Genomic DNA, 57671 nt, shown 5'->3' with positions numbered 1-57671 from the left:
CACAGCTCGGGGAACACGTTCTTCTGCGCCCGCTTCTCCAGCCAGGCCACCCCGGCGGAGCCGCCCGTACCGGTCTTGGCGCCCATGGCCCGCCGGGTGGCGACGAGATGGTCGTTGCGCCAGCGCCACACCAGCTCGGCGACGTCCGTCAACGCCTCACCCAGGCGGGCGAGTTCGGCCTCGGGGTCACCGGAGTAGAGCGCGGTCCAGGCGGCCTCGACCTCGGCCGACGGCTCGTACCGCTGGGACACGTCCCGGGACAGGACGGCGTCCGGAACGGGGTACCCGCGCCGCGCGAGCAGCCCCAACACCTCGTCGTACAGGCTCGGTTCGTGCAACGCCTTCTCCAGCTCGGCGTACACGCGGGGAGCGGCCCGATGGGGCACGAGCATCGAAGCGGACTTCTCGCCGAGCAGGAACTCCATCCGCCGGTACATCGCGGACTGGAACCCGGAACCCTCACCGAGGGCGGCACGGTACGAGTTGAACTGGGCGGGGGTGAGCTGGGCGAGGGGACGCCACGAGGCGTTGAGCGCGTCCAGCTCACGCACGGAACGCTTGAGCGCGGCGACGGCGGTGGGCACGTCGTCCCCGCGCAGCGCCTTCGCTGCGGTCTCCCACTCGTGCACGATGACCGTGAACCACAGCTCCATGACCTGGGTGGTCACCAGGAAGACCATCTCTCCGGGGTCGTCGGAGAGGGTGTGCTGGAGGTGGGTGAGGACGTCGGCCTGGACATAGTCCTCGTACGGGGTGGTACCGGCGAAGTCGAGATGCGGGGTCTCGGGCTCCGAAGCCTCGGGGGGCTGGGCCTGGAGGGACATCGCTGTCTCCTGTTGTACTCAGGGTAGCGGTCCGCCCCTGCCGAATTCCGACACGGGGGCCCCGGTCCCCGGGGCATTCAACACAATCGTGCCCCGAATCCGCAAGGCCCGCCTGTTCACGGACGGGCCCTGTGTACAGCCGAACGGTCGCCCGCCGAGCGTCCGGGCCGCCGCGACCGAGGAGCCCTCCGCCGAGCCCCTCTGTCCCCCTGCCTCCCTGTCGCCCTGTTCACCGGATCTTCCACCCCCTCCTCACGTACTTTTGTACGATCACCGCACCCGGGGGGGGTGCCTAGGCGGAGGGGCGTGGATGGCCGACAACGCAGGTAGACGCAGGGCGACTTGGCGGCTGAGGACCGTGACGTCGGTTGCCGCGACGGCCGTACTGCTCGGCGGCTGCGGTTCCGGGGACGAGAAGGCGACCGGACCCAGCCCTTCGGCGTCCGGCCCGTCCGCGACTCCGACCGCGTCCGGTTCTCCCTCAACTCCCTCGACTCCGTCGTCACCGTCGTCTTCGCCGTCTTCGCCGTCCACGGGTGGTGACGCGTCGTCGCTGACGCCGTTCCGGGCGGACCCCGCCCAGGTGCCCCGGACGAAGCAGCAGGCCGAGAAGCTGGCGACGGCTGTCGCACTGCAACCGGCGGCGTGGGGCGCGGACTTCCGGGCTCAGCAGCCCGCCGCGAGCACCCCCGGCACCGTCGCCGTGCTCAACGAACAGTGCCGATGGGAACGCCGGGCCCTCCCCAAGAGTGTCCTGGCCTCCCGGTCCCTCTACAGCGAGATTCCCGGCAGCGGAGCCAAGGGCGAGGTCAGGGTGACCGCGGCGGTCACCGTGCACGCCACGGTGCTCGACGCCGACGACCAGGTGTCCACCACGCTGGAGGAGCCGTTGCGCTGCCGGGAACAGCAGGTCCGTACCGATGAACGGATATCCGGGCTCATGTCGGTCGGCGCCACCTACGGCCAGGGCGGCAACACCTACGCGGACGACCAGGTCCTGGAGATAGGCAAGTACCTCACCGGGAACAGCGAGCAGACATACCGCTGGGAGGTCGCCCGGCTCGGCACGGTGATCGTGACCGTGTCGGTGAAGGGCGCCAAGGGTTACACGGACGACGAGTTGACCCGGTACGCGTCACAAGCCCTCAACACGATGCTCGACCGCGTGAAGTTCGAGCTCGGAGGGCAGAACTGATGGAGCCACTGCGTTCGTCCGATCCCGCGCGTATCGCGGACCATCGCCTGCTCGGGCGGCTCGGCGCCGGAGGCATGGGCGTGGTGTACCTGGCGCGCACGCCGCGCGGCGCCCTGGTGGCGCTCAAGGTGCTGCTCGCCGAGTACGCCGAGGAGCCGGGCTTCAAGGACCGGTTCCGCCGCGAGGTCGAGGTCGCCCGCCAGGTCGACAGCCCCTGGGCGGTGCCGCTGGTGGACGCCGACGCGGACGCGGAGGCACCGTGGCTGGCGACCTCGTACGTACCCGGCCCGTCCCTGGGCGAGGCGGTGGCCGCGTACGGGCCGCTGGCGGAGCACGGGCTGCGGCTGCTCGGCGCCCGGCTGGCCGAGGCGCTGAGCGAGGTGCACCGGGCCGGGCTGGTCCACCGGGACCTGAAGCCGGGCAACGTGCTGATCGCCCACGACGGGCCACGGCTCATCGACTTCGGCATCGCCCGGGCGCCGGAGGACACGACGCTCACGGCGACCGGGGTGGTGGTCGGCACGCCCGGCTATCTGTCGCCCGAACAGGCCGAGGGGCGCGCTGCGGACGGCGGTATCGGGCCGGCGAGCGACGTGTTCTCCCTCGGGTGCGTCCTGGCATACGCGGCGACCGGCCGGGCGCCGTTCGGCAGCGGAGCGGTCGACGCCCTGCTGTACCGGGCCGTGCACGATCCGGCGGACCTCGAAGGGGTACCGGCGGGACTGCTGGAGGTGCTGGGCCGCTGTCTGGAGAAGGATCCGGCCCGGCGGCCGGATGCCGAGGAACTGGTGCGGGAGCTGGCCGCCGACAGCGACGCGCAGGACGCGGAGGCGTCCGAGTGGCTGCCCGAGCCGGTCACCCGGCTGATCGCGGAGCGATCGGCCGCCGCGCTCACGCTGCCGGACATCGAGCACACGCTGGCGCCGTCCGACGCGCCGCCGGACTCCGGGCCCACGGAGCCCGAGACGCACGAGACGCGTGAGACGTCCGATTCGCCGGAGCCGCAGGACGCCGACCCGGCCGGCCGGCGCCGTTTCCTCCTGCTCGCCGGTGGCGCCGTGGTGCTGGCGGCGGGCGCGGGCGCGACCTGGTGGGCGGTCGCCCGGGACAACGACTCGGCGGACGACAGCCCCGTCGCCACCGCGTCTCCGCGGCGCCCGGTGCACACCGTCGCGCTGCACGGTGACCTCACCGGCCCGCAGCGGGAGACGGGCAAGGCCCAGGAGCGCGGACTGCGGCTGGCCGTCGCGGAGTTCAACGCGCGCGACGACGCCCCGTTCACCGTGAAGGTCAGGGTCGTCGACGACGCGGGCGATCCGACGGCCTCGGCCCGGCTCGCCGCGGAACTCACCGACGATCCGGCGGTCCTCGCCGTGGTCGGCCCGACCACCGACGCCACGGCGCAGGCGGCGCTCGCCAAGTACGACACCGGGCTGCTGCCGGTCGTCGCCGTGTCCCCCGGCGGAATCAGCCTCGTCATCCAGGGGTTCCGCTCGTTCCTGCTCGGCCGGCTGCCCGACTCGGTGCTTCCCATCTACGTCAGCAACTACCTTCGCGGGACGGCCCGTTCACGCAAGGTCGGCATCGTCCTCGACCGCCCGGCCGGCAACTACGGTTCGGACCTGGTCAGTTCCCTCAGCAACACGCTCAACAGCGTGCAGCAGCCGTCGGTTCCGGAAGTGGTCAGCGCGATGCGCCGCGACTTCGGCGTCTCGGTGGACGCGCTGCTCTCCGCCGGCGCCGACTCCGTGTTCTTCGCCGGTCTGCCCGACCGGGGGGCGTTGATCGCCGAGACATTGCGGAAGCGCGCCTTCAAGGGTGCACGCGTCTCCGGTCCCGCGCTGCTCGACGGGCGGTTCCTGACGCAGGCTCAGGAAGCGGCCGAGGGCTGGGCGATGGTGGCTCCGGTGATCGACGCGACCCGCAAGCCCGAGGCCCAGAAGTTCGCCGCGGCCTACCGCGAGCGCTGGCAGGAGGCGCCGCCCCGGTACGCGGCGGAGGCGTACGACGTGACCGGGATGCTGCTGAAGGCCCTGGCCGGGCTGCCGGCGAAGGACCGTACCCGGGAGAAGCTGCTCGCGGCCGTGCGGGCGGGGAAGTACGAGGGCATCACGAAGGCGTTCGCCTTCGAGGCCACCGGCATGATGGTCATCGACGGCACCGGCGGCTTCCTCTGGCGGGTCGAACAGGGCGACTTCGTGTACGGCGGTCCCGCGCCGCTCACCGTCTGATGGAGCCGCTGCGCACCGGCGACCCGTCCCGGCTGGGCCGCTACCGTCTGCTGCGGCGGCTGGGCACCGGCGGCATGGGGGTGGTCTTCCTGGCCCACGCGCCGGGCGGTGCCATCGCCGCGGTGAAGGTGGTGCGGTCCTCGTACGCCGAGGAGGCGGGCTTCCGGACCCGGTTCCGCCGTGAGATCGAGGCCGCCCGGCAGGTGGACAGCCGGTGGGTGGTCCCGTTGCTGGACGCGGACCCCGACGCGGAGACCCCGTGGCTGGCCACCTCGTACGTGCCGGGACCCTCGCTCGCCGAGGCGGTGGACGGCTTCGGACCGCTGTCGCCGGCCTCCGTACGGGTGCTCGGCCTGCGGCTCGCCGAGGCGCTGGAGTCGGTGCACGGGGCCGGTCTCGTGCACCGCGATGTGAAGCCGGGCAACGTCCTGCTGGCCCCGGACGGGCCACGGCTCATCGACTTCGGCATCGCCCGAGCGCCCGAGGCCACCGCGCTCACCTCCAGCGGCGTGATCGTCGGCTCGCCCGGCTTCCTGTCGCCCGAGCAGGCGCAGGCGAGGGGCGGGGAGATCGGCCCGCCCAGTGACGTGTTCTCCCTGGGGTGTGTGCTGGCGTTCGCCGCGACCGGCGTACGGCCGTTCGGCGGCGGCGGGGCCGCCGGCATGCTGCTGCGCACCGTCTACGACGAACCGGACCCGACGGCGATCCCGGACGACCTGTCGCCCCTGGTGAGGGCGTGCCTGCACAAGGATCCGCCCGCCCGGCCCTCACTCGCCGAACTCCGTGAGACGCTCACGGAAGGTACGGAGCCCGACTCCGCCCAGCGGTCGGGCTGGCTGCCCGCGCCGGTCACCCGGCTGATCAACGACCGGTCCGCCGCCGTACTCACCATCGGCGCGATCGAGCCGACCCAGGTGTCCGCGTCGTCCACATCGGCGACGTCGTCCACGTCGGCAGCGTCGGCGGGCACGGCGTCACCGGAGGCCGCGACCCTGACGGCCGTCACCGCCACCCGGCCCGCCCCCCGCGCCGTCGACCGCCGCGGCTTCCTGCGCCTCGGCTCGACGGCGGGCGTCCTGGCGGCGGGCGGTGGCGGCGCCTGGTGGTGGACCACCCGCCCGAAGAAGGCGGCGGCCACACCGTCCGGGACCGGTCCTCCGCGCCCCGAGCTGGTCGTGGCGTTCCACGGCGACCTGACCGGGGCCCGGAAGGTGCGCGGGAACGCCCAGCTCAACGGCGCCCGGCTGGCCGTGGAGCAGATCAACGCCAAGGGCGGCCACCCCTTCCGGCTGAAACTGCCGACGTACGACGACGGCGGCGACACCAAGCGGGCCGGCGAGCTGGCCGGCCGGTTGGTGAAGGACGCCGACGTCAGCGCCGTACTGGGACCCACCACCGACGCCTGCTTCCTCGCGACCGAGGTCACGTACACCAAGGCGGTGATGCCCGTCGTGTCCGTCTCGGTGGGCGCCGACACGCAGAACTCGGCGATCGGCACGAACGTGTTCCACTCGCACGCGGCGCTGCGCGTCACCGACGGGCTCCTCGCCGCCCCCTGCGTCCGCTACCTCAGCAACCACGTCGACGCCCGTCAGGTGTTCCTCGTGGACGACCGGGCGCAGGGCGACTTCGCCTGGACGCTGTGCGACCAGACCGGGCGGGCACTGCGCCAGGCCAACCGGGACTCCACGGTGACCACTGTCGCCGCCGGGAAGATCGACTACGCGTCCCTCGCCGCCCAGGTGATGTCCGCCCGTGCCGACGCGGTCCTGTTCACCGGCGACGCGGCACGGGCCGCCGGACTCGCATCGGCACTGAGCACCGCCCGGTTCAGGGGAACCCGGATGGCGACGGAACGAGCCTTCGACCCGCGGTTCCTCGAATCCGCCGGAGCCGCCGGAGCCGACTGGGTATTCGCCACCTCCTTCACCGACCCGACGGCCCGCCCGTCCGCCCGCGCCTTCACCGCGGCCTACCGCGCCCGCTTCGGCACCGGCCCCGGCTGGTACGCGGCGGAGGCCTACGACGCCGTGATGTTCCTGGCGGAGGCCTGCACCAAGGACGGCTCGGCGGTGACGGAGCGGGGTGCCATCGCCCGCCGGATGTCCGAGATCACGTACTCCGGCATCAGCCGGACCATCAAGTACGAGAAGGGCTACGGCTACAACCACGACGCGATGTTCGAGTTCCAGGCCGCCGACGGCGCGTTCCGGTACCTGGGCCAGTACCAGGAGGCGGCGGTCTCCTGAGCGGGGAACACCTGTCCGGCGCCCGGCAGAGCAACAGAGGCAACTGGCAGACTGCGGGCATGAACCTTCACGAGAACCTGCTCGGCGGACCGCCCCCCACCCACCTGCCGGAGAACACCGAGGCCTACCGGATGCTGGAGGAGAAGTCCGCCTCACCCGCCGAGGTCGCGGCCGCCCACCCCACCTTCTCGCTCGCCTGGGCCATGCTCGCCGAGGACGCCTTCGAGGCCGGCCGGACCGTGGAGTCCTACGCGTACGCCCGCACCGGATACCACCGGGGGCTCGACGCGCTGCGCCGCTCGGGATGGAAGGGGCACGGGCCCATCCCCTACAGCCATCAGGCCAACCGCGGCTTCCTGCGCTGCCTCGCCGCCCTCGCCCGCGCGGCCGACGCCATCAGCGAGACCGAAGAGGCGGCGCGCTGCTGGCAGTTCCTCCAGGACAGCAGTGCCGAGGCGTACACCGAGCTGAAGCGGTAGTCACCGCGCCACGGACGTCCGTGCCCCCGGCGGCAGCTTCAGCCCGTCTGGGGGTTCCCCTCCGGGGGTCCCCCCTCCGGGGAGTTCGAGGACGAGCTCGTTCAGCGCGAAGGGGAGTCCGGGGGCACCGCTCCCAGGGGACGGTCACCTTCCGCCGGCGTGCCCGCCCCCTCCAGCGGCGGAGCCGTCACGCATCCGTGCGTACGGCACTCCGGCGTCGCACACCCCACCTCCGGCCTCCGCACACTCACGAACGCCAGCACGGACCCCACCGCCAGAACCCCCGCACAGACCGGCATCGCCCGCCGGAACGCCTCGTCGAACACCGCCCCCGACCGGTACGCCTCCGCCCCCATCCCCGTCACCAGCGGCAACGCCGCCACCGCCACCAGCCCCGCCGCCCGCGCCGCCGCGTTGTTGACCCCGCTCGCCAGCCCCGCCCGCTCGGTCCCCACCGACGCCAGCACGCTCGCCGTGAGCGGCGCGACCAGCGTCACCATGCCCAGCCCGAGCACCAGCACGGCGGGCAGCACATCGGCGGCGTACGAGGCCCCGGCGCCCACCCGCAGCATCAGCAGCATCCCCGCCGCACACAGCAACGGCCCGACCGTCAGCGGCACGCGCGGCCCGATCCGCTCCGCCAGCTCGCCCGAGCGTGCCGACAGCAGCAGCATCAGGGCGGTGGTCGGCAGCAGGGCCGTACCGGCGCCCAGGGCCGAGTAACCGGCCACCACCTGGAGCTGGAGCGCGGAGAGGAAGAAGAAGCCTCCGAAGGCCGCGTACACGCACAGGGTGACCAGGTTGACGGCCGTGAACTGCCGCGAGGCGAAGATGTCCAGCGGCATCATCGCGTCCTCGGCCCGCCGCCGCTCGACGTACACGAAGGCCACCCCCGCCACGAGGCCCACGACCGCCGCGACCACGACAACCACGGACCCGGACCTGGCCTCGATCAGCGCGTACGTCACCATCGCGAGGGCAAAGGCGCCCAGGGCCGCCCCGAGGACGTCGAAGCGCCCGTGCCGCGTACGGCCGTCCCCGGACTCGGGGACATGGCGTACGGCGATGGGCGCGCAGAACAGCGCCACCGGGACGTTCAGCAGGAACACCCACCGCCAGCCCGGACCGTCCACCAGCCAGCCGCCCAGGAAGGGGCCCACGGCCGCGCCGATGCCCCCGAACCCGGACCACAGTCCGACCGCCCGCCCCCGGTCGTCGGGGTGGAAGGAGGCCTGGATGATCGCCAGGGAACCGGGGGTGAGAAGCGCGCCGCCGATGCCCTGCAGAGCGCGGGCGGCGACGAGCACACCGGCGTTCGGGGCGAGACCGCAGAGCAGCGAGGCGACGGCGAACCACACCACCCCGACCACGAAGACCCTGCGACGGCCGTACCGGTCCCCGAGCGAACCACCCAGCAGGATCAGCCCGGCCAGCGTCAGCATGTACGCGTTGACCGTCCACTGGAGGGCGGCCAGGTCGGCGTCGAGGTCACGGCCGATGCGCGGCAGCGCGACGTTCACGACCGTCGAGTCCAGCAGGGCCATGCTGGAGCCGAGGACGGTGGTCAACAGGATCCACCTGCCCTGGGGCGAGGCGAGGCGCACGTCCGACATGCCCCAGGTATACAGCGAGCCCGGCGCCGTAGACAGACGCCGGGCTCGTGAGATGCCTGCGGACGGGTGGGCTGGTGGGCAAGTGGCCGAACCACCGGGCCAGTGGGCCAGTGAGCCACCGGGCCACTCATCCGGTGAGCCACTCACCCGCTCAGCCAGTGAGCCGATCACCCACTCGACCAGTAAGCCACTCGGTCAGTGGGCCACTGGCCCACCGAACCACCGGACCACTCGCCCGGCGACCGTGCACCCACTCAGCCACCCGGCCACTCAGCCAGCGAGCTACTTGATCTTCGTACCAGCCGACCGCAGGTCCTGCGTGGCCACGACCACACGCGCGGCCATGCTCGCCTCGGCCAGCTTGCCCCACGTACGCGGGTCGTACGTCGACTTGGAGCCGACCTCGCCGTCGACCTTCAGGACGCCGTCGTAGTTGCGGAACATGTGGTCCGCGACGGGACGGGTGAAGGCGTACTGCGTGTCCGTGTCGAGGTTCATCTTCACGACGCCGTTCTCCAGCGCGGTGGCGATCTCCTCCGCCGAGGAGCCGGAGCCGCCGTGGAAGACGAAGTCGAACGGCTGGGAGCCGGCCGGCTTGCCGTACTTCGCGGCGACGCCCTCGTTCAGCTCCTTGAGGAGGTCGGGGCGCAGGACGACGTTGCCCGGCTTGTACACACCGTGGACGTTGCCGAAGGACGCGGCCAGCAGGTAGCGGCCCTTCTCGCCGAGGCCGAGGGCCTCGGCCGTACGCAGGGCGTCGTCGACGGTCGTGTAGAGGGAGTCGTTGATCTCGTGCGAGACGCCGTCCTCCTCGCCGCCCGTCGGCGTGATCTCGACCTCAAGGATGATCTTCGCGGCGGCGGCGCGGGCCAGCAGTTCCTGCGCGATGGAGAGGTTGTCGGACAGGGTCTCGGCGGAACCGTCCCACATGTGGGACTGGAACAGCGGGTTGCGGCCGGCCTTCACCCGCTCCTCGGAAACGGCGATCAGCGGTCGCACATACCCGTCGAGCTTGTCCTTGGGGCAGTGGTCCGTGTGCAGGGCGACCGTGACCGGGTACTTCTCGGCGACGATGTGCGCGAACTCGGCCAGGGCGACGGAACCGGTGACCATGTCCTTGCTGTACTGGCCGCCGAGGAACTCCGCACCACCCGTCGAGATCTGGATGATGCCGTCGCTCTCCGCCTCCGCGAAGCCGCGCAGGGCAGCGTGCAGGGTCTGGGTCGAGGTCACGTTGATGGCCGGGTAGGCGAACTTGCCTGCCTTTGCCCGGTCAAGCATTTCGCTGTAGACCTCAGGGGTTGCGATGGGCATGTGTCCGCTCCTCGTGATGTGCGGGTTGGCGATCCGAAGATCTGGAGATCTGGCGTACTGCGTACCTACGGCCCTGACCTAGACCTGGCTGCGAGACCTGGGAAGCGACGTCATCGTCGACCCCATCTTTCCAGACGTTTCGCCCGGTACTGAGCTCGGTACCGAGCTTGGTACCGGGCCCGGTGCTCAGTCCAGGCCCAGGTCGCTCTTGGAGTACGCGAAGAGGTACGGCACCCCGGCGCCCTGCTCGATCTTCTCGGCGGCGCCCGTCGCCCGGTCGACGATGGTCGCCACGCCCACCACCTCGGCGCCGGCCTCGCGCACAGCCGCCACGGCGGTGAGCGGCGAGTCGCCGGTCGTGGACGTGTCCTCGACGACGAGCACGCGCCGCCCCTCGATGCCCGGACCCTCGACGCGCTTCTGCATCCCGTGCGCCTTGGCCGCCTTGCGCACGACGAACGCGTCGAGGCGCTGCCCGCGAGCCGCGGCGGCGTGCATCATCGCCGTGCCGACCGGGTCCGCCCCCATGGTCAGCCCGCCCACGGAGTCGAACTCCAACCCCGCCTCCGCCGCCAGGTCGAGCAGCACCTGCCCGACCAGCGGCGCGGCCTGGCCGTCGAGGGTGACGAGGCGGAGGTCGATGTAGTAGTCGGCCTCAAGACCCGACGACAGGGTCACCTTGCCGTGCACGACGGCCTTGTCCTTGATCTGCCGCAGCAGCGCGCCACGTACGTCCACGTCGTCGTTGTTGTCGTTGACGTTGTCGTTGTCAATGCCTGCACTCATGGCTGCCAGCCTAGACGGGGTCGTCAGAGGGCTCGCCAGCTCCACGTCATCGTGGCTTCCAGGGGCTCAAGGGGCGTGACGAGACGCGGCAAGGTGTTGAGCCCGTTGGGCGGGCCGGTCTGCGGCTCCACGCACACGGCGGCGTCCTGCTCGTCGTACACGACGACCCATTCCTCGGGGCTGGTCACCTTCAGCTCCAGGCGCTGCGGCCAGGTGAGGGTGACGTCGACGCCGCCGGGCATGCCGAAGCAGTCGTCCCAGGGGCCGGGCTTCGGGTCGATGCGCTTCCCGGTGGGGAGGTGGTCCTCGCCGCGCTCCTCCTGCCAGGCGGGCGTGAAGGCGACCTGCACCTCCGCCGGTGCGTCCGCGCCGCCGAGGTTCCGGTTGAACCAGGGGTGCCAGCCGATCTGCGCCGGGAAGGAATCGGCGTACGTCTCCACGGACATGGTGAGCGTGAGGGAGTCCGGGGTCAGCGCGACGAGTTGGGTGACGCGTCCGGCGTAGGGCCACGGCTCCACGAGGTCGTACGTGATGACGGCCTCGTCGGCGGTGGTGCGGGCGACGCGCCAGGCGCCGTCGCGGACGGTGCCGTGGATGGCGTGCGGCGGGGAGTTGAGGGGGAGTTGGCGTACGGTGCCGCCGTCGAGGAACCGTCCGTCGCGGGTGCGCCCGCACCAGGGGACCATCGGGAAGCACCCGAACCGCTCGCCCTGCCGCAGCAGTTCGACTCCGTCGACGCGGAGCCCTCCGACCCGGCCGCCGTTCCCCGGCTGCACGGTCACCTCCGCGTCACCCGCGGCCAGCGTGATCTCATCGTTACTCACGCGTCGACCTTACCGGCCCCCTCGTCCGCCACTCACAGCGCAGGCCCAGCCGTCTCGGCCCGCCCGGCGTCCGAGGAAGAGCGCGTGGCGGGGGCGAGACAACCCCCGCCGCCTCAGCGGCGCTTCCTCAGCACCCGCCCCACGACGATCGCCGACGCCACCACCAACGCCGCGGCCGGCGCGGCCCACCGCAACGTCGCGTTCCCCGCCACCTGCTCCGGCGGCGGCACAGGGGCGTACCGCCCCCGGGGCGGCGCGTGGTCCACTTCCTCCGCGCTGCGCCCGATCATCGTCCGACGCGCGTGCGCGGCCTCGGCAGGCGGCTCACCGGTGCCCATGAACCGCTCGGAGACCTGCTCATCCTCGTCGAGGTCGCCGTCGAGGTCGTCGTCGAGCGCGCCAGGATCATCGGGAACGTCGACGCCGGAAACCTCGATCTCCACAACAGCCGGAGGCGCCTCGAACGCCTCGGACGCCTCGGACGCCTCAACGTGCTCCGGTCCCTCAGACCCTTCAGGCCCATCCGGTCCCTCAGACCCTTCAGGCCTCTCCGGTCCCTCAGCGCTCCCAGGTCTCTCCGGCTCCCGTGCAGCCTCCTCCCCCAGGCCCTCCCCGAACCGCCGCAGCAAGCGCGCCCCCGCCGCAGAAACGGCGTCCGCGGGCAGGTCGGACACCCGCCCGTCCGCCGTCACCGTGCCCCCGAACACCAACATGGACCCGCCGGCGTCCTCGTCCCCCCGCACCCGCAACGTCAGGGCCACCTTCACCGCCCCGCCACCGCGCGCCTCGACGGCGTCGCCCTCGACGACGTACACGTCCTCCGCGGCGGCCGGGACACTGCTCAGGTCACTGTCAGGGCCGCTGTCCCGGCCGTCAGCGACAGCGACCCGCAAGGTTCCGCGATACGTGATCGTGTGGCTCCCGATACGCACCTTCAGCCGCCCGGCGACCTCGGCGGCGGCAGGCTCGCCGCCCGCGTCCTGCTGGAGTCCGGGGACCGCCCGGGCGATGCGCGCGGGGTCGGCGAGCACGTCCCTCAGCCGCTCCGCCGGAACCGGAACGAACACCTCATGGTCCATGGAACCCGAGGGTACCCAGCACGACCCGCACCGCACCCGCGCATCCGGGGATTCCCAAGGGATCCCCCAGGATCCGCACCCGCGCGGCCCCATCCGGTACGCCCCGGTACGCCCTCGGTGCGGCCCCCGGGCGCCTGCGCCCGGCCGCGCCGCCTCCCCTCCCCCGCACGCCCTCAGTAGCGCGGATGAACCAACGTGGAAGCCCGCAACCCCACCACCCGCATACGCGCCGCTGCCCGCGCGTCCGCCGCCAGCTCCGCCTGGGTCAGCGTTCGCAGCCGGGGCGCGGTGGCCCCGTCCACCCGCAGCCGGGGCGCGGGTCCCGAGGCCGTCGCCAGCACGAATCCCCAGTCCTGCGGAGCCCGCACCGCCCCCGATCCCACCCCCGACCCCATTCCCACTCCCGGCATCGACCCCGGCTCCGACGCCGACGCCGACTCCGACCTCGTACCGTCGGGGCCGACCACGCGATACGCAACCGTGCGCAGGCCGGCGGCCCGGATGGTCGTGTCGACGGTCCAGAACGCGTGCGGCCGGTTGGAGACCGGCCCGCCGTGCACGACCAGCCGGCCGCCGTCGGTCAGCACCTGCCGCGCCAGCCCGTAGAACTCCTGCGAGTACAGCTTCGTACTGGCCGTGATGCCCGGATCCGGCAGATCCGAGACGACCACGTCGTACGCGGCCCGCGCACCGCGCAGCAGCCGGAAGGCGTCCGCCGTCGTGACATGGACGCGCGGGTCGTCGAACGCGTGGGCGTTGAGCGCGGCGAGGGCCGGGTCCCGGCGCGCCAGCCGCACCACGCCCGCGTCGAGCTCGACGACGTCCACCCGCCGTACGCCCTGATGGCGCAGCACCTCGCGCACGGCGAGCCCGTCGCCGCCGCCGAGGACGAGCACGCGCGCGTGGGGGCCGTCCATCGCGGGGTGGACGAGCGCCTCGTGGTAGCGCCGCTCGTCCTGCCCGCCGACCCGCAGCCGGCCGTCCAGGAACAGGTTCAGCGGCCGGCCGTCCGAGCCGCCCGTGAGAACGACCTCCTGTACGCCGGTCCGCAGCGCCACGCGTACGTCGTCGCCGTACATCGCGTGCCGGGCGGCGCGTTCGAAGTCGTCGACGAGTACGGCAGCGGCGGCCAGGACCCCGATCACGGTCAGGTTGGCCACGATCAGCAGCCAGCGTCCGCGCCGGGTGAGGTCCCGCCGGAACAGGCCGAGGACGAGGGCGCCGCCGACCAGCGCGTTGACCGTGCCGGTGAGCAGGGCGCCGGTGAGCTGGCCGAGCCACGGGAGGAGGAGGAAGGGGAAGGCCAGGCCGCCCACCAGCGCGCCCACGTAGTCCGCGGCGAACAGGTCGGCGACCGCGCCGCCCGCGTCCTGGCGGCGGATGCGCTGGATCAGCTCCATGAGCAGCGGTACCTCGGTGCCGATCAGCAGACCGATGACGAGGGAGAAGGTGACGAGCAGGACGCGGGGACCGCTGGCCCACAGACCGCCCCAGTCGCCGGTCCACGCGAACACCGCGTACAGGGCCATCGCGCTGGATCCGCCGACCAGCGCGAGCGCCGCCTCGACCGCGGCGAAGCCGGCGGCGGCGCGGCAGCGCAGGCGTTTCGCGGCGAGCGAGCCGATGCCCATCGCGAACACCATCACGGAGAGCACGACGGACGCCTGCGTGACCGAGTCGCCGATCAGGTACGAGGCGAGCGCGACGAGTTCCAGTTCGTACACCAGTCCGCAGGCCGCACAGACGAAGGCGCCGGCGAGGACCAGGAACCGGCCGGCACCGGGCCGGACGGGCAGCCGCGCGGGGCTGCCCCAGGACGGGGGACTGCCCGGCGGGGCCGGCACGTGCGGTTCGATCACGCTGGGAACGCTACGTCACACCCTCGGCACGCTTCGTCACCCACACGTGTGGTCTCTGTTTACGCGGAGGAAGTCGGTGTGAAGGCCGGATTCGCCGTCGGCCGTCGCTCAGAGGGCCGCCGCCACCCGTACCCCCACCCGTGTCCTGGTCGCCACCAGTTGCCCGTCCTGCGGGTAGGCGTGCCAGGTCCGCCAGTGCACCTGCCCCTCGTGGCGCTGGGCCAGCATCGCGGTGAAGGCGTGCGGGCTGCCGGGGAAGACGCCGGCCAGGCCGTTGGGATGGTCGGCGACCAGGGCCAGCAGCTCCTGGGCGCGCCCCGCGAACGACCCCGGCGACAGGACCTCGACTCTCGCCGCGAACTCGTACTCCCAGTCGTCGACCCGTTTGGCCACGCCGAGCGGGAGGGGGGTACTGGAACCCGGGATGCACGCGACCGTCTCCGAACAGATGCCCTGTCGCTCCTCCAGAAGCACCTGGTGGGAGGCACCGAGGAGTCTCAACTGGACTTTCGCGTTCGCCAGTTCGAGGTCGAGGGTGGCGAGGGCGGGCAACGGCTCCCGGCCCAGGGCCCAGGCGAGGTCGGCCGCACGCGTGTCGGTGTAGGCGGTGTTCAGGGTCGTGAGCATGGATCGGCTCCGCTAGCACGCAAAGGGAGGGGAGAGGTGGCTGAGCAAGGTGTGGACGAGCGAGGTGGGGGTCCGGCGCGCTCCGGTCGACACGGGTCGACACCGGGAGATCGGCCCGGTCAGCCCAGTCAAGAGGAACATCCAGGGGCAAGGGATGTCCGAGGGGCTGTGTTGGTGGTTTAGAGGGAATCATGAACGGTGGCGCCGCCACAGCGTTTTTACCCAACTTCGTGGGGTTTCCATCCCTCAGAGGGCTTCACAGCTCAACTGTTCAACCGCCGCGTACGCCCGAGCGTGCGAAGGACGCCCGCGAGCGGTCGTACGAACGCCCGCCGGGACGACGTGTACGCACGTCGTCCCGGCGGGCGCTCACCCCGCGGTCCGGATACGGTTCCCCCTTCCGGAGCTCAGCTGCCCCGTGTCAGCTGCCTCCACCGCATCCGCCCCCGCCTCCGCCGCAGGAAGATCCGCCGCCACAGGACGAGCCGCCTCCGCAGGAGGAACTCGAACCGCACGACGAGCTGCTCCCGGCGTCACCGGTGCTGCTGGAGCCCGCCGCCCCGCCGGCCCACCAGCTGTCGCTGCCCCGGCTCCGCCGCCCGCGCCGGTAGTGCGCGGCCCGAACCCGCTGCCGGCTCCCCCGGGCAGCCCGGACCGCCGTGCCCACGACGGTCGCCACGATGAACAAGCCCGCCAGGATGACAAGGGCGATGATGGCCACAACCATGACGTCACCCTCCTTTCGTTCCCCCGAGGCGGCCCCCGTGGGCGCCTCGCCGTCTTGCGTGACGGGGGGATGCCCGCTCGTCTCACCTGCCAAAGCAGAGTTGAGGAAGTCCAGAGCTTCGGCGCAGGATGACGACCATGACCAGCAGCGCACGCCCCTTCCTCAATCGCCGGCTCGCCGAGTTCGGGACGACGATCTTCGCCGAGATGTCGGCACTCGCCGTCGCCACCGGCTCGATCAACCTCGGCCAGGGTTTCCCGGACACCGACGGCCCCGAGGAGATCCGCGAGGCGGCCGTACGGGCGCTGCGCGACGGCCGCGGCAACCAGTACCCGCCGGGTCCGGGCGTCCCCGAGCTGCGCACGGCCGTCACGGCGCACCAGGAACGCCGGTACGGCCTGTCGTACGACCCCGACCGCGAGGTCCTGGTGACGGCGGGCGCGACGGAGGCCATCGCGGCGACCCTGCTGGCCCTGGTGGAGCCCGGCGACGAGGTGATCGCCCTGGAGCCCTACTACGACTCCTACGCGGCGTGCATCGCGATGGCGGGCGGCACGCGCGTACCGGTCACACTGCGCCCCCACGAGGGCTCGTTCCGCCTCGACCTGGACGAGCTTCGAGCGGCGGTGACCCCCCGCACCCGCCTGCTCCTGATCAACACCCCGCACAACCCGACGGGCACCGTCCTGACCCGCGAGGAACTGACCGCCGTCGCACAGCTCGCCGTGGAACGCGACCTGCTGGTGGTCACCGACGAGGTGTACGAACACCTGGTCTTCGACGACGCCGGCCATCTGCCGCTGGCCTCCTTCCCCGGGATGCGCGAACGAACGGTCTCTATCGGGAGCGCCGGGAAGACGTTTTCGTTCACCGGATGGAAAGTGGGCTGGGTCACATCCACCCCGGACCTGGTGACGGCGGTCCGCTCGGCGAAGCAGTTCCTGACGTACGTGGCGTCCGGCCCCTTCCAGTACGCGGTCGCGGAGGCCCTGGCGCTGCCCGACACGTACTTCGAGGCGTTCCGCGAGGACATGCGGGTCAAGCGGGACCTGTTGTCTGCGGGCCTGACGGAGGCGGGCTTCAAGGTGTTCCGGCCCTCGGGCACGTACTTCATCACCACCGACATCCGCCCCCTCGGCGAAACGGACGGCTTCGCCTTCTGCCGCGCCCTGCCGGAACGGGCCGGTGTGGTCGCGATCCCGAACGCGGTCTTCTACGACCACCGCGAGGAGGGCGCGCCCTTCGTGCGGTTCGCGTTCTGCAAGCGGACCGAGGTACTGGCGGACGCGACGGAACGGCTACGCAAGGCATTCGCGGGCTGACTCTCCCTTGAGGACTACGAGTCGCTGAAGGAGACGGCATACCTGCTGCGGAGCCCCGCGAACGCCCGGCGCCCGCTCGCGTCCATCGACGAACTGGAGAACGACGGCGGCACCGTGCGCGAGCTGACGACCGACGCATGAGGACCCCGAGTTGAAGATCGCCTTCTCCTCCCGTGCCTGGGAGGACTACCTGTGGTGGCAACTTCAGGACCGGAAGATCCTGAAGCGCATCGACACACTCATCGGGTACATCGCCCGGAACGGCAACGAGGGGATCGGCAAACCGGAACCGCTCAAGCCCGGATTCCAGGGCTATTGGTCGCGTCGCATCAACGACGAGCACCGACTGATCCACAAGGCCACCGAGGACGGCGTCCTGATCACACAGTGCCGCTAGCACTACGAAAACTGACAGGACGGGCGCGGGGCAGAAGGCGCACGCCCTATCGAACCTGCCCCACCGCACACAAGATAGGTGTGCGAACGAGGTGTCGGCCGGGGTCACATCCACCCCGGACCTGGTGACGGCGGTCCGCTCGGCGAAGCAGTTCCTGACGTATATGGCGTCCGGCCCCTCCCAGTACGCGGTCGCGGAGGCCCTGGCGCTGCCCGACACGTACTTCGAGGCGTTCCGCGAGGACATGCGGGTCGAGCGGGACCTGTTGGGCGATGGCCTGCGGTCCTGGCGGGCTGATCGGCGAGGGGCAGCTGCCGTCTGCCGTCTGCCGTCTGCCGTCTGCCGTCTGCCGTCTGCCGTCTGCCGTCTGCCGTCTGCCGTCTGCCGTCTGCCGTCTGCCTACGATCCGATCAACAAGGCTCAAGATGCCGCAATGCCGGTTATCGTCTGCCGTCATGAGTGTCATGTCGGGCATCAGGGGTAATCCGCGACTCGGATACCGCACTCACGACGCCGTCGTCATCGTTCCCGGGATCATGGGCAGCGTGCTGGAGGAAAGCGACGCGCCCGGCACCCGGATCTGGGGGGACACCACTGTCGCCAGGTCCTGGTTCAGTGGGTCCGCCCTGCGCCGGCTCCAGCTCACACCGGAGGAACAAGAGGGCCACTACGGTCGCGTCAAGGCCACCAAACTCCTCGATTTCGCGACCTGGTTACCCCTCTTCCGCGGTGTCGAACGCTACGGCAACCTCGGACACGCGATCCTCGGCGCCGTCGCGGACGAGCGAGCCGTGCGGGAGTTCCCGTACGACTGGCGGCTTCCCGTGGCCCACAACGCGGGTCTGCTCGCCGAGGACGCGCGGGCGCACCTGGAGAGGTGGCGGGCGAGCGAGGCCCACGACAGGGCCATGCGCCTGCACCCTACGGAGCAGGAGCCGGCGAAGCTCGTCCTGGTGGCGCACTCCATGGGCGGGCTGCTGGTACGCCATCTGCTGCTGGACCCCGACATGGCAGCCCTCGTCCGGGCCTGCGTCACCCTGGGAACGCCGTTCTACGGTACCCCGAAAGCCGCGGCCCTCCTCAACTCCGGACGGCTGACGTCCAGCCTGGGCATCCCGTTGCTGCCCGCCAGGCGTCCGGCCTCGGCGGCGTTCGGACGCGACGCCGACGACGGTCTGCGTGCCCTCGCGGTCACCCTCCCCGGGATCTACGACCTGCTGCCCACCTACCGATGCCTGGTCGAGGGAGACACCGCACGCCGTCTCACCGCCGAGGACGTCGTCCGGCTCGGTGGCTGTCCGGCGCAGGCCAAGGCGTGGGAGGAGCGGCAGCTCCCGCTGTCGGACCGGCCCCTCCTCTCCGACGACCATCAACTGCTGGTCGGCTCCGCCCAGCCGACCGTGCAGAGCCTGCGCGTCGAGGACGGTGTCGTCGAACAGCTCTTCACCACGCCGCGGGCGAAGGGCCCGGCCGTGAACGAGTGGGGCGACGGCACGGTCCCGATCTGCTCCGCGAAGGTGCCGAAGGTGCGTCCGGCGGGCCAGCCGATCCAGTCCCATTCCGATCTGGGCAGCGCCGACGAGGTCGTCAGCTGGGTGGCGGAGGTCGTGCGGGAAGGCGATCTCAGCACCAACAAGCCCTATCTCGGCGGCGACGACGAGAAGCCGTTCGGGCTCGACACCCCGGACGGTGCCGTCGTCCCCGACGAGGAATGGACCGCGGTCGTCGTGGGAGAGGACGTCCCGGCCCACTCGGCCTTCTGCGACGTCGAGGCGGTCGGAGCACGTACCGCGTGGAAACAGCGGTTCTGGCTCCAGTCACGTGACGGCGAACTGCGCGCGCCCATCACGCTGGACCGGCCCGGACTGCACCGCGTGACATTCCAGCCCCCCGGTGGAGGGGCACCGATCAGTCAGCTCGTCCTCGCGATCGACCCCCGGCTCGATGACTGAGGCGCCGCAGCCACCTCAGCCGCAGCCGCAGCCCGGCATGCTCTCCTTCGCGATCGGCGAGTACACGCGGGAGAGCTTCACGAACCTCCCGGAGGTGAAGGACGAACTCGCCCGGGTCCAGAAGCTGTTCGGCGGGCTCGGCGTGGAGGGCGACGACTGGGACGTGGCCATGGAGCATCGTGGCATGGCGGCGGTGTCCGAGCGCCTGGAGGACTGGTCCGAGAACCGGGACGGCCGCGACACGGTCCTGTACTGGATCGGCCACGGCGAGCAGGCCAACGGCCCCCGTCTGCTGACCAGGGACAGGGCCGCCTTCATGCGGCCCTTCGACCTGGTCCAAGCCCTGCGCGCCCGCGGGCACGAACCCGCCCGGGATTTCTGGACCTTCGCGGTCATCGACACCTGCCACTCCACGAAGTTCGTCAAGCAGACCGGTGGAGAACTGCCGGACCCGACGGCCCGGACGACCCCGAACACGCACGGCGTGCTGCTGTTCGGCGTGTCGGGCGACGGCCGGACCCGCCTCGGGAGATTCGGTACCGCGCTGGGGCAGGCGCTGGAGTTCGACCTCCGCGGCAAGGAGATCCACATACGGGACCTCGCGGCGTCGCTGAAGGAACTCCTGCCGGGGAGCGACTACACGGAACCGTCGCCGCTGACCAGGAAGGCGCTGCTCGTCCGCCGTGGTCCCTGGCTGCCGGTGCGCGGGCCCCTCGACATGATGGACGAACTCGACGCGGCGCTGCGCGGGCTCGCTCCGGACCGGCTCAAGGCGTTCACCGAGCGGGCGCAGCACGCCCGCGACGCCCAATACGGCGACGTGACATGGCACTTCAGGGGCCACCACCACGAACAGCGTGAGGTCGTGGCCTGGTTGCGGGAGAACAGCCAGGGCATGCTCGTCGTCACCGGACAGCCCGGCGCGGGCAAATCGGCCTTCCTCGGGCACCTGTTGGTGCAGTCCCAGCCCGCACTGCGCGAGGCGCTGGACACCGCCCGTCTGATCGTCGGCGCCCCGGCGGACAAGCGCCCCGAGGACAACGTCTTCACCGCGGCGCTCACGCTGCGCAACCTGAGCACAGCCGCCGCCGTGACGGCGATCGCCGACGCCTGCCGGCTGGGCGGGTCCCCGTCCCCTCGTGACCTGCGCCGGCCCGCGCAGTGGCTCATGAAGCGGGTACGAACCGGTCGGCGTGAGCTCACCCTGCTGCTGGACGGACTGGACGAGGCACAGGACCCGCTGTCCCTGGCCGACGGTGTGCTGCGGGAACTCGCCGCCCTGCCCGGCGTACGCCTGCTCGTCGGGACCCGGCCGTCGACCGCGGAGGAGGACCTGGGCCCGGCAGGGGCGTCCGCCCCCGACATCCTGGAGGCCCTCGGCGTCGAGTCCCCGCCCAAGTCCGCGTCCACGTCCCCGTCCTCCGGCGGCGGGTCTCCGGACGCCGGCCACGGCAAGGTGGTCACACTCACCGCGGAACGCGAATACGTCGAGGGGTATGTCAAGGACCGGCTGGCGGCAGCCCCCGGTGAGGACCCGCCCGGTCTCGGCGGCGAGATCAGCGCGACGATCCTGCGGAGCGACTGGAGTTTCCTCGTCGCTCGCCTCGCGGTCCACGAGATCCTCGCCCACCGGCACGGGCTCACCGCCGGAAACGCCACGCGGGAGACCGAACAGCAGCCGGAACAGCGGACGGAACAACCGGCACGACCGGAACAACTGGCGCGGCTGGAACGGCTGCTGGGCGAGGCGGACCCCCGGCAGCTGTTCGCCGCGGCCGTCGAGCGCCTGCGGGACGCGGTACCCGCCCACCAGGACATGCTGCGCGCACTGGCCTACGCCCAGGGCGCGGGCCTGCCGCCCACGGGCGACGTCTGGGCCACCGTGGTCGCGGCGCTCACCGGTGGACCGGCGCCGAACCGGGCGGAGTTGAAGGTCTTCGCCCGGACGGCCGCCCCGTATGTCAGCCTCGACGACGACCACGGCGTGACCGTGTACCGGCTGGCCCACAACACCTTCCGGGAGCACTTCCTCAGCGAGGACGGCGGTGCGTCGGTCCGTGCGGGGCACGCGCGGATCGTCCGTGCCCTGCTGGCCGGGGTTCCGGCCGGGTCCGGCGAGCCGCTGCACCCCTACCTGTCCCGGTACCTGTCCGGCCATGCCGTCGCGGCAGGCATGGAGGGCTGGCGTCTGCTGGCGGGACGTACCGACGTACTGGACCGGCTGGACGCGCGGGCGCTCGGTACCGACGCGGTGCGCGGTCTCCTGGGCAGTGACGACGCGCCCGAGGAGATCACCGGCGTCATCGGCGCGCGGCACCAACTGGTGCACGCGCACCCCCGTGACCGACGGGGCATCCGGGAGATCTCCATGGCCCGGCAGGCCGGGACCGTCGAGTTCCCGGAGCCCCGCCCCCCGGCCCTCGACCCGCAGGCGTGGACCGTGCACCGGGCCTGGCTGCGGCGGCAGGATCCGCACACCACGATGGAGGGCCGCGCCCGTACGGGGCTCAACGCGCTGGCCGCGTACCCCCACCGCAGCGGCGTCGATCTGCTGGCCGCCGGGGACACGCAGGGCGCCGTACGCGTCTGGGGACCCACCGGGGAACGCGTCCACCTGCTGCCGGGCCCCCGGGTCAAGGAGGTACGGGCCGTCCTGCCGCTCACCGGACCGGGCGGGCAGACCCTGCTGGCCGTCGGCGGACGCGGGGACGAGATCCGTCTGTGGCATGTCCGGGGACTGCACGCCAAGGTACTGCCCCCGCTCGAACACCCGGGCGGTGTCCGCTCGATGACCGCCCTGGCCCATGGCGGACGGACACTGCTGGCCTCCGGCGGCGACGACGGCGTCGTACGCCTCTGGGACCCCTGGGACCCCGAGGCCCGGGAGCCCCTTCGGATGCTCAGCACGGTGTCCGAGCCGCAGCGGGCGGGCCGTTCCCGCTACCAGGGGTCGCAGGAACGGCGCTGGGTACGAGCGATGACGACGTACACCGAGCCGGCCGCACCGGGACCGGTGCCGGGGCCGCCAGGAAAGGGGCCGGGCCGGCGAACCCTGCTGGTCACCGCGCACCCGGATCACATACGGGTCTGGGACCCCTTCGCGGACCCGGCGGGCAAGCTCCTGCGCGAGTGGCCCACGGGCCACCGTCGCATCTCGACGGTCAGGGACTTCACGGGCCCCGGTGGCCGGCCGTTGCTCGCCTCGTGCGGTGAGGACGGGACCGTACGGATCTGGGATCCGGCCACGGGCCGCCGGACCCGGCCGGATCTCACCGGGCACACCGGGCGGGTCAACGACCTCGCGGTGTTCGCCGGGCCGGACGACCGGACCATGCTGGCCTCGGTGGGCGACGACAACACCCTGCGCCTGTGGGACCCCCACACGGCGGGACAGGTCGGGAACCCGTGGACCACGGGACACCGCAACGGGATTCGCGCCCTGCGCGTGTTCACCGGCCCCGAGCATCGGACGATGCTCGCCACGGCCGGCCAGGACGGCCGGGTGAAGACCTGGGATCCCGTCCACCCCGCGGTCCGGTACGACAGCACGCAGCGGCACCGGGGTTCCGTCCACGCGGTGACCTGGTACCGGTCGGAAAGGAACAGGGTCGGCTTCGCGACGGCCTCCGGCGACAAGACCGCCCGGCTGTGGAACCCGGCCGGTTCCGGGCCGTCGGGAATCCTGGAGCACCCTCGCGGGGTCCGATCCGTGACGGCGGTGCCGGGCGGCCAGATCCAGTCGCTCGCCACCGCGTGCGCCGACGGGAACATCTACGTCTGGAACCCGGACCCCGCCGCGCGCGGCGGACCCGCCCGCATCAAGGCCAAGCTCGGCCTGACCGCGCTGGTCTCCCTCCCGGGCTCGGGCAAGAGACAGGCCCTGCTGGCCGGTGCGTACGGACGCAAGGTCAGACTGTGGAACGCCGTGAGCCACAACGTCCTGCGCCCCGAGCTGAGCCCCGACCACGACAGACCCGTCACGGCCATGACGTGGTTCCGGGAAGCGGTCGGCAAGAAGGTCATGCTCGTCACGGCGGACCGGGGCCGGATGCTGCGCGTGTGGGACACGAGCAGCAGGACCCTGCGGGCCGGTCCCTTCCGGCTCCCCGCCGTGGCCGAGTCGCTCAGCGTGTTCGAGGTGAAGGGCCGAAGCCTGATCGCCGTCGGTGGCAGGGACGGGACCGTCCGGGCCGTGGACCCGGCCACCGGTGCCGAGGAACACCTCCTGCGGGGGCATGCCCTGCCCGTCACGGCGGTCACCTGGGCGGGCGACGGCCCCGAGGGTCCCCGGTTGATCAGCGGCAGCCGGGACGGCAATCTCCGCGTCTGGGACCCGCTGGGCCCGGCGCCTTCCCCGGTGGTCCCCGTCGGCGTGGCGGTGCGGGGGCTCTCCGTTGCCGACGGCCGACTGGCGATCGCCTGCACGGAGGGCCTGGTGATCATCAACCTGCCCGCGCTCCGGGGGGTCCGGTCGGACCACTGACAGGGGGGAACAGTCATGCCGGGCCCGGAGGCCAGCGGGCCCATTGCGGAACCGCGAAGAAGATAACGGGGGCGAAGCGACCGCCGGGAGAAGCGACCGCCTGAAGGAAACGACGCCTGAAGGAAACGGCAGCCGAGGGAAAGAAGGACACGAGTGCTGGACGCAGCGGCGAAGAGCGGCAACCAGGCGCTGGCGGCGGCCTGCGCCATCTATCTGGGAGTCGTCTTCGTCACCAGCCGGGGCCTGATCGCCGCCCCGCGGTACCGAGCGCTGCTCGGCCGGATACGCGACTGCCGGGCCCGGATCGAGATCCTGGCCGCGGGCGAGGACCTCGATCCGACGACGAAGGCGACATGCGCGGCGGTGGGGCGCCGCCTGGACGATCTGGAGAAGCACGGCACGGTGGTCTGGCGGCTGCTGCCGCGCGCCGGTGTCGTCGCCATCCCGCTGTCCAAACTCGCCTCCGCCTGGCGGGTCCTGCACAGCGCCGAACGTCGGCTGCTCCGGCTGGAGAACACCGCCGAGACGGACGTACTTCTGCGCTCCCTGCAACTGGAACTCGCCGCCTCCAGCCATCAGGCCGACCAGGACCTCGCCGCCGCGCTGGCCGCGGCTCCCGGCTCCGGACCGGAGGCACGCGCTCTGCTCATCGGCTCCTACGAGCGTCTCCACGCGCGCGAAGACGCCGCGACCGACGCCGAGTTCGAGCAACAGCGCATCGCTCTCTGGCTGGCCACCACCGGGGTCGGCGTGCTCCTCGCCCTGGGGCTGGCACTCGACCACCAGGTCACCATGCTGCTGGGCGCCCTGGGCGGATTCCTGTCGCCGGTCATCGGGGTCATGCGACCGCAGCCCGAACGCCCCAGATCGTGGGGGGTCCTGGTACTGGCCCCCGCCGGCGGCGCGCTCGCCGCGGTGGGAGGGCTCCTGCTGGTCCGCCTGCTCGCCGACCCCGACCTCAACCTTCTCGGACAGGTCTTCCTCGACAACTCCTGGGACGCCCCCGATCGGCCACTGGCCCTCGCCTTCGCGCTCCTCTTCGGCTTCTCCGGCACCCTGTTCTCCCGGCTGGCCGCGACCGCCACGAGGCAGTTCGTCCCACCGGTCGTGTGAAGGGCGGGTGCCCCACGTCCCGTGGGCAGGACGACGGACGGTACGGACGGAACGCGCAAGCAATCCGTAACGTCGCGGAGTCACAGCTTCCAGCCGCGCTGGCACAGTCGCATCCCGAAGCGGGGGCCGGACGGCTCCCCGCGCCGAGAGGAGCCACCGTGCCCACAGTCACGAAGAGCAGATTCGGTCCGGTCCTGCTCGCCGCCGGTGCCGTTGTCGCCGGCACACTCGCCCTCGCGCCGTCGGCAGACGCCGCCGGCGGCTCGTGCTCCGGGCGAGGACCGACGGTGGACGGACACGAGACGGTCTACTGCGACACCTACGTCACCGCCGGCGTCACCCAGGGCAGCACTCCCTACGAGGGCGACTCCCGTGAGGTCGGCATCCTGTACGCGGGCCACAACTGGTTCGTGTGCCAGATCAAGGGGCGGGACAACCCGGTGATCCAGGGCGCCCAGAACAACTGGTGGCTCCAGACCCTGGCCGACGTCGTCACCCGTCCCGGCGCCTCCGGCTGGGGCTCCTTCCCCGCCACCGCAGTAGTCCAGGGCAACGCGTGGGAACCCGTCCCCGGCGTCCCCATCTGCTGACCGGAACGGAACGGAACAGGGCAGGACGGGACGCGACGGGACGGGCGGGCCCGGAAACGGCGAGAGCCCGGCCTCCCCGGCCGGGCTCCTCCTTGCACAGGCGTAAAGACGTACAGCCGTAAAGGCGTGCAGCTGTAAAGCCGTGCAGGCGTAAAGGCAGGACTACGCCTCGTCGTCCTCGGGCTTCTCGTCGGCCTCTTCCGCGTCCGGCTCCAGGCCGAGCTGCTCGACGAGCCACTTGTCGAACTCGATGGCGGCCCGCACCCAGCTCACCGTCGACGACACGAAGTGCTCCAGGCTGACGCCCGTCCCGATCAGCATCTGCGCCTCGCCGATCAGGCGGACGGTGCCGTCGTCGTGCGTGTGGCTGTACACCTTGGGCCACAGGGTCCGTCGGTTCCAGTCGTCGATCGACTCAAGGAGCGCGGGCTTCCCCTCGATCGGGTGGGGACGGTCGTAGAACGTCCGCACCGAGAAGACCTGCTGGTCACCCTCACCACGGAACATGAAGTACGTGCGGAACTGCTCCCACGGCGCCGCGAGGTCACCCTCGTCGTCGATGACGTACTTCAGCTCCATCTGTTCCAGGAGCTGCTTCACAAGGTCCTGATCCGGGACCACGGGGCCTGCCGGGCCTTGCTGCGGCTCGGGCTGGCCCCCGAAGTTGGGGATCGAGGACGGGTCGATGGTCATACGTGAACACTCCTGCAGTCGTCTGGCTCGTCCGGCCATCGCTGAGACCAGACGTACGCTCCCCACCCTCTCTTGCTTCGCCCCCGACCGGCAACAGCCGCCCTTCCGCACCGGCCGGGAGCGACCGAAAACAGCGTGCCGAGACCACCGACTACAGCGTCTTGCCCGTGTCCGGCCCCGCCGTCCGCTCCGCCGCCGGTGCGGTCTCCGGTGCGGCAGCCGATCCGGCGGCCGGACCCACGATCAGGCCCTCGCCGAACGCGTCCACCCGTACCGTGTCGCCGTCCTTGACCTCGCCCGCCAGGATCTCCTTGGCGAGGCGGTCGCCGATCGCCGTCTGGATGAGGCGGCGGAGGGGGCGGGCGCCGTAGGCGGGATCGTTGCCCTCGTGCGCGAGCCAGGCCAGGGCGGCCGGGGTGACGTCCAGTGTCAGACGGCGTTCGGCCAGGCGCTTGGCCAGGCGGTCGATCTGGAGGGCCGCGATGCGCTCCAGTTCCTGCCCGTTCAGAGCGGAGAAGACGACCATGTCGTCCAGGCGGTTCAGGAACTCCGGCTTGAAGGAGGCCCGGACCACCTCCAGCACCTGCTGCTTCTTCTCCTCCGCCGACGTCAGCGGCTCCACCAGGTACTGGCTGCCCAGGTTCGACGTCAGGACCAGGATGGCGTTGCGGAAGTCGACGGTCCGGCCCTGGCCGTCCGTGAGGCGGCCGTCGTCCAGGACCTGGAGGAGGACGTCGAAGACCTCCGGGTGGGCCTTCTCGACCTCGTCCAGGAGCACCACGCTGTACGGGCGGCGGCGCACCGCTTCCGTCAGCTGGCCGCCCTCCTCGTAGCCGACGTAGCCGGGCGGGGCGCCGACGAGGCGGGCGACGCTGTGCTTCTCGCCGTACTCCGACATGTCGATGCGGACCATCGCCCGCTCGTCGTCGAAGAGGAAGTCGGCCAGCGCCTTCGCCAGCTCCGTCTTTCCGACACCCGTCGGACCGAGGAAGAGGAAGGAGCCGGTGGGGCGGTCCGGGTCGGCGATACCGGCCCTGGTCCGCCGTACGGCGTCCGAGACCGCCTGGACGGCCTCCGACTGGCCGATCAGGCGGCGGCCCAACTCCTCCTCCATGCGCAGGAGTTTCTGGGTCTCGCCCTCAAGGAGACGGCCGGCCGGAATGCCGGTCCAGGCGCCGACCACGTCCGCGATGTCGTCGGGGCCGACCTCCTCCTTGACCATGGTGTCCCGGGAGGCCTCCACCTCGGCCTCGGAGGCTTCCTCCAAGTCCCTTTCCAGGGTGGGGATCTCGCCGTAGAGGAGCTTGGAGGCGGAGTCGAAGTCTCCGTCGCGCTGGGCCCGTTCGGCCTGGCCGCGGAGTTCGTCGAGTTTCTCCTTCAGCTCGCCGACCCGGTTGAGGGACTGCTTCTCCTTCTCCCAACGGGCCGTCAGCCCGCGCAACTCCTCCTCCTTGTCGGCGAGATCGCGGCGCAGCCGTTCCAGACGCTCGCGCGAGGCCGGGTCGGTCTCCCTCTCCAGCGCGAGTTCCTCCATCTTCAACCGGTCCACGGCGCGCTGGAGTTCGTCGATTTCGAGGGGGGAGGAGTCGATCTCCATCCGGAGGCGTGACGCCGCCTCGTCGACCAGGTCGATCGCCTTGTCGGGAAGGAAGCGCGAGGTGATGTAGCGGTCGGAGAGGGTAGCCGCGGCCACCAACGCACTGTCGGCGATGACCACCTTGTGGTGGGCCTCGTACCGCCCCTTGAGGCCGCGCAGGATCGCGATCGTGTCCTCCACGGAGGGTTCCGCGACCAGGACCTGCTGGAAGCGGCGCTCCAGGGCGGGGTCCTTCTCGATCCGCTCCCGGTACTCGTCCAGCGTGGTCGCGCCGACCATGCGCAGTTCGCCACGCGCCAGCATCGGCTTCAGCATGTTGCCGGCGTCCATCGAGGAGTCGCCGCCCGCGCCGGCGCCGACGACCGTGTGGAGTTCGTCGATGAAGGTGATGATCTGGCCGTCGGAGCCCTTGATCTCCGCCAGGACCGTCTTCAGACGCTCCTCGAACTCGCCCCGGTACTTCGCCCCGGCGACCATCGCGCCGAGGTCCAGGGAGACGAGGCGCTTGTTCTTCAGGGATTCCGGTACGTCGCCCTTCACGATGCGCTGGGCCAGGCCCTCGACGACGGCCGTCTTGCCGACGCCCGGTTCACCGATGAGGACCGGGTTGTTCTTCGTACGCCGGGACAGGACCTGGACGACCCGGCGGATCTCCTGGTCACGGCCGATGACCGGGTCGAGCTTGCCCTCACGGGCGGCGGCCGTGAAATCCGTACCGAACTTCTCCAGGGCCTTGTACTGGCCCTCGGGGTCGGCTGTGGTCACGCGACGCCCTCCCCTGCTCTTCTGGAACGCGTCCAGCAGCTTCTTCGCGCCGGCGCCCTGCTGGGAGAGTACGTCCCCGGCGGGGCCGCCCTTCGCGGCGATGCCGATGAGGAGATGCTCGGTGGAGAGGTACTCGTCGCCGAGCTCCTTCGCCCGTTCGGCCGCATCGGCGATGACCGAAAGAAGTTCCCGGTTCGGCTGCGGGGGCGCGACGGTCGAACCGGTCACGCTGGGCAGGCCCGCGAGGACACGCTCGGCGCCCGAGCGTACGGCCGCCTGGTCGGCGTCGACCGCCGCCAGCAGGTCGGTGATGTTCTCGTTGTCCTCCCCCGCGAGCAACGCCAGCAGCAGGTGCGCGGGGGTCAGGTCCGGGTGTCCCCCGGACACGGCCCTGCCGGTGGCCGCGTTGATCGCGTCCCGGCTCCTGTTCGTCAGCTCGGCGTCCACAGTCGCTGTCTCCCTTCCCTGTCCCGGTCGTTACTGACACAGTCAGCGTACACAAAGTTGAGTCTATTCCACTCAAGGTGGGAGTGGAGTGGCGGGGCAGACCAAAAACCGCCCATCCTCAATGACGGATGGGCGGTGACGGGAAGCACTACGGGCGGCTACTTTCAGCCAAGCGAGCAGAAGCGAGCAGGAGCGGACTCCGGGACGGACTGGGATGTGAGATGCACCCGAACCCTGATATTTCACCGGAAACAGCAGCGGCGTCACCGTGTTCAGGTCACGGTGACGCCGCTACTGGGGGGAAGCACCTGAGCGATCTACTGCGACGGGGGAATCGCGTCAGGCACTGCGGGGGGTGGCTGAGATGGTCTGCACGTCCTGGATACCGGGGATATCCGGGATGTCGGGGTGGTCCAGCCGGTGGTCGCGCTGGTCCAGGTTCACAAAGATCATTCCGTACCGAATCGCACACCGTACGGGCTGCGGCGCCCCCCGAGGCCGCCGCAGACACCGGTATGCCCTCACATCCTCTTCGTCGTCCCGCGTCACGACGACCGGCTCCCCGAACACGGTCACCATCAGCGAGTCACCGCTGTGGGGGATGGCGGTGACCAGATCGATGAAGTGCCAGCCGGAGCGGTAGGCGGTGGCCATTTCGCGACGGAAGGAACGGTCGTCGGGAGGAGTGGTCATGTCAGCTCCACGCACTGTCATCCGTGGTGTCGACGGCGCTAGTGTCGTCACCCAACGCGACGGTGACGGTTGACCTCGACCAGGCACTGTCCGCTCGGATGTCACCCTTCTCGACAGAGAGGCCACTCAATGCCCCAAAGGCCACAACGGCGGAGAAGGCGGCGACAAGCACCGAGCGAAGCATTCTCTTACTCATAGTCGGCTTCGTCCTCACTTGAAGGTCCCTCTTCCCCCGTCAGATAAGACGATGGCTCATTCGGGCACGTCATGGCCACAGAATCGATGCATCATGTTCCTGCATGTTCAGGACCCTGGGGGGTGGAGATTTCGGAATGAATCGGACTAAAGCGACACATCCCCATGCGGTGACGGAGCTGTGCGCCGATGGCAGTCGTCTCTATGCGAATGCGCTTCGCATGGGACGAGTCTCCCGCGCGGACGTGGAGGCGGCCCCGTGTCTGATGGAGTTCACCCTGCTTCACCCCGACCCGGACGACGCGAACTGGCTCCGTCCAGTGCCCCCGTCGGTCGCTCTGGCCCAGCGTCTCAATCCCCTTGAGCACGAGATCACCGAGCGCAGGCGCCTGTCGATCGAGCTGGCCGACTCCTTCGAACCGTTCATGGCTCTCAGCGCCCAGGTGACGGCGTCCACGCATTCGATCACGGTGCTGGAAGGGCTCGACCGCATCAACACCGCACTCGACCTGGCCACCGCCCAGTGCCAGAACGAAATGGTCACGGTACAGCCGAGCCACCGCCACCCCGAAGGCAGACTCATCGCAGCCCTGGACCGCGACCGGCCGCTGATCGAGCGAGGGGTACGGATCCGGACGCTCTACCAGCACACGGCCCGCTACAGCCCCGAGCGGCTGGCCTGGGTGGACCAGTTCACCGACGGGAAGGCCGAGTACCGCACCATCGACGAACTCGTCGAGCGGCTCATCATCTGCGACGAGACCGTGGCTTTCATCCCCATCAGCGACGACCGTCAGGTGGCCCTGGAGCTTCGCCACCCCGGCCTCGTCCGCTACCTGGTCAAGGTCTTCGAGTTCATGTGGGGCCGCGCCGTGCCGCTGAGTGCGGGCGCCCCTTACGAAACCGCCCCCGACGGCCTCACCGACATCCAGCACTCCATCGCCAAGCTCCTTGTCGAGGGCCACGTCGACGAGGCCATCGCCCGCCGGCTCGGGATGAACGTACGCACCTGCCGCGCCCACATCGCCAAGCTGGCCACCTCCCTGGGCAGCGGCAGCCGCGCCCAGCTCGGGTTCCTGATCGCGCAGTCGGGAATCCTGGACCAGGACCGCTGAGGAGAGCCACGACGTGACCTCGGCCCCCCACTCGGACCACGGCCTGGAAGACCTGTGCGAACCGGCATCGACGCTGTACCGGCGCGCCCTGCGCGAAGGCCACGTACCCGGTGCCGACGCGGGCGACGCTCCCTGCCTCGTCGACCTCGGGCTGCTGCACCCGGTCGTCGACGACCTGAGCCGGCTGGAGCCCGTCACCCCGTCGGTCGTCCTGCACAGGCTGCTGCGCGGAACCGCGGAGCGCATCGCCGACGAGCGGCGCCGCGAGGAACGGCTGGCCGAGGTCTTCGAACCGCTGATGCGCGTCGAGAACCCGACGGCGCGGACGGACACGCCGACGATCAACGTCCTGCACGGCAACAAGAGGGCCAACCAGGCCATCACCGAGGCCATGTCCACGGCCTCCCGGGAACTCCTCTGCATCCAGCCGAACATCAGCTACAGCAACGAGCGCAGCCAGCAGGCACAGGCCGCCGCCATGGAGCGCGACCAGACACTGCTCGACCGGGGCGCCCGTATCCGCACCCTCTACCAGGCCAAGACGCGCCACCAGCCCCTCGTCATCGCCCGCTACGAACGGCTGCGGGGCGACGCCGAGGCCCGCACCCTGGACGAGGTCACGGACCGGCTCATCGTCGTCGACCGGACCGTCGCCTTCCTGCCCGACCGGACGAGCACGGCCCCCGAGATCGCGCTGGAGATCCGCCACCCCGCCCTGCTCGCGTACTTCGTCACCACCTTCGAGCGCCTCTGGCAGCTGGCCACCCCGATGTACCCGCAGTCCGTCCAGCTCCCGTCCGTCAACGGCATCACCCACCGCCAGCGGGCCATCGCCACCCTCCTCGTCGAGGGACACACCGACGCCGTCATCGCGACCCGCCTCGGCATGAACGTCCGTACCGCCCGTGTCCACATCGCCAAGCTCGCCGCCACGCTCGGCAGTGAGAGCCGCGCCCAACTCGGTTACCTCATCGGGCAGTCGGGGATTCTGGAGCCGGTGCAGGAGTCTGTGCGGGAGCCTCGGGGCGGGCAGCCGGGCCCGGTGGGGCCGTCGGCGCCGGAAGGCTGAGCGCCGCGCCGGCGCCCGGTGCGGTGACGGCCGGCGGGCCGTCCAGGCCCGCCTGGGCGATCCGTACCCCCAGCTGCGTGCGGCTCGCCGCCCCCAGGGTCTCCGAGAGCCGGGCGATGTGCGCCCGGCAGGTCCGGACGCTGATGCCCAGGCGTTCGGCGACCACCGCGTCCTGGTGGCCCTCCGCGAGCAGGGCGGCGATGGACCGCTCCCGGTGCGAGATGCCCTCGATGCCCGTGTCGGGGAGCGTGGCCGTCAGCGGGACGGCCAGGCGCCACAGGCGGTCGAAGACCGTGCCGAGGTACTGCACCAGCGCCGGGTGGCGGATCTCCAGCGCGACCGTCCGCTCCGCGTTCGCGGGGATGAAGGCCACCGTGCGGTCGAAGAGGATCAGCCTCTCGACCACCTCGTCGAGGGTGCGCGCCTCAGCGGCCCCGCCCACCAGGTCGAGGTAGTTGAGCAGCCCCTGCCCGTGCCGGGCCACATGGTTGTACAGGCCGCGCATCCGCACACCGCGCCCGCGCAGTTCGAGCGCCCGGTGCAGGCCCTCGGAGAGTTCGTACTCGCGGCGGATGCCGCCGGGCTGGACGGTGAGCACCTCGGTCGTGCACGCCTGGGTCGCCTCGTCCATCGCGGTCTGGATACGGGCGAGACCGTCCAGGACCCGCAGGGCGGTGCCCTCGCCGAAGCCGAACCCGAAGCCGGGGCCACCGCCGGTGCCGGCACCCGAAGCGGAACCGGCGTACTGGCTCTCCTCACCGAGGGCGGTGTACCGCTCGAAGGCCGCGACCGCAGAGCCCACCCGGCCCTGGCTCGCGCTGACCTCGTCGTAGACGCCGCGCAGGAGCCGGGACATGACCTCCTGCGGGGAGGTCGGCACCAGCCACGCCATGTCGTCCGGGTCGGGGTGCAGCAGGGCGAGTTCGAGCAGGCACGGAACCACCTCGGCGTCCCGGCGCGGCACACGGCCCCGCCGTACGGCCCGGGAATACACGCGATCCCCGGCCTCGCACAGTCGGTCAGCACCGTGTGGATGCTCGTCCGTCCCGTGCCCGGCCATCGCCCCATCCCACTACTGGTTCCAGCACTTTGCAGCGCAACTATGCGCGGCCCGGACGTGGTCCGCAACACGGCAGGGTCCGCCGCACGCCCCCAATACCCTTACTATGTCCGACTTTCGCCCCTCCTCCGCCCATGTACCTGCAACAAGCTGACGGTGGTGAGGCGTTGCCCGTGGGGGCAGAGTGGTAGGCGCTTCCCAAGGGCGTAACGGGGGCGCCGCGAGGCGCGAACGGGGGAACGCCCGAAGCGGCCCCGGCAGGATGTCCCCCATCCGGCCGGGGCCATCGGCCTGCCCGGCCCGGCGCGAAGGGAATCCGAAGAGACCGGAGTGAAAGCGCGTACCACACCTTTCGCGCAAGCTGCCGGAAACCACTCGGAGATCGTCCCGTTACGTCCCGCCCCTACCGTCAGGCCATGGCGGACATATTTGACGCATACGCGTTGGCCGACGCGTGGGACGAGATGTTTGTGCGGCCGGGTGAGGTCAGGACCGCCTACGAGCCGGTACTGGCGGCGCTCCAGCCCATCGAGCCGACCGAGCTGCGCTTCCGGGCCGACCAGATGGCCCGGGCGTTCACCGACCGCGGGGTGACCTACGCCTTCGCGGGCGAGGAGCGGCCCTGGCCGCTGGACCTCGTACCGAGAATCCTCGACGCGCTGGAGTGGGATCTCATCCAGCGCGGGGTCGCCCAGCGGGTGCGGGCCCTGGAGGCCTATCTCGCGGACGCCTACGGGCACTGCCGGGCCTTCGAGGACGGTGTCGTGCCGTGGCGGCTGCTGCTGAGCTCGCCGCACTTCCACCGGGCCGCCCAGGGCATCGAGCCGCCGGGCGGGGTACGCATCCACGTCGCCGGCATCGACCTCGTCCGGGACGAGGCCGGGGACTTCCGGGTGCTGGAGGACAACGTCCGGGTGCCGTCCGGGGTGTCCTACGTCATCGAGAACCGGCGGGCGATGACCCGCGTCTTCCCGTCCCTCTTCGCCGAGCAGCACGTCGTCCCCGTCGACGGCTACGCGCAGCGCCTGCTGGCCGCGCTGCGCGCCGCCGCGCCCGACGGGGTCACCGATCCCCGGGTCGTGGTCCTGACCCCCGGTCCGAGCAACGCCGCCTACTTCGAACACGCCCTGCTGGCCCGGCTGATGGGCGTGCAGCTGGTCGAGGGGCACGATCTGGTGTGCCGCAAGAACCGGGTGTGGATGCGGACCACGCGCGGTGAGGTACCCGTCCATGTCGTATACCGACGGCTGGACGACGACTTCCTCGACCCGCTCCATTTCCGGCCCGACTCGGTGATCGGCTGCCCGGGCATCCTGAGCGCCGCCCAGTCGGGCACCGTCACCCTCGCGAACGCCGTCGGCAACGGCATCGCCGACGACAAGCTCCTGTACACCTACGTACCCGATCTGATCCGGTACTACCTCTCAGAGGAACCGATTCTTCCGAACGTGGAGTCGTTCCGTCCGGACGAGCCGGGACAGCTGGAAGCCGTGCTCGACCAGATCGACCAGCTGGTCATCAAGCCGGTCGACGGCGCCGGCGGGCAGGGAATCGTCATCGGGCCGAAGGCCGACCGGGAGACCCTGGAGCAGTGCCGGGCGGCGGTGGCCGCCGATCCCCGGGGCTGGATCGCGCAGCGCCCCGTCGCGCTCTCCACCTCCCCGACCCTGGCCGGCGAGCGGATGGCGCCGCGCCACATCGACCTGCGCCCCTTCGCCGTGAACGACGGCAGCGAGGTCTGGGTCCTGCCGGGCGGACTGACCCGCGTCGCCCTCCAGGAGGGCAACCTCATCGTCAACTCCAGTCAGGGCGGCGGCTCCAAGGACACCTGGGTGCTCGCCGAGGGGCCCGCCGAGACCCCGGACCCCGTGCCACCGGCCGGCGCACCGCCCGAGGTCGCCCCGCGCCAGCACGGACCCGACGGCAACCTCACCCTCGTACAGGAAGGGGCGCAGCAGCAGTGAACGACGTGATCCTCTCCCGGATAGCCGAGGCCCTGACGTGGACGGGCCGTTACGTCGAGCGGGCCGACGCCACGAGCCGCATCCTGGACGCCTATCTGCACCGGCTGCTGGAGGACCCCTGGCGCGACGAGGACGCGGCCTGCCGCTCCCTCTACGCGATCCTGGGCGTCGACGCGGGCGGCGAACCCGTGGACATGCAGCAGGTGCTGGACCAGCTCGCCTTCGACGCCCGCTCGACGTGCGCGATCGAGGGCGCGCTCGGGGCCGCCCGGCTCAACGCCAGAAGCGCCCGGGAAGCCGTCTCCTCGGAGATGTGGGAGTGCCTCAACTCCACCTGGCACGCCCTCGCCGACCAGCGGCTCGCCGCCCGACGCACGGGCCCGTACGCCTACCTGGAGCTGGTACGGCGGCGATCCGCCCTCTTCTTCGGCCTCGCGGACTCCACCATGAGCCGGGACGACAGCTGGCGCTTCGTCGTCCTGGGGCGCAGCCTGGAACGGGTGGACATGACCGTACGGCTGCTGTCGGTACGGGTGTTGGACGCCGCCCACGCCCCGGACTGGCCGACGCTGCTGAGCGCGAGCGGCGCGGACGAGGCGTACGCGCGGGTGTACAGCGGGTTCGGCGACACCCCGAGAGTGGCCGAATTCCTGCTCCTGGACCGGGACTTCCCGCGCTCGGCGCTGCACGCGCTGACCACCGCCGAGGAGTGCCTCGCGGCCCTCGGCCGCCCGCGCCAGGACCCGGCCCGGCGCCCGATCGGCCGGCTGCGCACCCGCCTGGAGTATCTGGACTCCCAGGCCATGGAAGACCAACTCCCGGTGCTCCTAAGGGACTTGCAGACCGCCTGCATGGCCTCGGCGGAGGCGGTCGCGGAGAAGTTCTTCCCGTACCAGGGGCCCGTGGAGTGGGCCCAGGAAGGAGCGCGAGCAGTATGAGCAGCAACGGGACGGGCAGCATGACGAACGGCGGGTCGAGCGGCGGGACGGGTGGCATGTCGACGAACGGGCCGACGAACCCGGCGATGACCCGTCGGCTCCGTATCCGGCACGTCACCCATGTCGCGTACGCGCAGGCCGCGGTCTCCTCGCACAACGAGGTCCGGATGACCCCGCTGACGCTCCCCGGCCAGACGACGCTGGACGCCCGGGTCACCGTGAACCCGACGACGCCGACCTGGTCGTACTGGGACTACTGGGGCACGCAGGTCACGGGTTTCGACCTGATGGACCCGCACGCCGACCTCACGATCACCGCCCAGAGCCTGGTGGAGACGGCCCCGCCGGGCCCCCTGGAGCCCGCGCCGAGCTGGGCCGAGGTGGCCGACCGGACGGCGAACTCCCGGCTGCTGGAGTACGCGACGGCGACGGGACGCACGACGGTGCCGCCCGAACTGGTGGCGCGGGCACGGGAGGTGGCCGTGGGCCTCGACCCGCACGAGACGGCGACGGCGGTGTCGGCGCTGGTCGCGGACCGGGTGTCGTACCTGCCCGGTACGACGGGCGTGAACACCTCGGCGGCGGAGGCGTGGGAGCAGGGCGCGGGCGTCTGCCAGGACATCGCCCATGTGACGATCGCGCTGCTGCGGGGCCTGGGCCTGCCCACCCGCTATGTCTCCGGCTACCTCCACCCCGAGCGGGAGGCGGAACTGCACCGGGCGGTGGAGGGTCAGTCCCATGCCTGGGTCGAGTACTGGGCGGGCGACTGGTGCGGCTACGACCCGACGAACCGGACACGCGCCGACGAGTCCCACGTGGTGGTCGGCCGGGGGCGCGACTACGACGACGTGACACCGCACAAGGGCGTCTACCGGGGAGTCGCCGGGGGCCCGCCGGAGGTGACGGTGGAGTTCACGCGGGTGGCCTGAAATCTCCCGTACGGGAGGACGGCTGCACGGCTGTACGGGAGGACAACTGCACGACGTGCTCGTACCCCGGGGCGGGTCGGTGCCCCGGGGTACGAGCCCGCTCCGGTGGGCGGGGTGCGGCTGCCGACGGCTACTTCAGCCCGAGGGCCTCGCAGTCGTCCTCGAACTTCGCGGTGCAGATGTCGGACAGCTTGTAGATGCCGTCCTCGATGACCGTGCTCTTGATGTTGGCCTTCGTCAGGGCGACGACGCTCACCAGCTGGGAGGGGACGTCCTTGGTGGTGGGGCTGTCGACCTTGTCGCGGGTGAGTGCGTCGAACTGGATGTCGCGGCCCTGGATGCGGGCGACGGCCATCTCGGCCGCCGTCTGGGCCTCCTGCGGGTACGACTTGTAGACGCTCATGTACTGCTCGCCGGAGATGATGCGCTGCACGGCGGCCAGTTCGGCGTCCTGCCCGGTGATGGGCGGCAGCTTGGTGACGCCCGCGGCCTCAAGGGCGTTGATGATGCCGCCCGCCATGCCGTCGTTGGCGGAGTAGACACCGGCGATGTTGTCCTTGCCGATGGCGGCGATCGCCTTCGTCATGTTCGCCTCGGCGTTCTCCGGCTTCCAGTCCTTGGTGTCGAAGGACTGCGCGATCGTCACCTTGCCGTTCAGCTCGGAGAGGGCGCCCTCCTTGAACTGCGCGGCGTTCGGGTCGGTCACCGACCCGTTCATCATGACGATCTTCTCCGAGCCGTCGCCCTGACCGCCGAGGGCCTCCAGGAGGGAACGTCCCTGCACCTCGCCGACGAGCTCGTTGTCGAAGGAGATGTACGCGTCGATGGGGCCCTCGGCCAGCCTGTCGTACGCGATGACCGGAATCCCCGCCTCCTTGGCCTTCTTGACCTCGCTCGCGATGGCGTGCGCGTCCACGGCGTCGAGGAGCAGGACGTCGACCTTGTTGTCGATCATCTGCTGCAACTGCTTGGCCTGCTTGGCGGCGTCCGCACCGGCGTTGGCGTACTCGACCTTGCCCTCGCCGTTGGTGAGCGACTCGACCTTGTTCTTGATGATCGGGTAGTCGAACTTGTCGTACCGAGTGTTCGCCGTCTCCGGAAGCAGCAGCCCCACCGTGATGTCGTTGCCCTTGGCGGGGGTCGCCTCACTGACATCCCCGCCGGCGTCGAGTGCGCCGCAGCCCGCGGCGAGGGAGACCGTGACCACGGAGGCGGCCACGGCGGTGGCGGAACGACGCAAACGAGCCACACGACTCATGTGAATCGGACGAGCCGGACGAGTCAGACGAAACATTCGGGTGCTCACTTCAGGGTGCTTTCCGGACGCGGGTGCAGCAGTGCGACCCATGTGTCTGAAAAGACAACGCGGGCGAGCCCACAGGCGTCAAGCGGAACTACGCAACCGGAGTGCAACATCACACTCCGTCGCCTACGTGAAGAAGTGGCGGAAGCCTGCACAAAGGGCCTTCGCACCCCCTCCATCAAGTGCCCGGCCAGAGTGCGAACAGACCCGCCCAAGATCCGTACAACCAAGCGCATCCCACGCGAGCCCTGATCATCGACGGCTTGATTCCGCCGTTCTCGAACGAACGCGCATGGATGCGACGACGGATGCCATGGATGCGAAGGATGCGAAGGATGCGAAGGGCTGAATGATCGGACCGTCTGGTCTGGATCTACGAGTACAGGTTCACCGGTGACGCGGGCTACACGGGGAGCACGGACCCGACAGTCACATGGACACCGCCCGCTACCGGCACCCACACGTTCACGGTGCGGACGGTGGACGCGTACGGGACCCGGACGGGCCCGGCGGCCACGATCCAGTTCAAGGTGGGCTGAGCCCGACACGTCCCACGCGCCCTGCACACCCCACCTGCACCCCTCTTACCTTTCGAACAAAATCACACCAGCAGTACAACCAATTCACACCTTCGTCGGTCCTGATCGTCAACGGCCCACTTCTCGTCGTTTGACGATCAGGACTCGAAGGACCGCTTTGAACCCAGCCAGACGCACGACGCAGGCAGCCACCACCGCCCTCGTGCTCGCCACCGCCGGCGCCCTGCTCAGCACCGCAGCACCGGCCGCCTCCGCCGCTACGACGTGTGTCTCTCCCATCTACAAACGGCAGTTCTTCGCGAACACCACCTTCTCCGGCACTCCGAAGAAGACCGACTGCGACACCACCATCGCCGAGAACTGGGGCGCGAACGCCCCGGCCGCCGGCCTCCCCAAGGACAACTTCGGGGTGCGATGGACTGTGACGCGGGACTTCGGGTCCGGCGGGCCGTTCGCCTTCACGGCCGCCGCGCAGGACGGCATCCGCGTCTACCTCGACGGCACGATCAAGGTCAACCTCTGGAAGAACGTCACGACGACCCAGAAGAAGACCGTCAACCTCACCATCCCGTCCGGCAAACACACCCTGCGCATCGACTTCGCGGCCTGGACGGGCAACGCGAACGTCAACTTCACCTACACGCCCCGCACTTCAGCGACCGTGGACAAGGTCAAGCCCCTCACCCCGACGGCACCCACCGTCACGTACGACAAGACAACAGGCAAGGCCAATCTCACCTGGGCGAAGAACCAGGAGATGGACCTCGCGGGATACCGCATCTACCGCCGCCTGAACGGAAGTTCGTTCCCCACCAAGCCACTCGTGACGACCACCGCCACCACGTACACCGACACCAGCCTCCCGGTGACCGGCGCCGACACCTACTACTACGAGCTCCGCGCCTACGACAAAGCAGGCAACGAGTCCGCCGGTACGGCCGAGAAGCCCGTCACCACCGTCGACCGCACCGCCCCCGCCGCGCCCACCGGGCTGGAGACCTCTCACTCGTTGTCCGGGATCTGGATCGAATGGACCGCGGTCACGGGTGCGTCGTCGTACCGCGTGTACCGGGCGCCGAGCGGAAGCAGCTCGTACGTCAGCATCGGGAACATGACCACGGCCTCGTATCTGGACACCTCGGCGGTCGAGGAGAGCACCTACACCTATCAGGTGACCGCCCTCGACACGGCCGGCAACGAGTCCGCCCGTTCCGCCGCCGTCAAGGCCACCCGCCCGGACGCCACCGCGCCGCCCGCGGTGACCGGGCTGACGGTCACGCCGACCGAGTACGGCTTCTCGCTGACCTGGGATCCGAACCCGGCGCCCGACCTCGGGCGGTACCTCGTCTACCGGGGTGAAATCCGGGGCGACGAGGAGAAGGTCTGCTCCGTGCACGAGGTGGAGTGGCTGTCCGCCGACACCACGTCGTACGAGTACGCGACCCTGCCCGACGGCGAGGAGGCCTGCCTCTTCGTGGACGCGTACGACGACAACTGGTGGTCCGCCTGGAAGACGACCGGCGACGCCGACATCGTGGTGGCGACCGAGCTCGACGTGACGCCGAGCGTTGCCACCCCGGAGGGCTCCCCGCTCGAACTGGACGCATCCGGAGCGGAGAGCGACGAGGGCAACCACCTCGACTGGAACTGGAGCTCCGTTTCCCAGGTGACGACCGGCTTCCGCGTCTACCGCTGGAACCCCGCCGCCGGGACGTACGAGAAGATCGCCGACCTCGGCTCCGACGTCACCGACTACTACGACACCGGCGCCCGGCGCGGCACCACGTCCTTCTACTGGGTGACCACCCTGGCCGCGGACGGCACCGAGTCCGTGCCGGCGGGCGACTGGGCGGCCACCGCGCCCACGAACTGACCGCACACGCACGAAGGGGGCCGGGAGGCAGCTCACCTCCCGGCCCCCTTCCACGTTCGACGTTCGACGACGCTCCTCAGCCGCGCTTCGGCCCCGTGATCGCCTCACCGACGACGAACCCCTTGGCAGGGCCCTCCGGGACGACGGCCTCGGTGCCGTACGGCACGCGGTGCTCGTCCTCGTAGGGGCCGTGTTCGGGCACGGGAGCGGTCTGGATGCTCACGGTCCCGTGGTTGTCGTAGTCATCGATGATCACGTAGACGGGGATTCCGGCACGGGCGTACTCACGGCGCTTGCGAACTCGGTCACGATCCTGGTTGCGCTTCCCCGGGGAGACGACTTCGATCACCATGTGAACCGCTGACGCGTTGACGCCAAGGCCGTCCTCTGTCTCGATCGGCTCACCATCCCGAGGAGCCACGAACCCGTCCGGAATCCACGCCCTGTACGGATGGATCACATTCGTGTCGTTCCAGGCGCCGTACTCACTGTCCTGCACGACCAGGAGTCCCGGGATTCACTGACCTGCTCTCTGAACCGGATCCTGATCCCAAGGCCAGGATCCGCCGTCACCGGACGGCTTTCCAGGACGTCGAGGACGAGCAGGATCGCGGCCCCGGACATAACCACGAGGGTCAGTGCCCACGCGCAGGATTCGGCGCGCCTTGCGGAGGCGCGGTGGGACATCACTCCGCTCTCTCCCCCTCTCCGGACAACGGCGGGATGGGGACGAGCGGGATCAGATACCAGGTGCCTCCGCGGGCGTCGCGGTGGCCCCCGGGGTGCGCTGACTCCTTTACGCACGCGCCCACTTCGCTGAGGATCGGGGCGCCGTAGAACAGAGAGGCGCGTACGGTCCCGCACCTGTCCGGGGTCGGGGGCATGGCCGCGGTCTCCGTCACGGTGTGCCGCCTTCGGGCAGAACCAGGCGCGCCCACACAACCTTGCCGACCGTGTCGCGCGGTTCGGTGCCCCACGCATCGGCGAGGGCCTCCACCAGCGCCAGACCCCGCCCCGACTCGTCGTCACCCGCCGCATGCCGCAACCTCGGCTGCCCGTCGCTCACGTCGGACACCTCAAGGCGCAGCGCAGCACCGGCCAGTTCGAACCGGACGGCGATCACCCGGCCGGGGGCTGTCGGGGCGTTCACGGCATTGGTGGTCAGCTCGGAGAGCAACAGGACTGCGGAGTCGGCGAGTTCGGCGTCGTCGATGTGCCATATGGCGAGCTGGTGCCGGAGGGCGGCGCGGGCGCGGCCGACGCTGCGGCGGTGTCGGGGGAACCGGTACATACGTGGTGACGGCCGCGGACGCGACGGGGAACGAGTCCACCTGGAAGTCCTTGGTCAGCGCAACGAGGCCGGTCGGACCGAGCAGTGCACCGAAGCCGCCGGCCATCATGAACCCCTCCATCGTGAACAACCGGCTCTCGATGAGCTTCTCGAACAGCGGGTACGTCCCCGTGTCCGGCTACGAGGTGTACCGCTCGCGCACCACTCCCGTGGACACGACCGTGCCGGCGAACCACTTCGGGGGCGGGGGAACGTCGTTCCAGGCCACGGTCTCCGAGAACGAGTACGACTACAACTACGCCGTGGTCGCCGTCTCGACGTACGGCGTCCGTTCCGTGCCCTCGTTCTCGTTCCGGCCGCACGTGGTGCCTCTGACGCAGCTGCCGCTGCCCGTCAACGCGGTCCAGACCGTTCCGGGCGACGGGCAGGTCCAGCTCCTCTGGGACGCCTATCCCCAGAGTCCCACCGAGCAGGTGGTCGTCGGCTACCGCGTCTACCGCTCGACCACCCCTGGATTCACCAAGGAAACCGCCGAGTCGAGTGTCCTGACCCACGTCACCACCTACACCGACAAAGGGCTGACCAACGGCACGACGTACTACTACGCCGTCGCCTCCGTCGCCGAGACCGGCACGGAGTCCGCGCTGTCCCCCGAGGTGATGGCGACACCCACGGCCTGACCCGTCTCGGCTCCGCCGGTGGCCCGTGATCGCCTCACGATGACGAGCCCCTGGCGGGGCCCTCCGGGACGACGGCCACGATGGCGTACGGCGTCGGCGGCAACACGATGCTCACCATGCATGGCCGCCCGGATCCAGGCCACACGGGTTCCCCGGCTTCGACGACACCGTCATGAGGCTCTGTCGCCGAACCTGGTCGGCAGAGACGGGATTATCACTCGCACCACCCGTACAACCAAGCCCCACTCTCACGAGTCCTGATCGTCAACGGCTCCCCCCTGCCGTCGGTGATCAGGACCGAAGGACCGCATTGAACCCACGCAGACGCACGACACCCACAGCCACCACGGCGACCGCGACCGCCGTCGTGCTCGCCACCGCGGGTGCGCTGCTCAGCACCGCAGCCCCGGTCGCCTCGGCCGCGACCACCTGCAACTCCCCTGTCTACAAGCGGCAGTTCTTCGCGAACACCACCTTCTCCGGCACTCCGAAGAAGACCGACTGCGACGCGGCCGTCGCCGAGAACTGGGGCGCCAAAGCCCCCGCGACCGGCCTCCCGAAGGACAACTTCGGCGTCCGCTGGACGGTGACACGGGACTTCGGATCGGGCGGGCCGTTCACCTTCACGGCCGCCGCCCAAGACGGCATCCGCGTCTACCTCGACGGCACGATCAAGGTCAACCTCTGGAAGAACGTCACGACGACCCAGAAGAAGACCGTCAACCTCACCATCCCCACCGGCAAGCACACCCTGCGCATCGACTTCGCGGCCTGGACGGGCAACGCGAACGTCAACTTCGCCTACGCGCCCCGCACTTCGGCAGCGGTCGACAAGGTCAAGCCGCTCGCGCCCACCGGAGCATCCGCGACGTACGACAAGACCACCGACAAGGTGAAGGTCAGTTGGGCGAAGAACAAGGAGATGGATCTCTCCGGCTACCGCGTCTACCAGCAGGTGAAGGGAGGAACCGGTTGGGGCAGGATCAGCGGTGTCGCAGACCTGTCCGGGACCTCGTTCACCCGGTCGGTGGGCGCGACCGGCGCCACCCTCCTCTTCGAGGTGCGGGCCGTGGACAAGGCGGGCCACGAGTCGACGGGCAGCGCTGACCAACTGGTCACCACCGTCGACCGGACCCCGCCGACCGTTACCGGACTGAAGGTCCTGAGCGAGAGCGCCCTGGGCGGAGTGACCCTCTGGTGGATGTCCGACGAGGGATCGCTGGAGAACCACCTGCTGAGGGCCAGTTCGCCCAACGGGCCGTTCACCGTGCTCAAGAGCGCGAGCAACTCGGCGAACGATGAGACCGCCCCGTACGGGGAAACCTCCTACTACAAGGTCTCGGCCACCGACACAGCAGGCAACACCGGGTACTCGTCGGTGGTGTCGTACGCCCGGCCGCTCGCCGTGCCCTACCTCGTCAACGGCGTCAACCGGCCGGAAGACGGCGGCGGCGTAGATCTGACCTGGTGGATGTCGCCGTTGGCACCGGCGGAGTTCCGGGTGTACCGCCATGACGAGACCACCGGGACACAGCTCGTGTCCTGTGACCCCGAGCTGATCGACACCACCTTCGGACTCCGGCACACCTACCTGTGCACCGACACCACCCCGGTGCCCAGTACGAGCTACTCGTACTGGGTGACCACCGTCGATGCCCTCGGACGCGAGTCGAAGCCCTCAGAAGGCATCGGCAGGTTCTACACGGACGCCACCGCCCCGCCCCTCGTCACCGGGTTCACGGCCACCGCCACCGAATACGGCACGGTCCTGGACTGGGACGACAACCCGGCGGCCGACATCGCCGAGTATCACGTCGTCCGGCTGAGCACGGTCGGCGACGGCACCCAGTACACCTATGTGGGCCGAACCGAGGCGGGAACCACCCGGATCGTCGACTCGGCGAACCTCCAGGACGGCGAGACCCACACGTACTACGTGAGCGCCGTGGACACTTCGGGCAACTCGAATGATTCGTCAGCCGAAGACCTGGTGTCCGTCACCGTCACCGAGCACGACCTGCGGCCCACCGTCGAGACCCCGGCGGACTGGCGGGTCCACGTGAACGCCCAGGTCGCCGACGACGCGACCTCGGTCGATCTCACATGGCGACTGGACAGCTCGTACTACGGGGCCGTCACCGGGTACCGGGTCTACCGGTGGAACCCGGCCACCACCACGTACGAGCCCCTGACCGCCGACCCGGTCACCGGCACGTCATACACGGACACCACGGCCGCGGTCGGCACCACCAACTTCTACTGGGTGACCGCCCTCCACGCCGACGGCACCGAATCCGCCCCCGACGACGCATGGGCGGCCCTGGCGCCCTGATCACGCGAGAGGGGCCCGGAGAATTCTCCGGGCCCCTCTCGCGTGTCTGTCCACGTACCTCAGTCCTGTTGCCGCTTCGGCCGCCAGACCACCAACGCACTGGTCTGCTGGACCTCCTGGTACGGAACCAGGTCCCGCCGGTACGACGCGTGCACCGCCGCCTCCCGCTGCTGCATGGCAGCCGCGGCCCCGTCCAGTGCGGACTCCATCTCCGCCACCCGGGACTGCAGAGCAGCGACCTGGTTCTCCAGCTCGATGATCCGCTTGATGCCGGCCAGGTTGATGCCCTCGTCCTGCGACAGTGCCTGCACCGTGCGGAGCAGGTCGATGTCGCGGGCCGAGTAGCGGCGGCCCCGGCCGGGGGTGCGGTCGGGGGAGACCAGGCCCAGGCGGTCGTACTGGCGCAGGGTCTGCGGGTGCAGGCCCGAGAGCTGGGCCGCCACCGAGATGACGTAGACCGGGGTCTCCTGCGTCAGTTCGTACGGATTGCGTCGACGACCGTCCATCTCGGTCAAGCTCCCTTCGCTGCCTCGAACAGCTCCGCCCGCGGATCCTCGTCCGCGGTCGCCTCGCGATACGCCTCCAGTGCGTCACGAGCCTTCCCCGTCAGCTCCGTCGGAACACTCACCTCGACGGTGACCAGCAGATCGCCCCGGGTGCCGTCCTTGCGGACCGCGCCCTTGCCCCGCGCGCGCATCGTGCGCCCGTTGGGCGTGCCCGGGGGCAGCTTCAGGGTGACCGGCGGGCCGGCCAGGGTCGGGACCCTGACCTCGCCGCCGAGTGCCGCCTCGACGAACGTCACCGGCACCGTCACCGTCAGGTTGTCCTCCTTGCGGCCGAAGACCGGGTGCGCGTCGACGTGGACGGTGACGTACAGGTCGCCCGCCGGGCCGCCGCGCTCTCCCGGCGCTCCCTTGCCGCGCAGGCGGATGCGCTGGTTGTCCGCCACCCCGGCCGGGATGCGCACCTGCATCGTCCGGGAGGACTTGGCGCGCCCGGAGCCGCTGCACACCAGGCAGGCGTGCTCCGCGATCAGGCCCCGGCCCTTGCAGTCGGGGCAGGGGTCGGTGAGCGAGAAGCCGCCGCCCGAGCCGCGGGCCACCTGGCCGGTGCCGACGCAGGTCGGGCACACGCGCGGTGTGCCGTTCTTGTCGCCGGTTCCCGAGCACGCCTTGCAGGGTGACTGGGACGTCATGCGCAACGGGACCGTCGCGCCGTCGACCGCCTCCGTGAAGCTGAGCGTGACCTCGGTGTCGATGTCCTGGCCGCGCCTGGGCTGCGTACGAGTGGTCCCGCCGCTGCGGTTGAACAGGCCGCCGAAGACGTCTCCGATGCCGCCGCCGAAGCCGCCCGCGCCGGAACCGCCGGCGCCTCCGCCCTGGGCGCCGCCTCCGAAGAGGTCACCCAGGTCGAAGTTGAAGGAGCCGCCGCCCGCGCCCGGCCCGGGGCGGAAGCCGCCGTTGCCGAAGAGGGCGCGGGCCTCGTCGTACTCCTTGCGCTTCTTGGGGTCGCCGAGGATGTCGTTCGCCTCGGAGATCTCCTTGAAGCGCTCCTCGGCCTTGGCGTTGCCCTTGTTGGCGTCCGGGTGGAACTCGCGGGCGAGTTTCCGGTACGCCTTCTTGATCTCGGCCTCGGTGGCGTCCTTGGGGACGCCGAGGACCTTGTAGAAGTCCTTCTCGATGAAGTCCTTGGTGCTCATCCCCGACGTCCCTCCTTCCCCGCGTCAATGCTCACGTCAGCCCTCTTCCGGGCCACCGTTCTCCTTGCCGTCCGCCGACTCCGGGGAGTCGCCCTTGTCGGCCTGCGTGGCCCCGGGCTGGGGCTCGGCCACCGCGACCCGCGCGGGACGCAGGTTGCGCTCGCCGAACCGGTAGCCCGGCTGCAGGATCGCCACGCAGGTCGTCTCCGTGACGTCCGGCGCGTACGAGTGCATCAGGGCCTCGTGGATCATCGGGTCGAAGGGCTCGCCCTCCTTGCCGAACTGCTGAAGGCCCATCTTGGCGGCGACGGTCTCCAGCGACTCGGCGACGGACTTGAACCCGCCGACCAGTTCGCCGTGTTCCCTCGCGCGGCCGATGTCGTCGAGCACGGGCAGAAGTTCGGTCAGGAGGCTCGCGATGGCGATCTCCTTGACCACGACCCGGTCCCGCTCGACCCTGCGGCGGTAGTTCTGATATTCGGCCTGGAGCCGCTGGAGGTCGGCGGTGCGCTCACCGAGCGCCGTGCGAACCTGGTCCAGCTGGGCCGTCAGACCGGCGACCTGTACTGCTGCTGCGTCCCCGGCCGGGGACGCCCCCTCCGAAGAGGGGGCGGCCTTCGGCTCGGCGTCGTCGGGGGTGGCGCCGGAAGGGACGTCGGGCTTCTCGTCGAAGCCCGGAGTCTCCTCCGTCACGCGACACCGTCCTTGCGCTCGTCGTCGACGATCTCGGCGTCCACCACGTCGTCGTCGGCCTTCGGGGCCTCGGCGCCGGGCGTGTCGTCACCGGCGGCCTGGCCGGCCTGGGCGTCGGCGTACATCGCCTGGCCCAGCTTCTGCGAGACGGCGGCGACCTTCTCCGTGGAGGTGCGGATCTCGGCGACGTCCTCGCCCTTGAGCGCGGCCTTCAGCTCCTCGATCGAGGCCTCGACCTCGGTCTTGATGTCGCCGGGGACCTTGTCCTCGTTGTCCTTGAGGAACTTCTCCGTCTGGTAGACGAGCTGCTCGCCCTGGTTGCGGGTCTCGGCGGCCTCGCGGCGACGGTGGTCCTCGTCCGCGTACTGCTCGGCCTCCTGGCGCATGCGGTCGACCTCGTCCTTCGGCAGCGAGGAGCCACCGGTGACGGTCATCTTCTGTTCCTTGCCCGTGCCGAGGTCCTTGGCCGTGACGTGCATGATGCCGTTGGCGTCGATGTCGAAGGCGACCTCGATCTGCGGCACGCCGCGCGGGGCCGGCGGCAGGCCCGTCAGCTCGAACATCCCGAGCTTCTTGTTGTACGCCGCGATCTCGCGCTCGCCCTGGTAGACCTGGATCTGGACGGACGGCTGGTTGTCCTCGGCCGTCGTGAAGATCTCGGAACGCTTGGTCGGGATCGTGGTGTTGCGCTCGATGAGCTTCGTCATGATCCCTCCCTTGGTCTCGATACCGAGGGACAGCGGGGTGACGTCGAGGAGCAGGACGTCCTTGACCTCGCCCTTGAGGACACCGGCCTGGAGCGCGGCGCCGATGGCGACGACCTCGTCCGGGTTAACGCCCTTGTTGGCGTCCTGACCGCCGGTCAGCTCCTTGACGAGCTCGGCGACGGCGGGCATACGGGTGGAGCCACCGACGAGAACGACGTGGTCGATCTCGGAGAGGTTGATCCCCGCGTCCTTGATGACGTTGTGGAACGGCGTCTTGCAGCGCTCCAGCAGGTCGGCCGTCAGCTGCTGGAACTGGGCGCGCGTGAGCTTCTCGTCCAGGTGCAGCGGGCCCTCGGCGGACGCCGTGATGTAGGGCAGGTTGATCGTGGTCTCGGTGGACGAGGACAGCTCGATCTTGGCCTTCTCGGCGGCCTCGCGGAGGCGCTGGAGAGCCATCTTGTCCTTGCCCAGGTCCACGCCGTGGCCGGAGCGGAACTGCTGGACCAGGTAGTCCATGACGCGCTGGTCCCAGTCGTCACCACCGAGGTGGTTGTCACCGTTGGTGGCCTTCACCTCGACGACGCCGTCACCGATCTCCAGGAGGGACACGTCGAAGGTGCCGCCACCGAGGTCGAAGACGAGGATCGTCTGGTCGTCCTTGTCGAGGCCGTACGCGAGAGCGGCGGCCGTCGGCTCGTTCACGATGCGCAGGACGTTCAGGCCCGCGATCTCGCCGGCCTCCTTCGTCGCCTGACGCTCGGAGTCGTTGAAGTAGGCCGGGACGGTGATGACCGCGTCCGTGACCTTCTCGCCCAGGTATGCCTCGGCGTCGCGCTTCAGCTTCTGCAGGATGAACGCGCTCATCTGCTGCGGGTTGAAGTTCTTCCCGTCGAGCTCGATCTTCCAGTCGGTGCCCATGTGGCGCTTGACCGACCGGATGGTCCTGTCGACGTTGGTGACCGCCTGGCGCTTGGCGACCTCGCCGACCAGCACCTCACCGTTCTTCGCGAAGGCGACGACGGACGGCGTGGTCCTGGCACCCTCGGCGTTGGTGATGACGGTGGGCTCGCCGCCCTCCAGAACGCTGACGACGGAGTTAGTCGTGCCCAGGTCGATGCCGACCGCACGTGCCATTTCAATTCCTCCAGCAGCAATGACTTGAGTGGAACAGGCTCAAGTGTGCATCACTCCCGCCGCCCGGTCAACAGAGCTGAGTCGACCACACTCAACTCTTATCCGTTCCTTACACGCAATGCCGCTCTGACCTGCGCCGACTGCGCGGCAGCGGACCGCCGAAGCCCGTACACGGGAACTCTCAGCAGCCCCACCACCACCATCCCGGCCACTCCCACCACCCACCACAGCCCCGATTCCCCGGCCCAGCCGCCGTGCACGAGCACCCCCACCAGCACCGCGCCGAAGGCGCCCGCGCCGAGCAGTACGGCCGCCCCGCGCGGGGTGAGCCCCAGCCGCCGCAGCCGGTGCGCGAGATGATCGGGCCCGCCACGCAACAGGGGCCGTCCGGCCAGCCGCCGCGACACCACGACGAGCACCACGTCCGCACCGGCCACGGCGGTGAGCGCGAACAGCACCCCCGCACTGGCCGCCGGTTCGTGCCCGGTCCGCACGACCACCGCCGACGAGGCCAGCACGAACCCGGTGAACAGGGACCCGCACGCGCCGAGGGCGATCCGCGCGGGATGCCAGTTGTGCATGAGGAACCCGGTGAGCGCGGCGGCCAGCACGCTCAGCAGTACGGCGAGCCCGTCGAGCACCTCTACGGCGGCGCACGCGGCGACCCCGAAGGCGGTCAGCACCCCGACCGTCCCCACCAGCCCGTCGGCATGGTCGAGGGCCCGGAAGGCGAGGGCGACGAACACGATCCAGAGGACGGCGAGCAGCCCGACCCCGAACCCCAGCTCCCCGTACGGCACCACGAACGCGGCGGCCACGGCCGTACCGACGACGAGGAAGCGGGCCTTCACCCGCCGCACGTCGGCCACGAGCCCGAGTGCGCCGACACCCGCGCCGGCGAGGAGAAGGGCGGCGATGCCGTCCCCGAGAGGGGCGTATCCGGTCCACTCCCCCGCTCCCGCGACCAGCCCCGTCGCGAGCACGACGGCGAGGCCGCCGAGCAGTGGCAGGGGGCGTGCCCGGCGCCGGTCGAGCACGCCGAGGCGCAGGGCGGGTGTCCGCAGGAGGGCGGCGAGGACGGCGGCGAGGAGAAGGGCGGCGATGGCGGCGAGAATCCCGTAGAGCACGGGCTCACGGTAGGCGGAAACGTAACAATTCTGTACGAATAACACGACTTAACATCGTCTGATCTGATCGACTTCGCTCTACGACTCAGGTAAGCCTGAGCGATCCAGATCACTCCGCCGCTGACTACAGTGCGGGCCAAGATGTTGGGTAGTCTCTGACAGACTGCCTAAGTTACCGCTTAGTAATACTCTCCATCGGTCATCACGTCAGTCATTCAGTCATTACGTCAGTCATCACGTCCCATTCACATCAGCCATTACGCGCGCAGGCCCGAGGAGCCCGACATGCAACTCGCCGCGATCATCGTGTCGCTCGTCCTGACCGTGATCGGCGTCGCGCTGCTCGCACGCGCCATCGGTCAGTTCGTCCGGTTCTTCAAACTCGGCCAGCCGGTTCCGGCCGGCCTTCGGACGGACAATCCCTACCAGCGCAGCGTGACGCTGGTGAAGGAGTTCCTCGGCCACACGCGCATGAACCGGTGGGGCATCGTCGGCTTCGCGCACTGGTTCGTGGCGGTCGGCTTCCTGACCCTGCCGCCGACCCTCGCCCAGGCCTTCGGCCAGCTCTTCTCGGCCGACTGGACGCTGCCCGTCATCGGCGGCTTCCTGCCGTTCGAGCTGTACATCGAGTTCATCGGCGTGATGACGATCCTCGGCATCGCCGTGCTGATCGTGATCCGCCTGCTGAACCTGCCCTCGCGCCCCGGCCGCAAGTCCCGCTTCGCGGGCTCCAAGGCGGGCCAGGCGTACTTCGTCGAGTACGTCATCCTCACCATCGGCCTCGCGATCTACGTGCTGCGCGGCCTGGAGGGCGCGATCCACCATGTCGAGCACTACGAGGCCGCGTACTTCGCCTCGTACCCGCTCGTCCTGGCCTTCAAGGGCCTGAGCGTCGCGACACTCCAGAACCTGATCTACCTCACCGCGATGGTGAAGATCAGCACCTCGTTCGTCTGGATGATCGTCGTCTCGCTGAACACCAACATGGGTGTCGCCTGGCACCGCTTCCTCGCCTTCCCGAACATCTGGTTCAAGCGCGAGGCGACCGGCGGCACCGCCCTGGGCGCCCTCCAGCCGATGACGTCCGGCGGCGAGGCGATCGACTTCACCGACCCCGGCGAGGACGACGTCTTCGGCGTGAGCCAGGTCGAACAGTTCTCCTGGAAGGGTCTGCTCGACTTCTCCACCTGTACGGAGTGCGGTCGCTGTCAGTCGCAGTGCCCGGCCTGGAACACCGGCAAGCCCCTCTCCCCCAAGCTGCTGATCATGTCGCTGCGGGACCACGCCCACGCCAAGGCCCCCTACCTCCTGGCGGGCGGCGGCAAGACGGCGGAGGGCGAGGAGAAGGCGAGCGAGGAGCAGCTGAAGGACGTCCCGGCCGCCGCCCTCGCGGAGGCCGAACGCCCGCTCATCGGCACCGCCGAGGAGAACGGCGTCATCGACCCGGACGTCCTGTGGTCCTGCACGACCTGCGGTGCCTGCGTCGAGCAGTGCCCGGTGGACATCGAGCACGTCGACCACATCGTCGACATGCGCCGCTACCAGGTGATGATCGAGAGCGCCTTCCCGTCCGAGGCGGGCACGATGCTCAAGAACCTGGAGAAGAAGGGCAACCCCTGGGGCCTGGCGAAGAAGCAGCGCCTGGAGTGGCTCAAGGAGCTCGACTTCGAGGTGCCGGTCGTCGGCAGGGACATCGAGGACCTGACCGAGGTCGAGTACCTGTACTGGGTTGGCTGCGCGGGCTCGCTGGAGGACCGCGCCAAGAAGACGACGAAGGCCTTCGCCGAGCTCCTCCACATCGCGGGCGTCAAGTTCGCGATCATGGGCGGCGACGAGAAGTGCACCGGCGACTCGGCCCGCCGCCTCGGCAACGAGCCCCTGTTCCAGGAACTGGGCATGGAGAACGTCATGGCGCTGAACATGGCGTTCGGCGAGGAGACGGACGACGAGGGCAAGGTCACCCCGGAGTCGAAGAAGCCCAAGTCCGCGAAGAAGATCGTCGCGACCTGCCCGCACTGCCTGAACACGATCGGCAACGAGTACCCGCAGCTCGGCGGCGACTACGAGGTCGTCCACCACACCCAGCTGCTCCAGCACCTCATCGACGACGGCAAACTGCTCCCCGTCACCCCCGTCGAGGGCCTCATCACCTACCACGACCCCTGCTACCTGGGCCGTCACAACAAGATCTACACGCCCCCGCGCGAGATCATGTCGGCCGTCCCGGGCCTGCGCCAGCAGGAGATGCACCGCCACAAGGAACGCGGCTTCTGCTGCGGCGCGGGCGGCGCGCGGATGTGGATGGAGGAGCGGATCGGCAAGCGCATCAACAACGAGCGCGTCGACGAGGCCCTGTCCCTGAACCCGGACATCGTGTCGACGGCCTGCCCCTTCTGCCTCGTCATGCTGACCGACTCGGTCAACGGCAAGAAGAACGACGGCAAGGCCAAGGAGTCCATCACGGTCGTGGACGTCGCCCAGCTGCTCCTGGAGTCCGTGAAGACCCCGGTCGACGAAGAGGAGCCCCCGGCGGGCGAGACGGAGTCGGAGAGCACGCCGGAGCCGCAGCCGGTGGAGTAGTAGGCAGGTCCGGCACAGAACGGGGACGGGGCCGACGCCGATGGCGTCGTCCCCGTCCCCGTTCCCGTTCTGTCCACGTTTCCGTCCCCGTTCCCGTCCCGTTATCGGTTCGCCGAACTCCCGTACAACCATTGGCACTTGTCACAGGTCTCCTGATCGCCCAGTACCGTGCCCGCAATCGCCGCGCCCCTGGAGACCCCCTTGCGCCCCAGACCCAACGCCCGCGCCGCCCTCCTGGCCACCGCCGTCCTCGCCGCCACCGTGAGTCCCGTGGCGCTCGGCGCCCCGGCGTCGGCCGCTCCGGCGAAGCACGTGGACGACTTCAACGGCGACGGATACCGCGACCTGCTCCTCGGCGACCGGACCGCCACCGTGGCCGGGAAGAAGGACGCGGGCGCCGTCGTCGTCATCTGGGGCTCGGCGACCGGGCTGAACCCCGCCAAACGCTCGGTGATCACACAGAACAGCCCCGGCGTCGACGGCGTGGCCGAGGCGAAGGACGGCTTCGGCGCGAAGGTCACCTCGGCCGACCTCAACAAGGACGGCTACGCGGACATCGTCGCCACCTCCCCCGGTGAGCTGTACGCCGACCGCCACGGCACGTTCACCGTCCTGTGGGGCTCCAGGTCGGGCCTGACCAAGGGCAGTACGTACGCGTCCCCGGGCAGCAAGAAGCAGATCTTCGGCCTGGACGTCGCCATCGGCGACTTCGACGCCGACGGCAACCTGGACATCGTGTCCGTGGACGGCGAGTTCGTCTGGTTCCTGCGCGGCCCGTTCACCAAGGCCGGCGGGCGCGGCAGGGCCACCAACCTCGACCCGCAGGACGGCGAGAACATCAAGGCGGAGATGGTGGTGGCCGGCAAGGTCACCAAGGACGGCACCGCCGACTTCGCGCTCGTCGGGTACGACGTGGACACCGCCTCCAACCGCGTCTGGTTCTACAAGGGCGGCAGGAACGGCCCCGCCAAGCCCTGGAAGCGCACCCTGCCCGCGTCCTCCGGCCTCAGCGGCTCCAGCGCCGTGATCGCCGACTTCGACCGCAACGGCTACGGCGACCTCGCGATCGGCGTCTCGCGCTCGGGCCGGGGCGGCGCGGTCCACGTCCTGCCCGGCACGGCCACCGGCCCCGCCGGCAGGCTCACCACCCTCACCCAGAACTCCGCGGGCGTCCCCGGCAGCGTGGAGGACGGCGACCTCTTCGGGTACGACGTCTCGGCGGCGGACACCAACGGCGACGGCTACCCGGACCTGGCCGTCGGCGCCCCCTACGAGGCGATCGGCACCAGCGACTGGGCCGACGGCTCGATCACCGTCCTGCGCGGCGGCTCCACCGGCCTCACCGGCAGGAACGCCCGCCAGTACGACCGCACCACCCCCGGCCTGCCCAACGTCTCCCCGGACAACGCCTGGCTCGGCGCGTCCCTCCTGCTGCGCGACTACAACGGCGACGGCCGTGCCGAGCTGATCGCCACGGCCGACGAGGGGGGCCGCCTCCACATGTTCCCCGGCACCTCGTCCGGCCCGACGGGCACCGGCTCCCGGACGCTCACCGTCCCGCAGCTGGGTCTGGGCGCACGGGCGTTCATGGGGGCGACGCTGGCGGACTGAGGACGCCCCTCCGCGGCCCTGCCGCCAGGCACCCCCGTGGTGTGGTGTTCCGCACCGCCACGGGGGTGTTTTCGCATCTCGAACGCGTGCATCATTGCTGAGCTGAGTCGTTGTCAACGGGGCCAATGATCCGGACGAGGTGCAGGGTGCGTGTGCGAAGAGGCGGCCGGGGTAGGGCGGCCACCAGCGGGCTGGCGGTCTTCGGCGCCCTGATGGCACTCACCGCCTGCGGCCCGCTGTCCGGCGACGACCGGGCAGCAGCCGACCAGACCCCCGTCCAGGCGGCGAAGGCCCCCGCACAGCGCCCGATACCCCAGGGCGACGGCAGCAGGATCGCCGACGACTTCAACGGCGACGGACACCGTGACCTCGTCCTCAACGACCTCGTCAAGGACCAGCTCCACACGGACGACGCCGGTATCGGCATCGTGTACGGCTCCCCGCTCGGACTCCTCCCGGGCGCCCGGCAGTTGCTGAGCCCGGCGCGTCAAGCCGCCCGTACGAAGGGCCAGTTGCCGGCGGTCTTCGACGCGGAGGCCGCCTGCGACCTCGACGGGGACGGCTTCACCGACCTGGTCGTCTCGACCGACCCGCCCTACGACGGCCAGGGGCAGCCCCCTGTACCCCTCCAGCTGCTCTTCGGCTCCCCGGACGGCCTCACCGGCCGCGCGGTCGCCCTCACCATCCCGGCGCGGGCCCGCGCCGGCAACGACTGGCCCGACCAGCCGGTGTGCGGCGACTTCGACGGCGACGACGCCCAGGATTTGGTCGTCCACGCCTCGGACGTCCAACTCAGCTATCTGCGGGGCCCGTTCACCCGCAAGGGCACCCCGAACAAGGCCGGCGCGCCGATCCCCGCCCCCGGCAACGTCCCGACGGGCCCGGCGGCCGACGTGAACCATGACGGATACGACGACCTCGTCGTCCGCGCGGCGGACGGCACCGCGAAGTCGGCGGTCGTCCTCGGCGGCCCGGACGGCCCCACGCGCACGGGGACGGTGCTGCCCGAGGGCATCGATGTCGCCCTCGGCCGCTTCGGCAGGGGGAAGGACCTGGACGCGGCGGTGGGCGCGATGGGCGAAACGTCTCTGCGCTACGACCTCCCCGACTCCACCACCGGCACCCTCGCCTCCCCCGGCTCGATGCTCGACTCCGGCGACTTCGACGGCGACGGCCGCGACGAACTCGTCTCCAGCGGCTCGCGGTTGAGGGTGTTCCGGGCGCCGACAGCGACGGCCGGGCTCTCCACGGCGGGCATGGTGACGGTCGCACCGCCCACCCGGGGCACGACCCGGGTCCTCACGGTCGGGGACTTCGACGGCGACGGCCGGGCGGACCTGGCGGTGCGGACGTACCGCGGCGAGACCTGGGACGAGGTGGCCGTCTATCCCGGGTCGAAGGACGGCCTGGTGGCGGCGAAGCCGTCGGTGACGTTCTCCAGCTCGGAGTTCCTCTAGCCGCCGACGGGGACGTACCGGGATTTCCTGCCAACTCGCCACTCCCGTACAACCCTTGATCATGGTTGGCGGTCTACTGTGCGCGCCCCCTGTACGCCGGCGTCCGTCGGCACTCCGCCGGACGGCCCGCCGGGCAAGGTGCGCTCCATGTCGTAGTCGTACACACACGTCGTACCCACGTGTCGTACACGCACGTAACGCCACATACACGCAGGCAACGGGGAGAACATCCATGCGCAGACGCACAGCCGCCACCACCGCCGTGGCCGCCGCCCTGCTCGCCACGGGCCTCGCGCCGCTGGCCCTCACCACGCCCGCCGCCGCGGCCTCCGCGCAGTTCGCCGACGACTTCGACGGCGACGGCTACCGCGACTACGCCGAGTACTCCTACGGCGTCGACTACGAGTTCCCGGGCGGCGCCGTCAAGGTCACCTTCGGCACGGCGACCGGGCCGGGCACCAAGGTCCAGTACGTCAGCCAGAACAGCGCGGGCGTGCCCGGCTCCGACGAGGCGGGCGACGAGTTCGGGTACGTACGGACCGCCGCCGACTTCAACGCCGACGGGTACGGCGACCTGGCCGTCGCCGCCACCCGCGAGGGCGTGGCAGGCCGGGTGGAGCAGGGCACGGTCACCGTCCTCTGGGGCAGCCGGACGGGCCTGTCCGGCGGCACCGACATCCCGGCCAGGGCGCACACCCGGTACGCCAGGACGGGCTCGGACCTCGCGACCGGCGACTTCAACGGGGACGGGAAGAAGGACCTGGCCGTCGTCGCGGACGGCAAGGCGTACGTCTACCGGGGCCCCATCTCCCGCTCGGGCGTGGCCGGTTCGGTGACAGCCCTGGACAAGAACGGGGGCTCCTTCAACGCCACCGCCCTGATCTCGGGCAACGTGACCGGCGACAACAAGACCGACCTCGTCGTCATCGGCGACGTCATCGGCGAGAACTACATAGCCTCCGACGCCTGGTTCATCAAGGGCGGTCGCACACTGGCCCCCGGCCGCACGCTCCGCCTGGAGCGCGTGAACGGCAACGGCGGCGAGGCCGAGCGCGGCGGCGACGGTGTCATCGCCGACTTCGACAAGGACGGCAAGGGCGACATCGCCGTCGGCACCCCGCTGTTCTCCAAGTCCCGCGGCGAGGTGAGCGTTTGGTACGGCGCCGCCGCCGGCCCCGCCAGGTCCGCCCGCTTCACCCAGAACACGGCGGGCGTCGCGGACACCGCCGAGACGTACGACTACTTCGGCGACAGCATCGCCGCCGGCGACATCAACGGCGACGGCTACCGCGACCTCGCGATCGGCGCGGACGGCGAGAGGATCGGCAACAAGCCGTACGCCGGTGCGGTCCACGTCCTGTACGGCCGCGCCGGCGGCCTCACCACCGCGGGCTCGCAGTGGTTCGCCCGCAACTCGGCCGGCATCCCGGGCGACGTCACCGAAGGCGAAGGCTTCGGCATGAAGGTACGGCTGCGCGACGGCAACCGCGACGGCAGGGCCGACCTGTACATCCAC

General features: G+C 70.5%; 44 protein-coding genes and 2 pseudogenes (2 of these 46 only partly in view). 25 read left to right on the top strand and 21 right to left on the bottom strand.

Annotated elements, in window-relative coordinates:
- Window positions 1-824, bottom strand: the 5' portion of a protein-coding gene (locus OG595_RS22580; RefSeq protein ID WP_329274734.1) for a tryptophan 2,3-dioxygenase family protein. It extends 22 nt beyond the left edge of the window; the window shows 824 of its 846 coding nt (coding positions 1-824); it begins with the start codon at window positions 822-824; the stop codon falls past the left edge of the window.
- A 342-nt stretch (window positions 825-1166) separates the two neighbouring features.
- Here OG595_RS22580 and OG595_RS22575 point away from each other — a divergent pair, with 342 nt between their 5' ends.
- From OG595_RS22575 to OG595_RS22555, 5 genes are read left to right on the top strand one after another with little or no spacing between them, the layout of a single operon-like run.
- The gene (locus OG595_RS22575; RefSeq protein WP_329274732.1) at window positions 1167-1367 is read left to right on the top strand and encodes a hypothetical protein; all 201 of its coding nucleotides are present in this window, start codon (window positions 1167-1169) and stop codon (window positions 1365-1367) included.
- Between the two features lie 40 nt (window positions 1368-1407).
- Window positions 1408-2019 carry a hypothetical protein gene (locus OG595_RS22570; protein ID WP_329274730.1) on the top strand — a complete coding sequence of 204 codons (612 nt, stop codon included), beginning with the start codon at window positions 1408-1410 and terminating at the stop codon, window positions 2017-2019.
- Complete coding sequence (locus OG595_RS22565) at window positions 2019-4250, top strand: bifunctional serine/threonine-protein kinase/ABC transporter substrate-binding protein (protein WP_329274728.1); 2232 nt, start codon at window positions 2019-2021, stop codon at window positions 4248-4250. Before OG595_RS22570 ends, OG595_RS22565 begins: the two co-directional genes overlap by 1 nt.
- Window positions 4250-6499, top strand: a complete 2250-nt coding sequence (locus OG595_RS22560) for a bifunctional serine/threonine-protein kinase/ABC transporter substrate-binding protein (RefSeq protein ID WP_329274726.1) — start codon at window positions 4250-4252, stop codon at window positions 6497-6499. Before OG595_RS22565 ends, OG595_RS22560 begins: the two co-directional genes overlap by 1 nt.
- A 59-nt stretch (window positions 6500-6558) precedes the next feature.
- Window positions 6559-6978 (top strand): DUF3151 domain-containing protein, encoded by a 420-nt coding sequence (locus tag OG595_RS22555; RefSeq protein ID WP_329274723.1) that lies wholly within the window; start codon window positions 6559-6561, stop codon window positions 6976-6978.
- A 101-nt stretch (window positions 6979-7079) separates the two neighbouring features.
- Here OG595_RS22555 and OG595_RS22550 read toward each other — a convergent pair whose 3' ends face one another.
- From OG595_RS22550 to OG595_RS22515, 8 genes are all read right to left on the bottom strand, one after another.
- The gene (locus tag OG595_RS22550) at window positions 7080-8591 is read right to left on the bottom strand and encodes an MFS transporter (protein ID WP_329274721.1); all 1512 of its coding nucleotides are present in this window, start codon (window positions 8589-8591) and stop codon (window positions 7080-7082) included.
- 282 nt (window positions 8592-8873) lie between these two features.
- Complete coding sequence (gene fbaA / locus OG595_RS22545) at window positions 8874-9905, bottom strand: class II fructose-bisphosphate aldolase (RefSeq protein WP_329274719.1); 1032 nt, start codon at window positions 9903-9905, stop codon at window positions 8874-8876.
- A gap of 186 nt (window positions 9906-10091) precedes the next feature.
- A complete protein-coding gene (gene pyrE / locus OG595_RS22540) occupies window positions 10092-10691 on the bottom strand; it encodes an orotate phosphoribosyltransferase (protein WP_329274716.1) in 600 nt (199 codons plus the stop codon).
- Window positions 10692-10714: 23 nt separating this feature from the next.
- The gene (locus tag OG595_RS22535; protein ID WP_329274714.1) at window positions 10715-11515 is read right to left on the bottom strand and encodes an aldose epimerase family protein; all 801 of its coding nucleotides are present in this window, start codon (window positions 11513-11515) and stop codon (window positions 10715-10717) included.
- A gap of 113 nt (window positions 11516-11628) precedes the next feature.
- Complete coding sequence (locus OG595_RS22530) at window positions 11629-12594, bottom strand: carbon monoxide dehydrogenase subunit G (RefSeq protein WP_329274711.1); 966 nt, start codon at window positions 12592-12594, stop codon at window positions 11629-11631.
- Between the two features lie 173 nt (window positions 12595-12767).
- Complete coding sequence (locus OG595_RS22525) at window positions 12768-14453, bottom strand: polyamine aminopropyltransferase (RefSeq protein WP_329274708.1); 1686 nt, start codon at window positions 14451-14453, stop codon at window positions 12768-12770.
- Window positions 14454-14561: 108 nt separating this feature from the next.
- Entirely contained in the window at window positions 14562-15080 is a 519-nt protein-coding gene (locus tag OG595_RS22520; protein WP_329274706.1) for a DUF2617 family protein, read from the bottom strand.
- Window positions 15081-15501: 421 nt separating this feature from the next.
- A complete protein-coding gene (locus OG595_RS22515) occupies window positions 15502-15807 on the bottom strand; it encodes a hypothetical protein (protein ID WP_329274703.1) in 306 nt (101 codons plus the stop codon).
- Window positions 15808-15935: 128 nt separating this feature from the next.
- On the opposite strand from OG595_RS22515, the gene OG595_RS22510 reads away from it, so the two are divergent.
- The 8 genes and pseudogenes from OG595_RS22510 to OG595_RS22475 all read left to right on the top strand — a co-directional run bounded on the left by OG595_RS22510 (window position 15936) and on the right by OG595_RS22475 (window position 25664).
- On the top strand, window positions 15936-17129 hold the full coding sequence (locus tag OG595_RS22510) for a pyridoxal phosphate-dependent aminotransferase (RefSeq protein WP_329274701.1): 1194 nt from the start codon (window positions 15936-15938) through the stop codon (window positions 17127-17129).
- Window positions 17130-17270, top strand: a pseudogene (locus OG595_RS22505) (type II toxin-antitoxin system Phd/YefM family antitoxin); the annotation flags it as partial.
- 10 nt (window positions 17271-17280) lie between these two features.
- Entirely contained in the window at window positions 17281-17526 is a 246-nt protein-coding gene (locus tag OG595_RS22500; RefSeq protein ID WP_329274698.1) for a Txe/YoeB family addiction module toxin, read from the top strand.
- 103 nt (window positions 17527-17629) lie between these two features.
- Window positions 17630-17806: pseudogene (locus OG595_RS45390) on the top strand (aminotransferase); the annotation flags it as partial.
- Window positions 17807-17981: 175 nt separating this feature from the next.
- Complete coding sequence (locus OG595_RS22490; protein WP_329274693.1) at window positions 17982-19478, top strand: esterase/lipase family protein; 1497 nt, start codon at window positions 17982-17984, stop codon at window positions 19476-19478.
- Window positions 19471-23961: a hypothetical protein gene (locus tag OG595_RS22485; RefSeq protein ID WP_329274691.1), complete on the top strand. Its 4491-nt coding sequence runs from the start codon at window positions 19471-19473 to the stop codon at window positions 23959-23961. Before OG595_RS22490 ends, OG595_RS22485 begins: the two co-directional genes overlap by 8 nt.
- 153 nt (window positions 23962-24114) lie before the next feature.
- The gene (locus OG595_RS22480) at window positions 24115-25074 is read left to right on the top strand and encodes a hypothetical protein (RefSeq protein ID WP_329274688.1); all 960 of its coding nucleotides are present in this window, start codon (window positions 24115-24117) and stop codon (window positions 25072-25074) included.
- A gap of 158 nt (window positions 25075-25232) precedes the next feature.
- Complete coding sequence (locus OG595_RS22475; protein ID WP_329274687.1) at window positions 25233-25664, top strand: hypothetical protein; 432 nt, start codon at window positions 25233-25235, stop codon at window positions 25662-25664.
- 162 nt (window positions 25665-25826) lie between these two features.
- Here the strand turns inward: OG595_RS22475 and OG595_RS22470 are convergent, their stop codons facing one another.
- The 3 genes from OG595_RS22470 to OG595_RS22460 all read right to left on the bottom strand — a co-directional run bounded on the left by OG595_RS22470 (window position 25827) and on the right by OG595_RS22460 (window position 29859).
- Window positions 25827-26357 (bottom strand): YbjN domain-containing protein, encoded by a 531-nt coding sequence (locus OG595_RS22470; RefSeq protein ID WP_329274686.1) that lies wholly within the window; start codon window positions 26355-26357, stop codon window positions 25827-25829.
- 151 nt (window positions 26358-26508) lie between these two features.
- Window positions 26509-29166: an ATP-dependent chaperone ClpB gene (gene clpB, locus OG595_RS22465; RefSeq protein ID WP_329274685.1), complete on the bottom strand. Its 2658-nt coding sequence runs from the start codon at window positions 29164-29166 to the stop codon at window positions 26509-26511.
- 339 nt (window positions 29167-29505) lie between these two features.
- Entirely contained in the window at window positions 29506-29859 is a 354-nt protein-coding gene (locus OG595_RS22460) for a hypothetical protein (protein ID WP_329274684.1), read from the bottom strand.
- A 332-nt stretch (window positions 29860-30191) separates the two neighbouring features.
- On the opposite strand from OG595_RS22460, the gene OG595_RS22450 reads away from it, so the two are divergent.
- Window positions 30192-31169: a helix-turn-helix transcriptional regulator gene (locus OG595_RS22450; protein WP_329274681.1), complete on the top strand. Its 978-nt coding sequence runs from the start codon at window positions 30192-30194 to the stop codon at window positions 31167-31169.
- A 13-nt stretch (window positions 31170-31182) separates the two neighbouring features.
- Complete coding sequence (locus tag OG595_RS22445) at window positions 31183-32238, top strand: helix-turn-helix transcriptional regulator (RefSeq protein WP_329274678.1); 1056 nt, start codon at window positions 31183-31185, stop codon at window positions 32236-32238.
- On the opposite strand, the gene OG595_RS22440 is transcribed toward OG595_RS22445, so the two are convergent.
- Window positions 32138-33298, bottom strand: coding sequence for a helix-turn-helix transcriptional regulator (locus OG595_RS22440; RefSeq protein ID WP_329274675.1), 1161 nt, complete (start codon window positions 33296-33298; stop codon window positions 32138-32140). The two genes, OG595_RS22445 and OG595_RS22440, sit on opposite strands and share 101 nt — an antisense overlap.
- Window positions 33299-33714: 416 nt before the next feature.
- On the opposite strand from OG595_RS22440, the gene OG595_RS22435 reads away from it, so the two are divergent.
- The 3 genes from OG595_RS22435 to OG595_RS22425 all read left to right on the top strand — a co-directional run bounded on the left by OG595_RS22435 (window position 33715) and on the right by OG595_RS22425 (window position 37129).
- Window positions 33715-35262 carry a circularly permuted type 2 ATP-grasp protein gene (locus tag OG595_RS22435; RefSeq protein ID WP_329274671.1) on the top strand — a complete coding sequence of 516 codons (1548 nt, stop codon included), beginning with the start codon at window positions 33715-33717 and terminating at the stop codon, window positions 35260-35262.
- The gene (locus OG595_RS22430; protein WP_329274668.1) at window positions 35259-36200 is read left to right on the top strand and encodes an alpha-E domain-containing protein; all 942 of its coding nucleotides are present in this window, start codon (window positions 35259-35261) and stop codon (window positions 36198-36200) included. Before OG595_RS22435 ends, OG595_RS22430 begins: the two co-directional genes overlap by 4 nt.
- Before the next feature lie 86 nt (window positions 36201-36286).
- The gene (locus tag OG595_RS22425) at window positions 36287-37129 is read left to right on the top strand and encodes a transglutaminase family protein (protein ID WP_329283116.1); all 843 of its coding nucleotides are present in this window, start codon (window positions 36287-36289) and stop codon (window positions 37127-37129) included.
- A gap of 130 nt (window positions 37130-37259) precedes the next feature.
- Here OG595_RS22425 and OG595_RS22420 read toward each other — a convergent pair whose 3' ends face one another.
- Entirely contained in the window at window positions 37260-38387 is a 1128-nt protein-coding gene (locus OG595_RS22420) for a sugar ABC transporter substrate-binding protein (RefSeq protein ID WP_329274666.1), read from the bottom strand.
- Window positions 38388-39128: 741 nt separating this feature from the next.
- Between OG595_RS22420 and OG595_RS22415 the strand changes: the two genes are divergently transcribed.
- Entirely contained in the window at window positions 39129-40844 is a 1716-nt protein-coding gene (locus OG595_RS22415) for a fibronectin type III domain-containing protein (protein ID WP_329274664.1), read from the top strand.
- Between the two features lie 76 nt (window positions 40845-40920).
- Here OG595_RS22415 and OG595_RS22410 read toward each other — a convergent pair whose 3' ends face one another.
- Both OG595_RS22410 and OG595_RS22405 read right to left on the bottom strand, forming a co-directional pair.
- Window positions 40921-41343: a Uma2 family endonuclease gene (locus OG595_RS22410; RefSeq protein WP_329274661.1), complete on the bottom strand. Its 423-nt coding sequence runs from the start codon at window positions 41341-41343 to the stop codon at window positions 40921-40923.
- A 399-nt stretch (window positions 41344-41742) separates the two neighbouring features.
- On the bottom strand, window positions 41743-42135 hold the full coding sequence (locus tag OG595_RS22405; RefSeq protein WP_329274659.1) for an ATP-binding protein: 393 nt from the start codon (window positions 42133-42135) through the stop codon (window positions 41743-41745).
- 107 nt (window positions 42136-42242) lie between these two features.
- On the opposite strand from OG595_RS22405, the gene OG595_RS22400 reads away from it, so the two are divergent.
- Together OG595_RS22400 and OG595_RS22395 are read left to right on the top strand one after the other, a co-directional pair.
- On the top strand, window positions 42243-42815 hold the full coding sequence (locus OG595_RS22400) for a hypothetical protein (protein WP_329274657.1): 573 nt from the start codon (window positions 42243-42245) through the stop codon (window positions 42813-42815).
- Between the two features lie 310 nt (window positions 42816-43125).
- A complete protein-coding gene (locus OG595_RS22395; RefSeq protein WP_329274656.1) occupies window positions 43126-45147 on the top strand; it encodes a PA14 domain-containing protein in 2022 nt (673 codons plus the stop codon).
- 59 nt (window positions 45148-45206) lie between these two features.
- On the opposite strand, the gene OG595_RS22390 is transcribed toward OG595_RS22395, so the two are convergent.
- From OG595_RS22390 to OG595_RS22370, 5 genes are all read right to left on the bottom strand, one after another.
- Window positions 45207-45653 (bottom strand): heat shock protein transcriptional repressor HspR, encoded by a 447-nt coding sequence (locus tag OG595_RS22390; protein ID WP_329274654.1) that lies wholly within the window; start codon window positions 45651-45653, stop codon window positions 45207-45209.
- 5 nt (window positions 45654-45658) lie between these two features.
- Window positions 45659-46846 (bottom strand): molecular chaperone DnaJ, encoded by a 1188-nt coding sequence (gene dnaJ / locus OG595_RS22385; RefSeq protein ID WP_329274651.1) that lies wholly within the window; start codon window positions 46844-46846, stop codon window positions 45659-45661.
- A 36-nt stretch (window positions 46847-46882) separates the two neighbouring features.
- Entirely contained in the window at window positions 46883-47539 is a 657-nt protein-coding gene (grpE, locus tag OG595_RS22380) for a nucleotide exchange factor GrpE (protein WP_329274648.1), read from the bottom strand.
- The gene (gene dnaK, locus OG595_RS22375) at window positions 47536-49380 is read right to left on the bottom strand and encodes a molecular chaperone DnaK (protein WP_329274645.1); all 1845 of its coding nucleotides are present in this window, start codon (window positions 49378-49380) and stop codon (window positions 47536-47538) included. Before dnaK ends, grpE begins: the two co-directional genes overlap by 4 nt.
- Window positions 49381-49478: 98 nt before the next feature.
- Window positions 49479-50507 carry an MraY family glycosyltransferase gene (locus OG595_RS22370; protein ID WP_329274643.1) on the bottom strand — a complete coding sequence of 343 codons (1029 nt, stop codon included), beginning with the start codon at window positions 50505-50507 and terminating at the stop codon, window positions 49479-49481.
- Window positions 50508-50792: 285 nt separating this feature from the next.
- Here OG595_RS22370 and OG595_RS22365 point away from each other — a divergent pair, with 285 nt between their 5' ends.
- From OG595_RS22365 to OG595_RS22350, 4 genes are all read left to right on the top strand, one after another.
- Window positions 50793-53087 carry a heterodisulfide reductase-related iron-sulfur binding cluster gene (locus OG595_RS22365; protein WP_329274640.1) on the top strand — a complete coding sequence of 765 codons (2295 nt, stop codon included), beginning with the start codon at window positions 50793-50795 and terminating at the stop codon, window positions 53085-53087.
- A gap of 201 nt (window positions 53088-53288) precedes the next feature.
- Window positions 53289-54698, top strand: a complete 1410-nt coding sequence (locus tag OG595_RS22360) for an FG-GAP and VCBS repeat-containing protein (protein ID WP_329274638.1) — start codon at window positions 53289-53291, stop codon at window positions 54696-54698.
- 146 nt (window positions 54699-54844) lie between these two features.
- The gene (locus OG595_RS22355; RefSeq protein ID WP_329274635.1) at window positions 54845-56155 is read left to right on the top strand and encodes an FG-GAP repeat domain-containing protein; all 1311 of its coding nucleotides are present in this window, start codon (window positions 54845-54847) and stop codon (window positions 56153-56155) included.
- Between the two features lie 232 nt (window positions 56156-56387).
- On the top strand, window positions 56388-57671 hold the 5' portion of the coding sequence (locus OG595_RS22350; RefSeq protein WP_329274633.1) for an FG-GAP and VCBS repeat-containing protein. Its footprint extends 102 nt past the window's final position; only the first 1284 of its 1386 coding nucleotides appear in the window; its start codon is at window positions 56388-56390; its stop codon lies beyond the right edge, outside the window.

Origin of the sequence: Streptomyces sp. NBC_01451, assembly GCF_036227485.1 — a bacterium.
Taxonomy (GTDB): domain Bacteria; phylum Actinomycetota; class Actinomycetes; order Streptomycetales; family Streptomycetaceae; genus Streptomyces.
The sequence above is the reverse complement of the archived record's forward strand: the minus strand, read 5'-3'. Positions and strand labels throughout refer to the sequence as shown.

Coding starts and splice junctions, on each gene's coding strand:
- OG595_RS22565 (WP_329274728.1), top strand. CDS start 2,019: ATGGAGCCACTGCGTTCGTCCGATCCCGCGCGTATCGCGGACCATCGC.
- OG595_RS22560 (WP_329274726.1), top strand. CDS start 4,250: ATGGAGCCGCTGCGCACCGGCGACCCGTCCCGGCTGGGCCGCTACCGT.
- OG595_RS22555 (WP_329274723.1), top strand. CDS start 6,559: ATGAACCTTCACGAGAACCTGCTCGGCGGACCGCCCCCCACCCACCTG.
- OG595_RS22550 (WP_329274721.1), bottom strand. CDS start 8,591: ATGTCGGACGTGCGCCTCGCCTCGCCCCAGGGCAGGTGGATCCTGTTG.
- fbaA (WP_329274719.1), bottom strand. CDS start 9,905: ATGCCCATCGCAACCCCTGAGGTCTACAGCGAAATGCTTGACCGGGCA.
- pyrE (WP_329274716.1), bottom strand. CDS start 10,691: ATGAGTGCAGGCATTGACAACGACAACGTCAACGACAACAACGACGAC.
- OG595_RS22530 (WP_329274711.1), bottom strand. CDS start 12,594: ATGGACCATGAGGTGTTCGTTCCGGTTCCGGCGGAGCGGCTGAGGGAC.
- OG595_RS22520 (WP_329274706.1), bottom strand. CDS start 15,080: ATGCTCACGACCCTGAACACCGCCTACACCGACACGCGTGCGGCCGAC.
- OG595_RS22515 (WP_329274703.1), bottom strand. CDS start 15,807: ATGGTTGTGGCCATCATCGCCCTTGTCATCCTGGCGGGCTTGTTCATC.
- OG595_RS22510 (WP_329274701.1), top strand. CDS start 15,936: ATGACGACCATGACCAGCAGCGCACGCCCCTTCCTCAATCGCCGGCTC.
- OG595_RS22490 (WP_329274693.1), top strand. CDS start 17,982: ATGAGTGTCATGTCGGGCATCAGGGGTAATCCGCGACTCGGATACCGC.
- OG595_RS22485 (WP_329274691.1), top strand. CDS start 19,471: ATGACTGAGGCGCCGCAGCCACCTCAGCCGCAGCCGCAGCCCGGCATG.
- OG595_RS22470 (WP_329274686.1), bottom strand. CDS start 26,357: ATGACCATCGACCCGTCCTCGATCCCCAACTTCGGGGGCCAGCCCGAG.
- OG595_RS22460 (WP_329274684.1), bottom strand. CDS start 29,859: ATGACCACTCCTCCCGACGACCGTTCCTTCCGTCGCGAAATGGCCACC.
- OG595_RS22450 (WP_329274681.1), top strand. CDS start 30,192: ATGAATCGGACTAAAGCGACACATCCCCATGCGGTGACGGAGCTGTGC.
- OG595_RS22440 (WP_329274675.1), bottom strand. CDS start 33,298: ATGGCCGGGCACGGGACGGACGAGCATCCACACGGTGCTGACCGACTG.
- OG595_RS22435 (WP_329274671.1), top strand. CDS start 33,715: ATGGCGGACATATTTGACGCATACGCGTTGGCCGACGCGTGGGACGAG.
- OG595_RS22425 (WP_329283116.1), top strand. CDS start 36,287: ATGACCCGTCGGCTCCGTATCCGGCACGTCACCCATGTCGCGTACGCG.
- OG595_RS22420 (WP_329274666.1), bottom strand. CDS start 38,387: ATGAGTCGTGTGGCTCGTTTGCGTCGTTCCGCCACCGCCGTGGCCGCC.
- OG595_RS22405 (WP_329274659.1), bottom strand. CDS start 42,135: ATGTACCGGTTCCCCCGACACCGCCGCAGCGTCGGCCGCGCCCGCGCC.
- OG595_RS22400 (WP_329274657.1), top strand. CDS start 42,243: ATGAACCCCTCCATCGTGAACAACCGGCTCTCGATGAGCTTCTCGAAC.
- OG595_RS22390 (WP_329274654.1), bottom strand. CDS start 45,653: ATGGACGGTCGTCGACGCAATCCGTACGAACTGACGCAGGAGACCCCG.
- dnaJ (WP_329274651.1), bottom strand. CDS start 46,846: ATGAGCACCAAGGACTTCATCGAGAAGGACTTCTACAAGGTCCTCGGC.
- dnaK (WP_329274645.1), bottom strand. CDS start 49,380: ATGGCACGTGCGGTCGGCATCGACCTGGGCACGACTAACTCCGTCGTC.
- OG595_RS22365 (WP_329274640.1), top strand. CDS start 50,793: ATGCAACTCGCCGCGATCATCGTGTCGCTCGTCCTGACCGTGATCGGC.